The following is a 54,872-nucleotide window of genomic DNA, read 5'->3' as shown; positions in this document are numbered from 1 at the left end:
TACGCATCCGGACCACCCCCAGATCGTCGTCGGGGCCGGGTTCTCGGGACACGGGTTCAAGTTCGCGAGCGCCGTCGGCGAGGTGCTGGCGGACCTGGCCGTCGACGGCGAGACGGAGCACGACGTCGACCTGTTCCGCCTCGACCGGTTCAGCTGACCAGCGCGTCGACGCCGAGGAAGCCGGCGTAGCCGGCGACGACCGCTATCGTCAGCGACGCGACCCACGCGAGCACGGTGAAGAGCATCTTCCGGCCGCTGACGCCGCTCCCGCCGGCCGCGTAGCCGCTCCCGATGATCGCCGAGACGATAATCTCGTTGAACGATACGGGGATGCCGAAGAAGACGGCCGCCTGCGCGATGGCGAAGGAAGGGATCAGCGCCGCGATGGAGCGGCGCGGCCCCAGCGAGGAGTAGTCCTGCGACAGCGCCTTGATCATCCGCGGCGCGCCGGTCCACGACCCTATCAGCAGGCCGAGCCCGCCGCCGACCAGCGCGGCGGTCAGCGGAACGGCGAACGGCTCCAGCAGGGGGAGCATCGGCCCGATCGCGAGACCGACCTGACTCCCGCCGGCGGAGAACGCGACCAGCCCCCCGAGCACCAGGAGGAAGCGCCGCTGCGCCGCCGCGGCGTCCCGTCGCATGTCGGAGGCAAGCGCCAGCGCGACCGCGAGCGCCAGCGCCAGCGACGCCAGCACCCGCCCGAGCGTCGCGGAGAGCGGCAGCGACGCGGCGGCCGTCGCGGCGATCGACTGGCTCTCGCCCGGCGGCCCCAGCAGGACGAACTCGATGTTGGCGACGAGCAGGCCGACGATCCCCGCGAGCGTCGGTATCAGCGCTATCTCGGGGATCCGTTCGTTCCGGAGCAGCCGCGCGGTTGCGTAGGCGATGCCGCCGCCGATAAACGGCGTCAGTACCCAGAGCGCGGCGATCTCGCGGTACTTCGGCCACGCGGGGTCGCCGCCCATCGCCAGCCCGACGCCGATCACGGCGCCCGTGACCGTGAACGCGGTGGCGATGGGGTACCCCTTGAACACTCCGGCGGCCACGAGCACCGCGGCGATCGTCAGCCCGACCGTCGCCGCGACGGGCGAGAGCGTCACGCCCCCGATCAGCTCGCGGCCGACGGCCTCCGACACGTTCGCGCCCTGCAACGCGGCGCCGGCGAACCCGAGGATGCCGACGATGAACCCGGCCCGCATCACGGAGATGGCGTTCGCGCCGACCGCGGGGGCGAACGGCGTCGACCCGCTGGATCCGGCGCCGATCGCCCACGCCATGAACAGGCTCGCCAGTCCGGCGACGACAACCGTCCCGAGCGTCGCGGCGTCTACCATTGGGGTTTCGCTACTGCGGGCCGATACAAGTGCCTACCGTCTCGGACGGCAGAGAGCGGGGAAAATGGGGAATCGCAGCGCCCTCGGGCGGCGCTCAGTTCGAAGACGGTTTCTTCCAAGCATTCGTCGCGAAACCGCAGACGAACTGCGGTCAGTTCGACGAAGGCTTTTCCCAAACCATCTTCCCGCCGCGCCGACAGGCGGCGCTTAGTTGGAAGATGGCTTGGACCGCTCCTCCTGCTCCGGCGCCTCCACGCCCTCGACAGCCTCGACGTTCTCGGTGTCGCGCTCGGTGTCGACGTGCCAGCGGTCGACGGTGTCCTCGTACTCGGCGAGCCGTTCGGAGACGCCCTCCTTCAGGGCGTCGTCGTTGACGTTGATCTCGAAGGTGAACGTCTCCTCGTCGCCGTTGGTGTTGTGCTGGAGGTTGGCGCTGACGAGTTCGTTGTCGAAGTAGTACGGCGCGATCTGGGTCATCACGCGCTGGTAGACGGTGTCCTCGACGGCGCGCAGGGCCTTGCGGCCGGCCGAGTCGGCGGCGCGGGCGACGTACTCGAGCGACTCGCCCCACTTGCCGACCGCCCCCTCGGTGTCGTCGTCCTCCAGTTTCTCGTAGGACTCGGTGAGTTTCTCGCCCGCGGTCTGGATGTCCTCGTCGGGATCCTTGCCGGCCTTCTCGCCTTTGCCTTCCTTGACGCTCGCCTGTTCGGCGGTCTTTTCGCTCACGTCGGCCTCGATCTGTTCGTGAGGTTTCGGCCGCCACTCGTTCCACTCCTCGAAGGCGTCGACGTAGTCGTCTTCCTCGTCCCCGTCGTCCGAGGACTCGTTGACGTCGAGGTCGCGGAGGGCGCGGGTGATGCGCTCGCCGTGCTCGACGACGTCGCCCCACGTCCCTCGGACCTTGAATCCCGAGATGCTCTCTTCCATTGCGCTGGAGCGGGGTAATGGGGGATCGGTTAAACCCTTTACGGCGGTTACCGGCCGTAAGTCAGCCGGGTCGCGACCGCGTCGAGGCGGTCCTTGACGCGGCCGAGCAGGATAGCCGGCTTGGCGACCGCGCGCATCTCGTCGGGGTCGACCTCGATGCGCTCGCCGTCGAAGGGGTCCGATCCCCCCTCGCCGTCGGTGGCGTCGACGACCGTGGTCATGCTGCAGCGGCCGCAGGCCTCGCTCTTGTCGCTGTCCATGGCTCTCGTCACGAAGCTGGGTGAAGAATCCTGATAAACCTTTCCCGCGATCGCGCGGCCGGCGTCCGGGCGCTCGCCGCCGCCGACAGAGGTATTTAGGTTGGGTCGTGACAGTATCGGACATGGGATACCATCACGTGGATCTCGACGAGGTCGAGCCGACGCCGGACCGGCCCTGCGTCCGGCGACCGATCAGCGAGACCGTCGATCTGGAGAACGTCGCGGTCAACCTCTACGAACCCGACCCAGGCGAGGAGATCCCGCTCGCGTACCACTACCACGACGAGCAGGAAGAGGTGTTCTACGTCGTCTCGGGCGAGTTGACCGTCGAGACGCCGGAGCGGACGTACCGCGTCGGCGAGAACGAGGCGTTCGTCGTCGAGCCGGAGAGCCCGCAACTCGCCGCCGTCGACGAGGACGCGGACGAGGGGGCGCGCGTGCTCGTCCTCGGCGCGCCGGCGGTCGACGACGTCCACCCCTACGAGCCATGAGCGGGGACTCTGCCGAGACGGGGGCGGCCCCCGACGCGGAAGCGGACCCGGACCTCGACGTACCCGAGTGGGACGACGAGTACGTCGACCGCCTGAGCGACCGTCTGCTGTTCAACTACGACCTCGAGAAGGACGTCAGCGAGCGCGGCGAGCGGTTCTCGCTGTACGGCCGCCTCCAGATGGAGAGCGAGAAGCACTTCTTCTCGCCGCTTCTCTCCTACGCGCACCACGAGGCCCACGAGCACCTGTTCCTGCGTCGCCGGGAATCGCTGTCGACCGGCGACCTGGACGCCCTCGTCCAGCTGGGCCACGACCTGGCCGACGACTGGATCGAGGCCAACGAGGAGCACTACGGGACCGAGTTCACCTTCGTCACCGTCGTGCCGCGGGTCACTGACGACGTGCGCGAGTACGTCGACGGCTTCCGCGACCGCACCCTGCTGAAGTACGGCTACTACGGCCACTACGAGATCAACCTCGCCGTCGTCGCGCCCGACGAGCGCGACGTGGTGACGAGCGAAGTCGCCGACATCGAGGAGGCGCTGACGACCTGGGAACCCATCGAACGGGAGGAACCGGGTCTGCTGGGCCTGATATCGCGGCGATTGCAGATCTGAGTCTCTCGGCGGTATCGGTACGGGCGCGGCAAGAAAAACGACGGCGTCGGGATCAGTCGTCGGACGGTTCGCTGCTCGCCGGCGCGGGACCGGACCGCGCCTTCCGGACGTTCTCGTAGCCCATCTTCACCAGCGACAGCGCCAGTCCGACGAGGACGAGCGCGATGACGATCTGCAGGCCGCTCGACACCATGTCGAGGGTCGTCGCGTCGGCCATCCACTCGCTGTCGAGGAACTTCTGCTGGAAGTTCTGGATGAACGCCAGGTACAGCAGCGCGAGCACCGTGATGGTCGTCATGATCGCCATCGGGACGCCGGTGCTGACGAGCTGTTTCGTGTCGGACCAGTTGGCGAGCCAGACCGTCGCCGTCAGCAGCGCCAGCGCGGCGAGCAACTGGTTCGCGCCGCCGAACAGCGGCCACAGGTCCGCCCAGCGGCCGCTGACGACGAGGAAGTACGCGAGCACGACCTGCAGACCGGAGTTGAAGTACCGGTTGGCCGCGTACTCCTGGGTCGTCGTCTCGGGGGTGCCGACGATCTCCTCCATCATGTACCGGCCGAGCCGACAGGCCGTGTCTGTGCTGGTCAGGAGGAAGCTCACCAGCACGAGCGCCATGAACGGGGCGCCGATCTCGGCGGGGATGCCGAAGCTGGTAAGGAAGATGCCGCCGCCGGTCGCGAAGTTCGGCAGCGCCTGGCCGATACCGCCGCCCTCGACGGTGATGCCGACGAGCGCGACCGTCGAGAGCGCGACCGTCGCGAGCAGCCCCTCGCCGAGCATGCCGCCGTACCCGATCAGGCGGGCGTCGGTCTCCTTGTCGAGTTGCTTCGCGGTGGTCCCGGAGGAGACCAGCGAGTGGAACCCGCTGATCGTCCCGCACGCGATGGTGACGAACAGGAGCGGGAACAGCGGGAGGCCGGTCGTCCCCATGAAGCCGTAGTAGGCGTCGATGTTGACGACCAGCGGCTCGCTCGCGGAGCCGAGGATCGTGCCGACGATGATCGCGAGCAGGGTCCCCCCGACGCCCGTGTACAGCAGGAACGACGAGAGGTAGTCACGGGGCTGGAGCAGCGTCCACACCGGCAGGACGCTGGCGACGAACGCGTACACCAGGATCACCGGGATCCAGGCGGCGATGTTCGCGCCGAACAGGCCCGCGCCCGGAATGGCCGAGCCGCCGCCCGAGAACAGGACGATGGTCCCCGCCGGATAGTCGCCCGGGAACAGCGCGAACGGGTACTCGATCCCGACGCCCACGCCGGCGAACACGCCCGCCACGAAGATGACGGTGCCGACGAGGAACGGGAGGTCGAGCTGGTAGAGCCACACCCCGAACACCAGCGCCAGCGCGATGTAGATGAAGCTCGCGGTCGCGGCCTGCGGGTAGGCGTTGAACACGATCGCGACCACCAGCGCGAACACCGCGACGACGAGGATGATCGTCAGGAACGCGAACCACAGCAGCATGTCCTTGCCGCGGTCGCCGACGTACTCGCCGATGATGTAGCCGATCGACTTGCCCTCGTGTCGCAGGCTGCCCGACAGCGACACGAAGTCGTGGACGCTCCCCATCAGCGGGTTGCCGATGGCGATCCACAGCAGTGCGGGCACCCAGCCCCACACGACGCCCGCCGTGATCGGCCCCACGATGGGCGCGCCGCCCGCGATACTCGAATAGTGATGCCCCAGTAGCACCGGCTTCTTCGCCGGTACGTACTCCTGACCGTCTTCGTACTTGTGTGCCGGCGTCTCGTTACTCTCGTCGAGCTCGACGAAGTTCGCGAGGTAGCGCGAGTACCCGAGGTACCCCGCGCTAAACATCACCAGCACCGCAAGCACCAGCCAAATAACCTGTACCATGGTAACCTGCCTCGTGATGAAAACATGTGGAACTATGATTTAAACTTTTGTTCTTGTAGTAGACACTCCGGCGGCTAGATATGGCGGTTGTGCACTCTCTTCGCCCGATCGAACCGGACAGTTGTCTCCGTTCCGAACGGTATTTTCCCTAAGTACTTTTCGGTGGAATTCAAGAGGTGGCCGCCGCGACCTCCAGATCGAGTTCCGCGGCGACGTCCTCGAGGAGGTCGCCTTTGATCTCCTCTATCCGCAACTCGATCTCCGCGACGACCGGCTCGTCGAACGTCTCGCGGATGGTGGCGACCCGCTCGCGGTCGGTCTCGTGGCGCCGGCGGAGGAACCGCGCGCCGCGGCCCTGCTCGTCGTCGTCCGGTTCCGGCGATATCTTGTTGATCACGAGGCCGCGAACGCCGAGGCCGTACTCGGTGAGGTTCTGGATCGCGCGGTCGGTCTCCCGGATCGAGAGCTCGTCGGGGTTCAACACGAGGTAGAAGGCGGCGTCGTCGCGCAGCGTCTCGCCGGCGAACTCGAACATCTCCTTGCGCTCCTGTAGCCGTTCGATGATCGGGTCCTCCTCGGCCTTGCGGCGGGCGTCCTTGTCGCCGATCGCCGCCTTCTCGTAGAGGTCGATGCTCTTCGCGCGCTTGCTGACGAGCCGTTCGATCCACGACTCCAGGAACTCAGGCAGCGCGAGCAGGCGCAGCGTCCCGCCGGTCGGCGACGTGTCGAAGACGACGCGGTCGTACTCGTCGGCGTCGCGCATCACGTCGATGAAGCGGTCGAACAGCGCCGCCTCGTACGCGCCTGGCGTCCGGTGAGCGAGTTCGATCTGGCGGTCGATCTCGTTGACGATGGAGGGGCTCACCTGGTCGCTCATCGTCCGCTTTATCTCCTGCATGTGCGCCTCGACCTCCTCCTCGGGGTCGAGTTCCATCGCCCACAGCCCGTCGTGACCCTCGACGGGCTTCGGGTCGTCGTCGAACTGCTGGTCGAACACGTCGGAGGTGCTGTGGGCCGGGTCCGTCGAGACGACGAGCGTGTCGAGCCCCGCGTCCGCGCACCGCGTGGCGTAGGCGCTCGACACCGTGGTCTTGCCGACGCCGCCCTTGCCGCCGAAGAAGACGAACTTCTCCATCTTAGAAGTGGTACTGCTGTCCCTTGCGCTCGACGAGCGACTCGCGGTCCCACATCCGCCGCTCCCACTGCTCGAACTCCTCGCCGAGGTACGGCAGGAGTTCGGCGGTGTAGTAGGAGATCGGACTCGGGATGCCGAACGCGTCCGCGAAGCAGGCGAAGAGGAACACGTCGTCGGTGTCCTCGGCCTCCTTCTCGATCAGTTCGTACGCGGGGTGCTCTATCATACCGTGATAGAGACCGTGCAGCACCTCCATCAGGTACTCCCGGTACGCCTCGATCCGTTCTGAGAGTGTCATGTCCTCACATGACGGGGGTCGTATTTAAAAGGATGACGGGACTGCGCACTGACCACCCAACCGCCGTCGCCGACGACGCCCGGCCTATCCGAACATCAGCGGCAGCGACAGCAGCACGACCAGCGCGGTGAGGATCAGGATCGCGTACCAGAGCTGCCCGAAGCTCACGCCGCCGGAGACGGTTCCGCTCACGCCCGGGCGGTGAGTCCAGACGAGCCGGTGGTACGCGGCCGCGGCGACGGCCAGGAAGACGAGGGTACAGACCGGCACGCCGTAGTCCACCCGCAGCCCGAGCGCCTGCAGGTACAGCGGGCCGAACGAGTAGATGACGAGAAAGGACAGCGCGACGACGACCAGAAACGGCACCGGATCGACGGACTGACCCTCCTGGTTCCGGAGCGCCATACCGGAAGAACGGGGTTGAGCGCAATATAGCTTTAAGGCGATCGCGTCGTCACGACTCCGCATGGCTCCCTCGTCGGAAGGTGACCCGCGCGTGTTGCTGGTGATGAACGCCGTCCTGTCCGGATCGCTGAGTTACCTCGTGGTCCGCGGGTACGCGTTCGCTGGCGGCGCTCCCTTCGCCTGGCGGAACGTCCTCCTCCTGACGCTCGTGCTGATGGCGCTGACGTTTCTCGTGATCCGCTAACAGGCACAACCCGTCGACCCGACCGACCGCTCGAACTCCATCGCCTCGCCGCACTCGGGGCAGTCGGGCGCATCGTCGCCGGCAACGTCCACGTCGCGGAGCCGCTCGTCGCAGTCGTGACACCAGTACGCGCCCATCGACTCGTCGCCGGTGCCGCCGCCGCGGTTCGGCGACTCCGTCGACGCGGCGAGCACGTCGCGGACCGTGTCAATGATGCTCATGGTCGTAGGTCGTCGCCGAGCGGCTTAAACCCCGACGCGAGTGTGCGGTGTAGTCGCACGCGCGTGGCCGGCGGCGTCAACCGGACCGGTCAGCCGAGGTCGGCCGCCAGCGCGTCGAGCGCGCGCTCCAGTTCGCCCTTGCGCTTCCACGCCGCGATGCGGTCGGTGACCGACGCGAGCGGCATTCCCGCCTCGACCGTGGAGCGGGCGGTGACCCGCGTCCCCTCGTTCTCCGGCGTCAGCGAGAGGGTCGTCTCCAGGCGGTCGAGCGGCCCGGCGTCGCCGCGCTGCTCGTAGTAGAGGCCCTCGTCGCGGCGCTCGAACCGGAGCGTCAGTTCGACGCCGGCCCGGCCGACGGTCACGATCCACTCGCCGTCCCGCTCGTCCACGTCGCGCACCTGAAAGCTGCCCTCGTACTCCACGACCGCGGCGGGCGTCAGCGCGCGCTCGACCTCCGGGGGGTGTGCCTGCACGAACCGCGATACCTCGACACTGGTCATCACGGGGGGCTACGGATCGTTACCTTATAATCCTCCGCGCACGCTGTTGCGACCAATGACCATCGAAGACCGCGGCGACGCGTACGTCGTCGACCACGCGCTCGCGAAAGACACGCTCTCACAGCTCCGAGACGTCGAAACCGAACAGGTCGCGTTCCGCAAGGGCCTCGTGAAGCTCGGCCGCCTCTGTGGCTACGAGATCATCGACGGCCGCATGGAGACGGAGTACGTCTCCATCCAGACGCCGCTGGAGGAGACGATGGGCGAGCGGGTGAAGGGACTCGACGACGTCGTCATCATCAACGTCCTCCGCGCGGCGACCCCGTTCGTCGAGGGACTGCTCAAGGCGTTCCCACGCGCCCGCCAGGGCGTCATCAGCGCCTCCCGCGACGAGAGCGCCGGCATGGAGGACGGCGAGTTCCCCATCACCATCGACTACGTGAAACTGCCCGAGATCCACGAGGAGGACACCGTCATCATCGCCGACCCGATGCTCGCGACGGGGAGCACGATGTGTGCCGTCCTCGACCACGTCATCGAGAACTCGCCCGACCCCGAGCACCTCATCGTCCTCTCGGCGGTCAGCGCCCCCGACGGCCTGCTGCGCGTCGACGACCAGTACCCGGAGGCCGACCTCCTGACCGTCAGCATCGACGACCGCCTCGACGACGACGGCTTCATCGTTCCCGGCCTCGGCGACGCCGGCGACCGCGCCTTCCGCACGACGTAGCGCGTTCGCGGGCGGTTTCGTGGCGGCCGCGCCGTCGCCCGGCGCCGGCCGGTCCGGCGCGGACTCCTCGGACGCAAAACACTATTGTCGCGGGCTTCCACGGGGTTCCCATGACAGACGGCTGCGACGCCTGCGGGGACTCCGTCACCGACGCGCTCGCCCGGACCGTGCGACTGACCGTCGACCGTTCGCAGATAGACGCCCAGCGGCTCTGCCCCGAGTGCTTCGCCGACTGGATCGACCGCTACCAGCGGGAGATGCAGCCCGGTCCGGAGACGATCGACGACGGCGACGACGAGATCATCGTCGACTGATTCGACGTCCGTCGAACCCCATCGTTTCGACTCGAACCCGTACGCCGCCGCCCGATTCTACGGGCAGTATCTCCTGACGAAGCGCCCCTTTCCGGCCGGTACGACGCGTCCGAACGGCCATTCCCGGCAGGTACCATTGCGTGATATTTCAACTATTCCTCAGTTTACTGTTCGTATATCTAACTCATCGAGTGAATATGAGTGACTATTTAAATCAGTTTGACGAATAGAGCGATATGACGTCGAACTCTTCCCGAAGACGGTTCCTACAGTCAGCCGGTATCGTGGGCATCGCGGGCCTGGCCGGTTGTATCGAAGGCACGGACGACAGCGGTGACGGAGACGGCGACGGTGGCGGCGATGGCGACGGTGACGGCGGCAACGGCGGCGGTGGCGGCACGGACCTCGCCTGGCACGCCGGCGGGACCGGCGGCACGTACTACCCGCTGTCGAACGAGTTTAAGACGATCGTCGACGGCAACACGGACTACTCGCTGACGGTGCAGTCGACGGGCGCGAGCGTCGAGAACGTCGGCAGCCTCGCGAGCGGCGACGCCGACTTCGCGCTCATCCAGAACGACATCGCGTACTTCGCGAAGAACGGCACCGGCCTCGACACGTTCGAGGGCGAAGCGATCGACAGCCTCCGCGGCGTCGCGACGCTGTACCCCGAGACGATCACCATCGTCACGCAGGCCGACAGCGGCATCGAGACGCTGGAGGACCTAGAGGGCGCCCGCATCAACACCGGCGACCTCGGCAGCGGGACGCAGGTCAACGCCCTGCAGATCCTCAGCGCCGTCGGCATCGAGGAGGGCGACTTCGAAGAGGAGAACAGCGACTTCGAGAGCGCCAGCGACCAGATCCGCAACGGCGACGTCGACGCGGCGTTCGTCGTCGGCGGCTGGCCGGTCGGCGCCATCGAGGAGCTCGCCCAGACCTCCGACATCAACATCGTCGAGGTCAGCGGCGACACCCGCGAAGCCGTCAAGGAGCAGGCCCAGTGGTTCGCGGACGACACCATCCCCGCCGGCACCTACGAGGGCATCGACGAGGACGTCGAGACCGTCTCCGTCCAGGCGATGATCGCCACCCACGAGGGCGTCGACGCGCAGGTCGTCGAGAACGTGACGGCGGCCATCTTCGACAACGTCGACCAGCTGACGATCAAGACGGACTTCATCAGCAAGGACTCCGCCCAGGACGGGATGTCGATCGAGCTCCACGAGGGCGCGGACGCCTACTTCGGATAACGACGCGTCGCAATGGGAGTGGCCCAGCGCCGGACGCTCGTCGCCGCGCTCGTGCTCCTCTGCGTGACCGCGGGGACCGTCGCCGCCGCGGCGACGGTTCCGGTCGACAGGGCGCTCGTCGTCCGGGACGCGGACACGGGTGAGCGACTGCTCACCGAACCGGTCGACGACGGGACGCCGGTCGTGATAGAGTACACGCACAGCGTCGAGAAGACGCCGGTCGTGGACGCCTACGAGGTCCGCGGGACGGAGCTCGACAACGTCCGCATGGAGTTCTCCTCGTACGGCGCGGGGCTCCCCGCGAATCAGGAGGTAACGCGCGAAAACGGCTCGTTCGTCTTCGATCCGGATCGGTCGTACGAGCGACTCGTCGTCAACCCCGGCCCGGTCGCGGGCCACGAACTCGTCGTCGACGGCGAGCGCCACGACCTCGTCGCGCTGTCTTCCGACAGCGCCGTGGTGTTCACCGTCGAGCGCCGAACGACCGTCGGGATCGTCGCGGACTATTTGAATCTCTGAACTATGACCAGCGATACGACAGGCGGCGTCGGTACCGACGAACCGGTTCCCGAAGAAGAGCAGCAGGAACTCATCGAGGAGATCGAGCGGAAGCGATCGCTTTCGGGCGTCGCGACGCTCGTCGTCTCGGCGATCGCCATCGCGTTCTCGGTGTTCCAGCTCTATCTCGCGGCCCGGAGCTCGCGGGTCGCGCTCCCGGTGCCGTTCACCGGCGAGGAGATCCACCTCATCTCGCTCCAGTCGCTCCAGACACACTCGATCCACGTGGCGTTCGCGCTGGTGCTCACCTTCCTGCTGTTCCCGACGAGCACCGGCGAGGGCTTCCTCGCGCGGCGGCTGGGGCGGATCCCGCCGTTCGTCCGCGAGCGCGCGGGCGCTGACCACCCGGTGACGGGGGCCGTCGAGCGGATCACCGACGCGGTACGCTGGTTGGCGCTCGACGCCGACCGCGACCGCATCACGCCGGTCGACGTGCTCATGATCGTCGCGACCGCGCTCGCGCCGGTGTACATGATCACCCGGTTCGAGGAGATCCGAACGATGCGCGTGTTCGGCCTCCAGCGCGGGGAGACGATCGCCGAGATCGCCCCGCTCCTGGAGGCCCCCGTGGCGCTCCTGTCGGCGCTCGGTCTCCCGCTCGAATCGCGGTCGGCCGCGTTCCTGCTCGGCGCGCTCGGCATCCTGCTCGTGCTCGAGGCGACGCGGCGGGCGCTCGGGTTCTACCTGATGACCATCGTCGGAACCTTCGTCGTCTACGCCCGGTGGGGCTACCTGATCCCCGGCGACGGGCGGATCGGCTTCGCCGTGAACCTCGGCCTGTTCAGGGTCGTGATCCCGGACGTCAAGCTCCCCTTCATCGGCGTCTTCTCCATCAAGGAGCTCGGCTGGGAGCAGATCGTCCGGAACCTCTGGTACACGACCGAGGGCATCTTCGGCGTCCCGGTCCGGGTGAGCGTCGCCTTCATCTTCGTGTTCATCCTCTTCGGCGCGTTCCTGGAGATGAGCGGCGCGGGCCAGTGGTTCATCGAGCTCGCGTACGGCCTCACGGGCCGCCGGAAGGGCGGGCCGGCGAAGGCGAGCATCATCGCCAGCGGCTTCATGGGGACGATCAGCGGCTCGTCGATCGCGAACACGGTCACGACGGGCGCGTTCACCATCCCGCTGATGAAGCGCACGGGGTACGACCCCGAGTTCTCCGGCGCGGTCGAGGCCTCCGCTTCCTCCGGCGGCCAGATCCTCCCGCCGGTGATGGGCGCGGCCGCGTTCCTCATCGTCGAGTTCACCGGCATCCCGTACGCCGAGGTGATCATCGCCGCGACCATCCCCGCCATCGTGTTCTTCTTCGGCGTCTGGGTGATGGTCCACCTGAAGGCGTCACAGGAGGGCATCTCCGGGGTCGGCGACGAGGAGATCGTCGAGGTCCGCGACCACCTGAAGCGCGGGTGGTTCTACCTCCTGCCGATCGGGGTCCTGCTGTACTACATCCTGATCGACCGGCTGACGATCGACCGCGCCGCGTGGTTCTCGCTCGTGGCGATCACGGCGCTCATCGCCTTCGCGGCCGCGTACTCGAAGCGCGAACGGGGACCGCTCCTGGGCGGCATCGCGGCGCTGTTCGCGCTCACGTTCGCGTCGTACGCCGTCGCCGGCACCGACCCCCTCGGCGCGCTGGCGACGGTCGCGACGGGGGCGGCCTCGGGCGGCCTGCCGGCGACCGAGGCGCTCGGCGCCGCGCTCCAGCAGCTATCGTGGATCACGCTGTTCGTCAGCCTCGCGATGCTCTTGGCCCGTCCGCACGGCGACTCGCCGCTGCTCGAACTCGACCCGGCGGTCGATAACGCGTCCGAGCGCGCCGCCGGCGCGCTCTCCCGCGAGCGCCTCGCCGACAACCGGGCGTTCCGCGTGGGGGCGTTCGTCGTCAAGGCGATGGACGCCGGCGCGCGGACGGCGACCGCGGTCGTCGTCGCCGTCGCCGCCGCGGGCGTCATCCCCGGCGTCATCGGCGTCAGCGGCCTCGGCCCGAACCTGACGCAGGTGATCCTCGAAGCCAGCGGCGGGTCGACCGTCCTCCTGCTGCTGCTGACCGCCGTCTCCTCGATCATCCTCGGGATGGGGATGCCGACGACCGTGACGTACATCATCCTCGTCTCGATGCTCGGCGGGGCCATCTCGCAGGCCGGCCTGCCGATCCTCGCCGCGCACCTGTTCATCCTCTACTTCGGCGTCATCGCCGACATCACGCCGCCGGTGGCCGTGGCCGCGTACGCCGCCTCCGGCGTCGCGAAGTCCGACCAGTTCGAGACGGGCGTCAAGGCGTTCACCCTGTCGCTGAACAAGGCGATCGTCCCGTTCGCCTTCATGTTCGCGCCCGGGATCCTGCTCCTGCGGGTCACTGGGAGCGGCGGCGAGGCGTCGGTCGTCGGATGGGCGGACGTGGCCGACCTCGGCTTCTTCGTCCCCGAGGTCGTGATCCCGGTGATCGCGATGTTCCTCGGCGTCGTCGCGCTCGGCCCGACGGTGATCGGCTACTACTACACCACCGTCTCGCGGTCCACCCGGGCGCTGCTCGCCGCGGCGTCGCTCCTGCTGATGGCGCCGCTGGCGCTGTTCGACGCCGCACAGGGGATCCTCGGGCTGATGAACCTGCGGATCGCCGCCGACCCCCTCCTCGTCGACCTGTCGCTCCGGGCCGTCGGCTTCGCGGTGTTCGCCGCGCTGACCGTACGGAACCGCCGTGCGATGGACGAGGAGCGAGCGGAGGAGGCGGCGGCGCCGGCCGCCTGACCGGCCACCGGTCCACCGCGACCCCTTACTCGTTCTCGACGCTCTCGTTCTCGGCCGACAGTCCCGCGTTCCGCTCCCGCTCCAGCGCCGGCGGAACGTCGGCCCCGCCGTAGCCGTCGAACCAGCGCGCGATGCGTTCGATGCGGTCGACGACGTGGGCCGGTTCGCCGCTCCGGGAGAGCTCGTGGCCCTCGCGCGGGTACCGCACCATCCGGGTGTCGACGCCGCGCTTGCGGAGCGTCCGGTAGAGCAGTTCCGCGCCGCCGGCCGGCACCCGGTAGTCCCGGTCGGCGTGGAGCACGAGCGTCGGCGCGTCGATACCGTCGGCGCGGACCGCCGGCGAGTGCTCGTACAGCGTCTCGGGGTCCGCCCACGGCACCGCGTCGAACTCCCACTCGACGAGCCGGTAGGCGTCCGACGACCCGTAGAAGGAGACGAGGTCGTACACCCCGCGCTGGGCGACGCCGGCGTCGAACCGGTCGGTCTCTGCGAGCGCCCACGCCGTCAGGTAGCCGCCGAAGCTGCCGCCGGTGACGAACTGCCGGTCGGCGTCGACTGCGTCGCGGTCGATCGTCTCGTCGACGCCCGCGAGCACGTCGCCGAGCGTCACGTCGCCCCAGTCGCCCGCGATCGCCTCGGCGAACGCCTCGCCGTACCCCGTCGACCCGCGCGGGTTGCACCAGAACACGGCGTAGCCGCGGGCGGCGAGCGTCTGGAACTCGTGCCACACCGTCCCGCCGGTCGACCACATCGCGTGCGGGCCGCCGTGGACCTCGACGACCAGCGGGTACTCCCCGCCGTCCGCGCCGGGCGGAGTCAGCAGCCAGCCCTGTAGCTCCGTCCCGTCGCGCTCGAACCGGACCTCCTCGGGCTGTGCGACCGCCCGGCCGTCGAGGTAGTCGGCGTTGATCCGGGTGAGGCGGCGGCGCTCCGCCCCCGCGGGCGTCGTCGCGAACACGTCGCCGGGGTGGTCCCACTCGCTCTGAACGTACGCCACCACGTCCTCGCCGACCGACGCCGCCGCGACGTGGCCGCCCTCGCCGGCGACCACCTCGGCGTCCTCGCTCCCGTCGGCCCGGACGCGCCGGAGGACGACCGACCCCTCGTCCGGCGTCAGGAAGTAGACGCGCTCCCCGTCGGCGTCCCAGTGGAGCCCCGACTCCCGCTCGACCGTCCGGTCGAGGTCGGCGGTGAGGGTCGCGGAGTCGCTCCCCGCGCCGTCGATGACTCGCACCTCCGTTTGTCGCATCGACGCGCGCTCCGCCGGCGTGTACGTGTGCGCGAGACGGCCGTCGCCGGTCGCCGCGAGGCGAGGTTGCCAGCCCGACGTCTCGCCGACCGTCTCCGCCTCGTCGGCCGAAACGTCGTGCGCGACCAGGTCCCACTCGACGCTGTCGTCCGGGTCCTCGCCCCGCTTCCGAGCGTAGTACAGCGTCCCCGCGTCGCCCCACGTCGGCGAGACGGCGTCCCGGTCGGCCGTCGTCACCGCCGCGACCGACTCGTCGGCGAGGTCGAGCAGGTACACCTGCGAGCGCCGGCCGTCGGCGTACTCCTCCGCGGCGCGGTACACCGTCCGGTCGATCACCCGCGGGTCCGGCGGGTCGGGGTCGTACTCCGGGTCGGCGTCGCGATCCCGCCCGGCCTCGCGGTCCGCGTCGCTCACCCGCTGAGTGAAGGCGATTCGGTCACCGTCCGGCCCCCACGCGACGCTCGACACGTCGCCGACCACGCTGGTGACCCGCCGGGCCTCCCCGCCGTCGGCGGGCATCACCCACAGCTGCTGGCGATCGCCCTCCCCGCGCGTGCTGGCGAACGCCAGCCTGTCGCCCGAGGGGCTCCACCGGGGGTCCGCGTCGACGCCGTCGCTCACGGTGAACCGTCGCGCGTCGCCGCCGCCGAGGGGGACGACGTACACCGTCGCCTCGTACTCCTCGTCGTCGTCCGGGACCGTTCGGACGAAGGCGACCCGCTCGCCGCCCGGCGAGACGCGCGGGTCGGACACCTTCGCCAGATCGCGGTAGTCGTTCGCGTCGATGGTCTCCATGGGGTCGTTCCGACGCCGGACGGGTTATGCCTTGACGTGCCGGAAGGCGCGGCGACCCTACGGGTCCGCCCGCCCGCTCGTCGCGCTCCGGATGCGGTCGCGCAGGTCGTCGGCCTCCGCGACGGGGACCCGCGCCTCGAACCGGACGCGCTCCGCGTAGTCGGCGTCGAACTCGACGCCGGCGCTCTCTAACAGCCCGCGGACCGTCCCGGAGTCGTCGTAGTCGACCGTGACGGCGACCGTCTCGTGCGGCTCGCGCTCGACGACGCCCGCCTCGTCCAGCACGTCCTTGACGGCGCGGGAGTAGGCCCGCGCGAGGCCGCCGACGCCGAGGTTCGTCCCGCCGTAGTACCGGGTGACGACGACCGCGACGTTCTCCACGTCGTTCTGCTGGAGCACGTTCAGCGCCGGCTTGCCCGCCGACCCCGTCGGCTCGCCGTCGTCGCTCGACCACTCGCGGAACGGGTCGGCGCGGACGCGGTACGCGGGGACGTTGTGCGTCGCGTCGGCGTACTCCTCGCGCACCTCCTCGACGAAGACCTCCGCCTCGGCCACGTCCGCGACGGGGGTGACGTGGCCGATGAACTCCGAGCCCTGCACCTCGAAGGCGGCGCTGGCCCGCTCGGCGACGGTGCGGTACGTTTCGGCGGTCATGTGGGGTTCGCGTCGTCGGCGTCCGCGTCGTCGCCGTCCTCGTCCGCGTCGTCCCGCGTCAGTTCGTCGTACAAAAGCACCGAGAGGATGCCGAGCAGCGCCGTCTCGGTCACCTTCGTCGCGAACAGGTAAATGTCGCCGGTGAGGTGGTCGATCAGGGTGACGAGCGGGCTCGCGGCGTGGTGACCGCCGGCCTCCCAGGCGTAGTTGCTCCCGTGGCCGCCCAGAAGCAGCCAGCCAACGACGTAGCCGAGCATGAGCAGGATGCCGGCGCCGTAGACGACGTCGCGCCGGAGGCCGCGGTACCACAGCGTGATCCCGAGGAAGATGGCGACGCCCGAGAGCACGAAGAGGGGCTGGCGGACGTCGGTGAAGGGACGGGCGGCCATCAGGTAGAACGTGAGGCGTTCGATCCCGATCATCAGGTGGAGGCCGCCGGTGAGCGAGGCCATGAGCACGCCCGCGGACTCCAGGGCGTTTCGCGTCCGCCGTTCCATATCGAATCTATCGGGGGGCGCGTGAATAGCGCGTCGATCCGTCGCCGGTCGACCGTTACACGGCCGGCGGGTCACTGCAACTCGATCTTCCGGACGAACTCCATGTCGCTGATCTCGTTTATCAGGTCGCCCGGCAGTTCCCCGTCGGTGACGAGGTAGAGGCGGGGCTCGTCGGTGAACTCGGGGTCCTCGCTTATCGTCTGCCGGATGGAGATGCCGCGGTCGGCGATGCGGCCGGTGACCTCGGCGACGATCCCCTCGCGCTCGGCGTCCGTCGGCGCGACCGTCAGGACCGTGAGGTCGAGCACCGGCGCGAGGTCCATCAGGCTCGGGATGGCGGAGATGTTCTGGAAGATGCGGCGGAGCTCGTCGTCGGCGAGGATGGCGTCGGTCGTGGAGTCGACGACGCGACGGTCGACGTCGATCTCGCGGGCGATCCCGGTGTTCGGGATCTCGATCCCGCCGGAGACGACCCGACCCTCGTCGTTGACGGAGAAGCCGCGCTCGAGCAGCAGGCGGATCACGGCCTGCTGGCTCGGCGAGCCCTCGAACTTCTCCATGATCTCGTCGAACATGTCCCCCGCTACAGGGGAACTCGTCTTATAAGTGTTGCAGCGCCGCCGGGAGGCGACGTGACCGCTCGCACGACGGCGGTCCGACCCCGTCGGCGAGCCGACGTTTCGGATATGTAGCCGATGGTTTCATAGCCGCCCGGATCAATTCCCGGGCATAGTGCATCACGAATCCGACGTGTTGTACGTTCGTCAAAAGGGCGACGCGTCGGCCGTCGAGTTCCCCGACGGCGCGATCGTCCACGCCGCGTCGTCGGTCGCGGCCGCCCGCGAGCGCCTGGAGGGCCTCGACGTGGACTGCGCGGTCTGCGAGTCGGAGTTAGGGGCGGAGGACGGCCTCGACGCCGTCGCCGCCGTCAGCGAGCAGGCCCCGGAGGTCCCCGTCCTGCTGGTGGCCGACGAGGCGGACGGCGCGGAGGCGGCCGCGGCGACGCGCCGCGGCGTGGCGGAGTACGTCCCGCGAGACGCGCTCGGTGGCGACGAGACCGTGGCCGACCGCGTCGCCGCCGTCGCGGACCGGGCGTCGTCGGTGGTCGGGCGCGGCGCCGACCCCTCCGATCGCGAGCGGGTCCTCTCGGACCTGCTCTCTGTCAGCAACTCGTTCATCGAGGCGGAGTCACGCGAGGCCGTCGCCGACCGCGTCGCGACGGCGACCGCCGACGTCCTCGGGTTCGAGACCAACGCGGTGTTCCTGCGCGACGCGGCGGCCGAACGGCTCGAACCCGCCGCCGTCACGGAGGCGACCCGCGACCTCGTCGGCGACCTCTCCGGGTACGACGCGGGCGAGGGCCACGTCGGCGAGGCGTTCGCGACCGGCGAGGCGCGGACGATCGACGACGCGGGCGACGGGCCGATCCGGTCGCTGCTGTTGCTCCCGCTCGGGAGACACGGCGTCCTGAGCATCGGCGCGCGCTCGACCGCGGCGTTCGACGAGGCGGACCGACGGACGGCGAAGCTGCTCACGACCGGCGCCACGGCGGCGCTCGACCGGACGAGCCGGGTCGAGCGGATCGAGCGCCTCCACCGCCGGACGCGGGCGATGATGCGAGCCGAGAGCCGCGAGGAGACCTGCGCCATCCTGCGCGACGCCGCCCGGGACGTCCTCGGCCACCGGCTGGTCGGCGTCCACCTGTTCGACCCGGACTCCGAGCGGCTCGCACCCGTCGTCTGGACCGACGAGGTCGAAGCCGCGGCCGGTGCGCCGCCCGCGTTCGACCGCGGCCAGGGACTGGTGTGGGCGGCGTACCGCTCCGGGGAGCCGAAGGTATACCACGACCTCCGCGGGCGGGAGACGCACAATCCGGAGAGCCCGTTCGTGAGCGAGCTCCACCTGCCGCTCGGCGAGCACGGCGTCCTCCTCTTCAGCGAGCCCGAGCCGAACGCCTTCGACACGACCGACCTGCAACTGGCCCGCCTGCTCGCCGCGAATGCCGCGGCCGCGCTCGAACGGATCGACCGCCAGCGCGAACTGGAGCGGTTCGAGACCGTCTTCGAGAACGCGGGGGACATGCTGTTCATCGTCGACGGGGACGGCCGCCTCACGAACGTGACCCAGCCCCTCGCCGACCGACTGGGGAGGGACCGGGCGGACCTGGTCGGGCAGCACGCGAGCGAGATCTGCGGCGAGAAGGGCGTCGCGGCGGCCGAGGACCTCGTCCGGACGATGGTCGCGGCGGACGATCCCGAGGGCGCGACCTACGAGAGCACGATGCCGACCGCGACCGGGGACGAGTTCCCGGTGGAGATAGAGCTCTCCCTGCTCCCGGCGGACGACGGGTTCGAGGGGGCCGTCGGCACGGTCCGGGACCGCTCGGAGCTCGAACGGGCGCGGACCCGCCTCGAGGAGGAGCGCAACCGGTTCGAGTTCCTGTTCGACAACATCCCGGACGCGGTCGTCGAGGTCCGGTTCCGGGACGGCGAGCCGATCGTCCAGTCGGTCAACCCGGCGTTCGCCGACGTATTCGGGTACGACCCCGCAGCGATCATCGGCGAGTCGCTCAACGATCACATCCTGCTCCCCGAGCAGCGAGGGGACGCGCGGGCGCTCGACGACGAGGCGCGGGAGAAGGGCGTAGTCCGGCGCGAGATCCGACGCCTCACCGCCGACGGCCCCCGCCAGTTCCTGTTTCGCGGCCTGCCGTACCGCGACGAGGACGAGAACCTGTACGGGTTCGGCATCTACACGGACATCACCGACCGGCAGATGCGCCACCGGCAGCTCCAAGTGCTGAACCGCGTCCTGCGACACAACCTCCGCAACGACCTGAACCTCGTCGTCGGGTACGCGGAGCAGATCGCCGACGCGGCGACGAAAGAGACCGTCGCCGACTACGTCGACGCGCTGACCACGACCGTCGAGGAGCTCGTCGCGCTCTCGAACAAGGCGCGGGAGGCCGAGGACGTGCTGGAGGCGGAGACGGACTCGTCGTGGGTCGACGCGAGCGCCGTCGCCGCGGACGCCGTCGCGCGGTACCGGCGGCGGTACGGCGACGCGGTCATCGATTTCGACGGCCCGATCGAGACCCGCGTCGCCGGCGACGAGCGCCTCACCGTCGCCGTGGAGAACCTGCTCGAGAACGCGATCGAGCACCACCCCGCGTCCGGCGACGACGGGGCCCCGCGCGTCCGCGTGTCGATCGACGACGCGGTGGACGGCCGGGTCGCGCTCCGGATCGCCGACGACGGCGCCGGCATCCCGGAGCACGAGCGGGAGGTCGTCACAGGCGAGGCGGAGATCACGCCGCTACAGCACGCGAGCGGTCTCGGGCTGTGGCTCGTCGCATGGATCGTCGACGCCTACGGCGGGGACGTCGAGTTCGGGGAGAGCGACCTCGGCGGGGCCGTGGTGTCGCTGTACCTGCCGCGGATCTAGCGGTAGACCGAGACGCCGTCGCCGTGGAGCCGCTGGTCGACCCACCGCTGGACGTCGGCGAAGAAGAGGCGCAGGCCGTCGCGGCGCGTCAGCGTCGCGCCGTCGCTGGGGGAGCGCGCTACCGCGATGAGCGACCACATCGAGCCCGCGGCGAACGCGCCGAGCGCGGAGAACGTCATGCCGAGCGTAGTGAACGTGAATCCGTAGGCCAGCCCGATCGCCATCGACGGGAGGCTCGTCGCCAGCGGGACGCGGGCGTTCGCGTCCTTCAGGGTGGGCGCGAGGAAGAAGATAGACAGGGAGCTACCGAGCATGAACACGAAGTCCTGCCACATCACTCGCGACGCACCTCGGTTACGGGGGAGGGTCGGAAGTGGTACGCGATACCTTCTGAAGTCGGGAGGGAACTCATCTTACCCTTACTAGCCGCCACGGGGGCATACGCAGAACGGCTAGACGCGTAGATACCGGGTTCGGGGGGAGGGTTATACTGATACGTGTGAGAGGCGCCATCGTGCGCCCCGGAGCACCAGTTACGACGCGGTGCAGGCCGCGCGGGCGGTATCGGCGGTGGCCGGGAACGCGGGTAGCGCGTCGGTAATCGTTTCGCGCGAGCGGCGGGTCCGTCGTCAGTCGCAGTAATCGGGGCTTAGAGCTCGCCTTTCGTGCTCGGCGTGCCCGCGCGGCGCTCGTCGAGGCGGGTGGCGTCGTCCAGCGCGCGGGCGGTCGCCTTGAACAGCGCCTCGATCTCGTGGTGGGCGTTCTCGCCGGTCACCTCGGCGTGGAGCGTGAGGCCGGCGTTGGTCGCGAGCGAGCGCAGGAAGTGCTTCGCCATGTGACTCGTCATCCCGCCGACGCTCGCCTGCGAGAACTCGCCGTCGAAGCGGAATACGGGCCGGCCGCTCACGTCGACGACGATGCCGGCGACGGCCTCGTCCAGCGGCACCTTCCGGTCGGCGAAGCGCTCGATGCGCGCGCGGTCGCCGAGCGCCTCGTCGAACGCCTCGCCGAGCACGATGGCGACGTCCTCGACGGTGTGGTGGTCGTCGATCTCCAGGTCGCCGTCGCACCGCACCGTCAGGTCGAACAGGCCGTGCTTGGCGAACGATTCGAGCATGTGGTCGAAGAAGCCGATCCCGGTGTCCACGGTCGACTCGCCGTCGCCGTCCACGCCGAGGGTCACCTCGATCTCCGTCTCCGCCGTCTCGCGGGTCGCGGCGGCCGTGCGGTCCGTCATACCGCCGCATTGTCGCCTCTGCTACAAGGCGGTTCCGCTCACCTGTCGACGGCCTCGTTCGCCTCCCGGAGCGTGAACCGGCCCTCGTACAGCGCGCTGCCGACGACGACCGCTGCCGCGCCCGCGTCGCGCAGCGCGCGCACGTCGTCGATGGTCGCGACGCCGCCGCTGGCGACCACTGGGATGTCGACGGCCTCCGCGATCCGCCGGACGGGGTCGGTCTGGACGCCCTCCAGTCGCCCCTCCACGTCCACGTCCGTGAACAGGATCGCGCCGGCGCCGAGGTCCTCGTAGCGCTCGGCCGCCGCGGCGGGGTCGAGGCCGGTCCCCTCGGTCCAGCCGGAGACGACCACTTCGCCGTCCTTGGCGTCGAGGCTCACCGTCACCGAGCCGGGGTGAGACTCGCTGATCTCGGCGACGATATCGGGGTTCTCGACGGCGGCCGTGCCGAGGATGACGCGGTCGACGCCGCGCTCCAGCAGGTCGGTGGCGTCGTCGACGGTGCGGATGCCGCCGCCGAGTTGCACGTCGACGTCGACGGCGTCCAGCACGCGCCCGATAGCCTCGGCGTTCACGCGCTCGCCCTCGAACGCGCCGTCGAGGTCGACCAGATGGAGCGTCTCGGCGCCCTGGTCGACCCAGCGCTCCGCGGACTCGACGGGGTCGCCGTAGCGCTTCTCCGTGCCGCGCTCGCCCTGCACGAGCTGGACCACCTCGCCGTCCTGTACGTCGACCGCCGGGACGACCGAGAACTCGGGGAAGGGGTTCATACTCGAACTCGGGGGAGCGGGCGGCGTAAAGCCACCGTTGACGGCGAGGGTCGCGCCGCGGTCGAGCGCGCCCGGGGCGGAGACGACGCCATTTTAATCGGGGGCGGCGTTCGTTCCAGTATGGTAGAACTTCTCCTAGTCGTCGGTCTTGCCGTCGCGGTCTTCGTCGGATTCAACATCGGAGGTTCCTCGACCGGCGTCGCGTTCGGTCCCGCGGTCGGGAGCGGCGTCGTCTCGAAGCTCGCGGCCGGGGGGCTGATGGCCGTGTTCGCCCTGCTCGGCGGGTGGACCGTCGGCCGCAACGTCGTCGAGACGATGGGTGGGCAGATCGTCCCGTCGGGCCTGTTCACGCTGGAAGTGAGCATCACGGTGCTTTTCTTCATCGGGTTCGCGCTGTTCCTCTCGAACGTCGTCGGCGTGCCAGCGTCGACGTCGATGACGGCCGTCGGCGCCATCGCCGGTCTCGGCGTCGCGACGGGGACGCTCGACGCCGCGGTGATGCTGGAGATCGTCTCCTGGTGGATCGTCGCGCCGGTGATCGCCTTCTGGGTCAGCGGCGTCATCGGCCGGTACTTCTACCCGGCGCTGGTGGGGCGCTTCGAGGTGACCCAGACGGAGGGGAACCTCCTCACGTTCGACCGGTCCGGCGCCTTTCCGCGGCCCTCGCTGGGGCCGAACACGACGCTCCGGGAGTTCGTCGGGACGGCGCTCGTGATCGTCATCGGCTGTTACATGGCGTTCTCGGCCGGCGCGAGCAACGTCGCCAACGCGGTCGCCCCCCTCGTCGGTAACGGCTCGCTCTCGATGAACGCCGGCATCCTGCTCGGCGGCGGCGCCATCGGCGTCGGCGCGGTCACCATCGCCCGCCGCACGCTCGACACGATGGGCAACGACCTGACCGAGCTCCCGCTTCTGGCGGCGCTGGTGGTCGAGGTCGTGAGCGCGACGCTCATCACGGTGCTGTCCCTGCTCGGCATCCCGGCGAGCTTCGTCGTCGTGGCGACGATGAGCATCCTCGGCCTCGGGTGGGGGCGGGCGACCCGGACGGCGACCGTCCGCGACACGGTGCGGGGCGAGGGCCCGGAGCGCATCTCGGTCGGCGCGCTCGCCGCCGACTCGGCCGACGACGGCGCGGCGACGGTCGGCAACCCCACGCCGGAGCGCGACGACGGCGGCACGGAGGAGGTCCCGAAGATCGGCGACGAGGAGGCCGACGACATCCCGCAGGCCTCCGACCTGTTCGAGCCCGCGACCACCGCCCGGGTGATCGCGCTCCAGAACGTGGTGCCCGCCATCGCGACCATCGCCGCCTTCCTCGTCTTCCAGTTCGTCCCCGGACTGGCGGGATAGGGGCATCGAGATGACGGGCGGCCGGATCGACCCGTCGGACCAGTTCACGCCCGACGACGAGGTGACCTCCATCAGGGAGGAGCCAGGGGAATTCGCCGCGAGCGACCCGTTCGAGCCCGCGACGACCCGCCGCGCGATCACGCTGTGGGTTCTAACGCCGTCTGTCTCCGCGGTTCTGTCCGTTCTGCTCTCCGAGTTCGCGCCGGTCTGACCGGGGAAAAACAGCAACTTCTAACAGTTAGGGCGTCGAACCAACGGAGTGATGCCCACGGTAGAATACCTCAACTACGAAGTACTGGACGACCACGGCTGGGACATGGACGACGACGATCTCTTCGAGCAGGCCGCCGACGCCGGCCTCGACGACGAGGACTACGGTACCCTCGACGTGAACGAGGGCGAGTACATCCTCGAAGCGGCCGAGGCCCAGGGCTACGACTGGCCCTTCTCGTGCCGCGCAGGCGCCTGCGCGAACTGCGCAGCCATCGTCTTCGAGGGCGAGATCGACATGGACATGCAGCAGATCCTCAGCGACGAGGAGGTCGAGGAGAAGGGCGTTCGCCTGACCTGCATCGGCTCCCCGGACGCCGACGAGGTCAAGATCGTCTACAACGCGAAGCACCTCGACTACCTGCAGAACCGCGTCATCTGAGCTGCGACGTGGACAGGCGGTGTCCACGGGCTCCGTTCCAGCAACAGACATTTTTCGACCGGAGCGACGTGAACGGCAGGAACTCCTCTCTCCTCGGAGGAGCGCTCGCGTCGCGCTCCGAAGCTACCGCTCCCGGCACTCGAAACGCCACGGTGAACGGAGCGGCGCTCACCGTCACGAAGCGGGAGCGGAAAACGAAGGGCTCTACCTCACGCCTCCGGGACCCCTTCGGTCAGCTCTTCGACTTCAGATTCGCGAAATGCCCGCTGGAACTCCGTCGACACGGTGCCGGCGCTCGTGACGCCGAGCGCTAACTGCTTCGCAGTCCGCTCGTCGGGCGCATCGACGACGACGACCGAGTCGTACCGGCCGTTGGTGAGGTAGTACTCGACGTCGCAGTCCATGGAGTTCGCGATCTCTTTCGCCTGTTCGAGCCGTTCCGGCAGCTGTTTGATACTCTGGGCGCCCTCTTTCCTGTGCTCGTGGAACGCGATGTACGTTGGCATGGCGATGATCCCCCCGCCGCCGCGCATCGACTATTCGTCGAAGATCCACACCCCCTGGGCGTTTGCGACGGACGCGTGGAACTGTGGACGGCTCCGCGAATAAGTGTTAGCTATACGAAATTATAGTGAGCCAGTTGAGGGACCGGTGGCCTCGTTTTCGTGCGTTCTCCGTCGTTCCGAACCGAACAGAGGACGATCTGGAGGCGGCAGGCTGCACCGGTCAGGCCTCGACGTCTACGACGTCCATCGACTCGTCGATCACCAGCCGCAGCTCGTCACCCCCGTACCGCACCGTGACGCGAACGCGTAGCGGGTCCGTAGAGACGAGTTCTTGGTCGTGTGTCGTCATCAGCTCGAGAGTCCGGACGATCGTCTCGAAATCGGTCGTGTTGTATCCGATATCGACCCCGCGATCCGCGTAGAACGCCACGACGCGGGGGTGCAGGACGAGGTTGTCTCCCGGAGGGCCGTGGCCGGAATTCTTGCAGACGGTACACACCCACCGCCCCTTGATCTCGTCTCTCCGGCCGCAGTTCGTGCAGATCCCGTCCGAGTCGTGGTCTTCACAGACGTGGATCGAGCTATCGACCGGTCCCGAGCAGTCGGGACAGAGACCGCCCATCTGCATCGTGAACTTCTGCATCGCCCGGAACGTCGATGCGGCGAAGATCTCCTCGGCGGAGGAGCGCGCCAGGCCCGCGGGATCGAACGCGAACCCCATGACGGTACCCGACGGCTTCTCTTCGCCGGCGGAAAACTTCCCGCCACACCCGGTACAGACCGTGTACAAGTGCTCGTTCTCGTAGGCGATCGCAAGCGGTTCGCCGCACATCGTGCAGTCGGCGTCGATCTCGGTCGGCGGAAGAGTAACGTCCGCGAGGCCCCGTCCTGCGATTATCGCTCGGACGATCCTGTGACCCGCCTGTTTCAACCGGTACCCGTCGGCCGTCGTCTCTACGAAGTGACCCTCCAGCTTCTGGAGGTGATAACTGAAGTTCCCGGAGGTGTCGTACTCCACCCGGTCTAACAGCTCTGAGAACGCCACGGTGTTTCCGTCGGCGAACGGTTCGTACTCCTCCCAGAGAGCCAGCAAGATGGCGAGTCGCGTCTCGTTACTCAGCAGTTTGAAAGCGTCGACTACGTGAGAGTCTGCGATGTCAGCGGCCGCGTCAAGCGGTGAACCAGTCGGACGCGGATCCTCCATGTTAACTAATACCACATCGCAGAATAAAACGCTGCGGTGGGTGTCCGACTCGCCCAGCACTCGGTACCGTCGCGACGGCAATCGTTTCCAGCGACGAAAGCGGCAGCGATAGTTCTCCGAATGACGAACGCGTCGGGGACGGTCAGGCACCCGCACGGGCGGCACTACCGACGGCGGTCCCGCGGGAGAGCAGTCACTCGACGCGGGCGACGAGGTCGCGGAGGTCGGCACGGTACTCGTCCGGGGCGAGTTCGAGGTCGATGTCGACCGTGGCGGTGACACCGGCCATCACGTCGACCTGCTCCGTCGTGGCGTAGTTCTCCCCGGGGTAGCTTCCGCCGGCGACCAGCACGCGGTCGTCACGCTCCCACAGCGCGAGCAGCGACCCGTACCGCAGTTCGCCCCCCTCGACGGTGTGGGTCGAGTTCTCGGTGACCGGCACCTCGTAGTCGTCGTAGGGGTACGTCGACTCGTAGCGGCGCAGGCGCGCCTCCTCGCCGGTCGCGACGTCGAGCGTCGACTCCTCGACCAGCGAGAACCCCTCGAGCCCCATCTCCGAGAGCTCGCGCTCGTACGACGACTCGGCCTGCCGCTGGACGACGTCGAGCACCCGCTCGGAGCCGACGTCGAACGGCGCGCCGAGGAGGTTCGGGTCGAGCGCGAGCTTGCCGGCGAAGAACACGCGGAGCGGCTCGTCGACGGCGCCGAAGGTTCGCTCTCGAACGCGTCGCCGGAGGCGAGCGTCCTCGTAGTAGTAGTTGGTACCGCTTGCGGTGACCGTGACCTCTCGGCCGAGCGGCGCGTCGGCGGTCGTTTCCTCCTCGACGGGGGCGGTTTTGAAGCGCTCCCAGCCCGCCTCGGCCAGCGTCCCGTCGGGCGGCCGCGGTTCGGGCGCGGTCTCGTCGGCCGAGCCGTCGCGGCCGATCGCGTCGGTCGAACAACCGGCGAGCGCGGCGGTGCCGAGGGCGGCGGCCGAGGCGAGCATCCGACGGCGGCTGAGATCGGGGTTCATATCGAATCTAGCAAGCGGATTCGGACATAAAAATCGCAGGACGGCAATACGATCTACCTGAGAGATGCCACGTCACATACGATTTATAATCAGAGCGCGAGCCTCGGTATTTCGATCGGTCGTGCCGGCCGTCGCGTCACGGGATGCGTCCCTGCGAACCCGTCGCCGCGGGGAAAACACCATACCCTCCGCAGTCGTTGGTATGGTCATGAGTGACACAGACAGAACCACCGTCGAGGACGTGATGTCCACGCCGCTCGAGACGATCGCGGAGGACGCGACCGTGATGGAAGCCGCACAGCTGATGGAGGACAAAGAGATCAGCGCGCTGGTCGTCCGCACCACGCCGCGGTCGATCGTCAGCAGCACGGACGTGCTCCGCGCGGTCGCCGAGGGGCGGGACACCTCGAAGCTGACGGTCTCGGACGTGATGACGACCGACGTCGAGACCGCCGCGCCGGACCTCTACATGGAGGAGGTCGCCGCGATGATGACCAACTACGGCATCAAACACCTGCCGGTCGTTGAGGACGACTACGTCGGGATGGTCTCCTCCACCGACGTCACCGCCCACCTCTCGCGGTAGCGTCGGACGCGCGACCGGGTCAGGCCCCGGTCACCGCCGTCTCTATCTCGGGCGGGTTCGCCAGCGTCTGGTACACGACGCAGTACCGTTCCACCACGTCCCGGAACGAGGCGAGGGTCTCCTCGTCGACGTCCGCGTCGTCGACGGCGAGTTCCAGCCGGATGTCCTCGAAGCCGACCGGCGCGTCCTCGTCGACGCCGAGCGTTCCCCGGATGTCGAGGTCGCCCGCCACCTCGACGCCGACGTCGCCGTCGATGCCGAACGAGTCGGCGACGGCCTGCGCGGTCAACTGGGCGCACGCGGCGAGCGCCCCGAGCAGGAGGTCGCCCGAACACGCGCCGCGGCCGGGACCGCCGGCCCCCTCGTGGAGTTCCGCCTCGTAGACCGCGCGGCCGATGTCCACGTTGCACGCGCGGAGGTCGTCCTGCTCCTCGCCGGTGGCGGTGAGGGTGATCCGCGCCTCGTCGGGGTCCGCCTCGTACTGCTCCTTGAGCGGTTCCTGTGCGTCCTGCAGGCTGTCGGCCATGCGTGAGGGTGGCGCGTGATCGGTGAAAATGATTGTGGTGAGATAACACACTACAAGACCGTTTCCGACGGCGTCGAGCACTTCCCCGTTGCGGACGGCCCGACGCCGCCGGGCGAGTCCCGCCCGGCACCGTCCCAGACGGAATTTATATCACGGCGACGCCACCGAATACCGAACGTGCTCGAAGCCGTCACCGTGCTCGTCGAGGAGACGTCGACCGTCGACCTCCTGCGGTTGCTCGCCGTCCCCGTCTTCGCGTGGGCGGCGTACCGCGACGTGGCGACCCGGCGCGTGCCAAACGCCGCCTGGGCGCCGCTGACGGCACTTGCGCTCGCGCTACTCGCCCAGGACGCGTGGACGGCCTGGACCGCGAGCGAGTTCGCGTGGCGGCGCTTCCTCGTCCCGACGGCGGTGAGTATCGGCCTCGTCGTCCCGCTCGCGTACCTGTTCTGGCGGACCGGCGGGTTCGGCGGCGCGGACGCGAAGGCGCTGATGGTCATCGCCCTGCTCTTTCCCGCCTACCCCGTCTACTTCCTGCCGAACGCGGCGCTCCCGCTCCAGCCGACGAACGTCGGCGTGTTCTCCTTCACGGTGCTGACGAACACCGTGCTTTTCGGCCTCGCCGCGCCGCTGCTGCTTGCGGCTCGCAACGCCGTCGCCGGGCGGTTCTCGTCGCTCATGTTCGTCGGCCGGCCAGTACACGTCGAGGCCGTCCCCGAGACGCACGGACGGCTGCTCGAAGGGGCCGACGGGTCGACCCGCGGCGGCCTCGACCTGGACGCGCTCCGCATGTACCTGCGCTGGCGCGGGGTCGACCTCGAAACGCTGCGGGCGAACGCCGACGCGCTCCGGGACCCCGCCACGCTGCCCGACGAGCCGAACCCCCCGACGGACGGGGCCGTGACCGCGGAGTCGCCGGGGGCGCCCGCCGTCGTCGAGGACGTCGACGGGCGTCGCTCGTCGGACGGGGGGTCGCCGCCCGGCCGCGAGAGCGCCGACGACGACCCGGCCGCTCCGACGTTCGACGACCCCTGGGGGGCCGACGCCTTCCTGACCGACGTGGACGGCGCGTACGGCGCGAGCGCGAGCGACCTCCGGGAGGGGCTCGACCGCCTGACGACGGAGCGCGACGTGTGGGTGTCGCCGGGCATCCCGTTTCTCGTCCCGATGTTCGTCGGCCTCGTCGTCGCGCTCACCTACGGCGACGTGCTGTTCGGGCTGCTGGGACTGCTCGGCGCGGTGTGACGCCGCTCGTCGAGCCCGACGCCGATCGGCCCGATGTCACGGATCGACGGTCGATCCCGAGCCGAGGAGATGCAGGGGGTAGGCCGACTTCCCGGCACCATCTTCCGTGAGTCCCGGCGTCGGCGGGACGTTTCGCTTGTGGACCGTGTCGACGTAGCGGGCGGCTATCTCGCGGGCGGTGTCCTCGTCGACGCCGATCTCGTCGGCCGCCGCCGGGACGCGCTCGCCGCGGTCGATGATCCGCGTCAGGAGCGCGTCGATCGTCTCGTACGGCGCGCCGAGGTCGTCCCGGTCGGTCTGGCCGGCCCAGAGCCCCGCTGTCGACTCCTTGTTGATGATGCGCCGTGGGACCCCGACCCGCTGTGCGAGCGCCCGGACCTCCGTCTTGTACAGGTCGCCGATCGGGTACAGGTCGGCGGCCCCGTCGCCGTGCTTCGTGAAGTACCCCAGCAGGAGCTCCGAGCGGTTCGCCGTCCCCAGCACGAGCAGGGAGCGGGCGTTCGCGGCGTAGTACGCACAGGCCATCCGCAACCGCGCGACGACGTTTCCGATCGCTCGCTTCGTGCCGTTCGTGCTTATCTCCGGGGCGACGCTGTCCTCGAACGCGTCGAGCAGCGGGCGCAGGTTCACCTCCCGGTACTCGATCCCGAGGCCCTCGGCCAGCGTCCGCGCGTCCGTCGCGTGGGGCTCGTCGAGTTTCCGACAGGGCAGTCCCAGTCCGAGGACGCGGTCGCTGCCGAGCGCGTCGACGGCGAGCGCCGCCGTCAGCGTCGAGTCGATCCCGCCGCTCATCGCCACGACGGCCCCCGTCCGGTTCGCGCTCGCGACCGCCTCGTCGACGAACGAGACGACCTCCTCGCGGACGAGTTCGAGTTCGGACCCCGACGTCACGAACCCGTCCCCGTCGCCCTCGCGCAGCCGAGCCAGCGGGGTTCTGTTTCCAGTTAGCATTCGTTAGATCACCTTTCGTCGTTAGTTGTGGTCGTGCATATTGTATTTACGCTTTTTCCTAAAATAGCTAGTACAGAATTCGGCATTAAGGTGACGAATAGCCACAAACTGGATGTCGGCGAAGCGGCCCGTTCGTGGGACGTACCGCCGAACGGCCGCGCCGGCCGCCACCCGGTTCCGCGCGGCCGCCGCGCGACCGAAACGACTGCCCCGCACTGGTCGTTAGATCCCTTAATGACACAATATCCGATCCCATACCGTCCGATCGTCGCGTCTGCCGTCGGGGAAATAACCAACCGTCAACGATAGAGACTATAAAGTTCAGGTTCGTACGGATATATCGTGATTATAGCTCCAATCGTTAGCGAGGACCCGGGGGAAGTGGACGAAGTATCCGAAATCGACGCTGGCGGCGATCGGTCGGTCGGGCCCCCGACGGAGGGAGAAGCGTGATCCGGATGACGAAGTGGCGGACGCTCGTTCTCGCCACGGCGGGGTTCAACCTCTCCTTTCTCATCTGGTTCTCCTTCGCCCCCTTCACCGGGCCGATGGCGGCGGAGTTCGACCTCTCGCTCGCGGAGATCGGGATCTTGGCGAGCGCCGCGATCTGGCTGGCCCCGTTCGGGCGGATCCTGACCGGCTGGCTCTCGGACAGGTACGGCGCGCCGACGGTGTTCGCCATCGTGCTCGCCTACGTCGGCGTGTTCTCGATGGCGAGCGCGTTCGCCCAGAGCTACGCCGTCTTCTTCGTCGAGCGGCTGATCGTCGCGACGGCGGGGATAACCTTCGTCATCGGCATCCAGCACGTCTCGGAGTGGTTCCCCGAGGAGCAGCTCGGCACCGCGGAGGGCATCTACGCCGGCGTCGGCAACGCCGGGGCAGCGGGCGGGGCGCTCGTCCTCCCGCGGGCGTTCGGGCCGGAGTGGAGCGGCCCCCTGTTCCAGTCGAACTGGCGGGCCGCCTTCTTCTACACCGGGATCGCGTCGATCCTGATGGCGGTCGTATACTACTCCGTCGGCGAGGCGGCGAAGACTGACGAACGCCGGGAGGCGACCGCGGAAAGCGCCACCCTGAAGCAGTGGGTCCACACCGCGACACGGTACGGCACGGTCGTCCTCGCGCTCGCGTACGTGATGAGCTTCGGCCTCGAACTCTCGATGAACGGCTGGCTGGCGACGTACTACCGGGAGGCGTTCGCCACCGACGACCTCGTCCTCGCGAGCACGTTCGCCGCGACGTTCTCGCTGGCGGCCGGCCTGCTTCGCCCGATCGGAGGCTACGTCAGCGACGCGCTCGCGCGGCGCGAGCGGGACCTCCTGCCCGTCTTCGAGGGGCGGTACCGGGAGCAGTGGACGTTCGTCACCCTCGTCTTCATCGTCGTCGCGATGCTCGGGATGACGCTCGCCGGGCTCACCGGCCGCGTGCTGGTCGCGGTCGGAGCGGGCTTCGTCGTCGGGATGGCCTGCGCGTTCGCCGAGGGGGCCATCTTCGCGCAGGTGCCCGCGATGTTCCCGAACAGCTCGGGGTCGGTGGCGGGCGTCGTCGGCGGCGTGGGGACGATCGGCGGCATCGCCTTCCCGCTGGTCTACTCCGCGACGCTGCTCCCGAACCTCCACGTCGGCTACGCCGTCGTCGCGGCGGTCGTGGTGCCCATCGTCTTGCTCAACGCCTGGGTCTACCGCCCCCGGATCGCAGCCCGGGCGTCCGTCGACGGGTTCTTCGACTTCGACCCGCCCGGATCGGACGCGCCGAGCGACGACTGACCGTCGCTAGGAAGAACTCACCACCGCGCCGATCCGCCGTCGCGACCGCGTTCGGCGACCTACGCCGCCTCGACGCCGGAGAACTCGAAGCGTGCGCCGCCGCATTCGCCGTCGGTGATGCCGTGGTCCCAGCCGTGGACGTCGGCGACGGTGCGGACGATAGAGAGGCCGAGACCGGTGCCGCTCTCCGCCGTCGTGTGGCCCGCCTCGAAGACGCGCTCGCGCTCCGACGGCGGGATGCCGGGGCCAGTGTCCTCGACGTAGAACTCGTCGCCGTCCGCCAGCCAGCCGACCCGGACGGTGACGCCCTCGCCGCCGTGGTCGAACGAGTTGCGAAAGAGGTTCTCGAACAGCGTCAGGAGCCGTTCCTCGTTGGCGCGGACGAGCCCCTCCGCCTCGACGATCAGCGTCGCGTCGCCGGTCGCGACCATGTCCCACGCCCGCCGCGCGACGGCTTCGAGGTCGAGCACCGCGGTCTCCATCTCCCCCTCGACGCGGGCGAACGTCAGTCCCTCCTCGATGATGGCGCTCATCCGGTCGAACGCCGCGTCGACGTCGTCGAGGCGGGAGAGGTCGTCCAGTTCGCGGGCGAGTTCGAGGTGGCCCTCGGCGACGTTCATCGGGTTGCGGAGGTCGTGGGTGACGATGCTCGCGAACTCCTCCAAGCGGGCGTTCTGGCGCTCGAGTTCCGTCTCGATCCGCGTTCGCTCCAGCGCGGCCCGGACGTTGGCGGCGAGGACGCGCACGAGTTCGACCTCCCGCCGATCGAACGCGTTCGGCGCGGTCGAGGCGACGATCAGCACGCCGAACTCCCCGAGCGGGAAGATGCACTCGCTCCGGACCGGGGTGTCGGGATCGTAGACGCCGTCGGCGCCGTCGACGTCGTCGAACACGCGCGGCTCGCCGGTGCGGAACACCTCCCCCGCGACGCTCCCCTCCGTCGGCAGCGACGGCGGCGATCCGAACAGGGACTCCGCGTCCGGGCTGATCGTGACGTGGTCGAGGCGGCCGTCCTCGTGAAACAGGACGCCGTTGATCGGGAACTCGAGCAGTTCCTCCAGCGCCTCGCTCGCGCGGGCGGCGACGACGTCGGCATCGCTCGCCGTCATCAGGTCGCGGGTCACCGCGTGTAGCGCTTCGAGCTGGTGCTCGTGGCGCTTTCGGTCGGAGACGTCGCGGACCACCCCGGCGGTGCCCTGCGACCCGTCGCTGAAGGGCAGGGCGGTGAACCGGATCTCGACGGGGACGGTGTCACCGGAGGCGGTGAACAGGTCGAACTCCTGGGTCTTCGTCTGGTCGGGCGCCGCTTCGAGGTCGTCGCGCAGCTCCCAGGCCCGGTCCACCTCCGGCGAGGGCGTGACGTCGGCGATGTGCATCCCGAGCAGTTCCTCGCGGTCGTACCCCATCAGCGCCGCCAGTTCCTCGTTGGCGTACGTGAAGTGGCCGTTCGGGCCCGTGATGTAGAGGCCGTCGACGACCGTCTCGGCGAGCGTCTCGTAGCGTTCGAGGTCGTCGATCCGCGCCTTCCGATCGGTGACGTCCCGAATCACCGCGAGCACCCGGGGGTTCCCCTCTACGGACGCTCGCGTCAGCGAGACCTCGACCCAGCGCCGCTCGCCGTCCTCGCGCTCGATGGGCCAGTCGAACCGCTGGGAGCCGTCCTCGACCGTCCGTTCGAGCTTCTCCTCGACCGTCGCGGCGTCGAACTCCGGGTGGGCGGCAGTGAGGTCCATCACGTTCAGTCGCCGGAGCTCCGGGACGGAGTACCCGTACAGGTCGGCCGCCGCCCGGTTCGCGTCGACGATCTCCAGGGTCTCGGCGTCCTGAACGACGACCGCCTCGTCCATGCCGTGGAAGACGTCGCGGTAGTTCCCGTCAAACCCGCCGTGACGGGACCGACGGCGCCTGCGCAACAGCACGGCGATCCCGAACATCGATCCGACGAGCGCCAGCGCGAGGGCGTCCGGTGAGAGAGCGAGCGCACCAGCCGAGAGGACGGTCTCGACCCACTGCGAGCTGTCGAGGCCGACGGTGGGGATCCCGCCCCTGACCGGCGGCGCGGCGAGGAGGACCGACCCCGTCGGTGCGGTTCCGAGTGACTGCATCTACTGGTCACTAGGTCCAGATGATGCGGCTACATATAGTCTTCTTCTAGACGTGAATACCGTCGGAAGGCGACTCCACGCCCGACAGGGATTAAATTATCATACATGTACCCGAGAGCATTGCGGCCGTCGCGACGGCGACGGGCGCGATCGGGACGGAAAGGCGACGAGTAACCCGTTGAGGCATCGCTGGCGTGCGTGACGACGAGCGGGAGGTCCGGTTCGCGGCGACCCCGAAGTTACCGCATCGCGTCGTACAAGGGGTACGCGAGCGTCCAGAGCGCGGCGAAGGCGACTCCGACGAGGACGACGCCGACCAGCACGTCCGTCGACGGGTCGCCGGGAGCGACGAGCGCCCACAGCGTCGCGACCGGGAGGCAGAGCGCGACCGCGAGGCTCCCCACTTCGACGGCGGCGAGCGCCGGGTTCGCGCGCAGTTCCGCCACGATCCCGTCGTCGCCGGTCGCTCCGTCGTCCGTCGCGTCCGCGTCGCCGTCCATACTCCCGCCTCCGCGCTCGGTCCCTAAAACAGCCCCGGCGTCGGCGCGAACAAAAGAACTATTCGCGGGAGCGGCGTCTTCGCGGACATGACCGACGCCACCGCCGTGGAGATGGATTTCGGGGAGAGCAGGCGGATCCCCGCCGTCGCGCAGGACGCCGACACCGGCGAGGTGTTGATGCTCGCGTACGTGACGCCCGAGGCGCTGGAGCGGACCCGGGAGACGGGGCGCGCGCACTACTACTCCCGCAGCAGGGACGAGCTCTGGGAGAAGGGGGCGACCAGCGGCCACGTCCAGCGCGTCGAGGAGGTCCGCGTCGACTGCGACGGCGACAGCCTGCTCTACCTCGTCGAGCAGGAGGGCGGGGCCTGTCACACCGGCTACGAGTCGTGTTTCCACCGAACCGTCGACGGCGAGGTCGTCGGCGAGAAGGTCTTCGACCCCGACGACGTGTACGAGTGACCACGCGCAATGAGTGACCCCATCGCCGCCCTGGAGTCCGCGGACGACGCCGTCCGCGAGGTCGAGCGGGAGATCGAGGACGTCGGCGAGGAGACCGTCTCGACGGTCGCGGACGCGTACGACGACCTGACCGACCTGTTCGACCGGTACGAGGAGAGCGCCACCGGGACCGGCGACTTCAAGGCGTACGTCGAGTTCCAGGACGCGGTGGCGGACCTCGTCGAGGGGTTGCCGGAGGAGTTCCCCCGCCGCGACGCGTTCGAGGGCGCGCTCGACGCGCTCGACCAGCGCCGCCTGAGCGAGGACGACTTCGCCGCCGCCCGCGAGGCGCTCGCGCCCGCGGCCTCCGTCGCCCGACTCCCCGCGGAGCGGGAGGAAGCCCTGGAAGCGTATAGAGACGCCCGCAAGGACGCCGCCCGCCGGAAGGAGCGCGTCGAGGACCGCATCGACGACCTCGAACGGCTGATCGAACTCGGCGAGGCGGACCTGAACGCCCCCGTGGAGCGCCTGCGAGACCCGATCGAGGCGTACGACGAGGGGGTTCGCGAGGCCTTCGCCGCGTTCAAACGCGAGGAGAGCGCCCGGACGGTGCTCGGGTTCGCCGTCGACGCCGACCAGTTCCCGCTCGTCGACCTGACGACGCCGCCGACGGACCTGCTCGACTTCGTCCGGTCGTCGCCGGCCGGCGAGGAGCCGATCCCGACCCTGCTTTCCTACGCCGACTACTCGAAGTCGAAGCTCGACCACTACGTCGACGACGCCGCGGAACTGAAGCGGCGGGTCGCCACCAGACAGACCTACCTGGAACGGCTCGACGCCGACCCCCTCACCGTCGGGTGGCCACCGCCGTCGGCGGACGACCTCTGGTGGCGCTCGCGGGAGCTGATCTCGCTCGTCTCGCGGTTCGCGCCGGAGGACGTCGTGGCGCGGCTCCGCGACGTGCGCGCGCTGACCCGCGACGACGACTACGAGCGCCTGCGAAACGCCGCCGTCGCGCGGGAGCGCCTCGGCCCCGAGGAGCGCGACCGCCTCGCCTCCGGGGACGTCGAGGGCGAACTCGCGGACCTGCGAGAGGAGCGAGAGCGCCTCGCCGACGCGCTGGAGTCGTACCCCGACCGCTGATCACGGCCTGACGAGCACCTTGATCGCCTCGCGCTCGTCCATCGCGCGGTAGAACCAGCGGTCGGAGCCGCAGATCGCGGTGTGGGAGACCCGCACGACTGCGTCGGTCGGGTCCTCGATCGCCGGGCGCGGTCCCTCTTCGACGCTGATATCGCCGGGGCCCTGAAACGTGGCTGCGCGCATGAGTAGACGCACTCCGAGAGCCCAAGAGGGTTCGACACCCGGCCGCGAGATCCGGAGGACTCGGACGCGTCGAACACGGTAGGACCGGCCGCCGTACAAGTGGCCGGCCGTTGGATCCCCGATAGATGCCGGACCTCGCGCAGGCGAAGCGGTGGGTCGCGCTCGACGGGGACCGGGTGCTGATCGCCGCCGCGCTCCTGGCGATCGTGTTCGCGGCGGTCGTCGCCCTGGCCGGGATGAGCCTCGTCGTCGTCACCGATCCCCGTCCCGTGACGACGCTCGTCGGTTCGATGCTCGGCGGGATGCTCCCGTTCATCACCGTCGTACTCGCGATCAACCAGCTCATCCTCACGCAGGAGTTCGGCACCACTGGCACCTTCCGGGAACGGCTCGACGAGACCGACGAGTTCCGGCGGACGGTCGAGGACGACGTGGGCGTAGAGTCCAGTCCTGCGACACCGACCGCCTTCCTCCGGACGCTCGTCGCGGCCACGCGGGACCGCGCGGAGCGGTTGCGCGAGGCGGCCGACACCGTCGACGACGCCGAGCGCCGCGAGCGGGTGCGCGGGTTCGCGGACCGCGTCGCCGACGAGGCCGGCAGTGCGGAGCAGACGCTGGAGGGAGCGACGTTCGGGACGTTCGAGGTCGTCTCGGTCATCCTCGACTACGACGACTCGGCGCAATTGGATGCGGCCCGGACGCTCCGGAACACTCGCGACGAGGAGGCGCTACCCGACGCCGTCGCCGACGCGGTCGACGGCATCGAGTCGCTGCTGGAGGACGTCCACGTCGCGCGGCTTTACTTCAAAACGGTATACATCCAGCAGGAGCTCGCCAACCTCTCCATCGTCCTACTATACGTCGGGTTCGCCGCCCTGGTCGGCGGGGGGTTCGTCATCCTGTCGTACGACCGCCTCGTCGACCTCGTCGCGAACCGGGCGCTGCTGACCGGCGTGGTCGCCGGTGCGGTGACGCTCGCCGTCGCCCCGTTCGCCGTCCTGCTGGCGTACGTCCTCCGCATCGCGACCGTCGCTCGTCGGACCGCGGCGGACTTCGGCCCGTTCATGCTCCAACAGGGGATACCGGAGGACCAGTTGGACTGACGATATTTAAAGCGTTGAGAAGGAAAACCGAAGGTTCCTATCAATCCCACGTCTCCTTCTCGCTGAGGGACCACCTGACGGCGGCCTGCAGAGGCACCCTTTTGCGGGCGCTCGATCCGGAAGCGGTGCTGTTCGGTAGGCGGCGACACCAAGAGACAGCAGAAACCGCTACGCGTCGTCCCTCGCCGATTCGAGTTCAGCGCAACCGCCGAGTTCGACAGTTCGGAGACGAGGCTACGCCTCGCTCCTCGCCGCTTCCAACTCGGCGCGCATCCCCTCCGCCAGCTCCACCGCCCTGTCCCGCTCGCGGGCCTCCGCGTAGATCCGGACGAGCGGCTCGGTGCCGCTCGGGCGGGCGAGTACCCACGCGTCGCCGTAGTCGAGGCGGTAGCCGTCGGTGACGTCGAGTTCGGCGTCGGAGGACTGTGCGCGGCTCTCGGCGGCGGTGAGCATGGCGCGGCGCTCGTCCTCGGTGCCGTACTCGATGTTGCGGCGGACGTTGTGGTAGTCGTCGTACGGGGCGACGATGTCGCTGGCCGGGCGCTCGGCGACGAGTTCGAGGAAGCGCGCGGCGATGTAGGCACCGTCGCGCGCGAGTCGGTAGTTAGGGAAGAAGACGCCGCCGTTGCCCTCGCCGGCGACGGGCACCGTCGCGCCCTCCTTCCGGAGGTCGCGGATGCGCGAGATGATGTTCGTGGAGCCGATCGGGGTGAGTTCGAGGTCCGCGCCGACGTCGTCGGCCACGTCGACGAGGCGCTGGGAGACGTTGACCGCGGAGACGGTCGTGTCGCCGGGCGAGAGTTCGGCGGCGGCGAGGGCGGCGAACGTGGCGTCCCCCTCGATGTACTCGCCGCGCTCGTCGTAGAAGATGGCGCGGTCGGCGTCGCCGTCGTGGGCGATGCCGAGGTCGGCGTCGGTCGAGGCGACCAGCCGGCCGAGGTCCCCCAAATTCTCCGAGACCGGCTCGGGGTTGCGGCCGGGGAAGTGGCCGTCGGGCTGGGCGTTGACCGTGATGACGCGACAGCCCAGTTCGCGGAAGAAGTCGGGACTGGTGAGCGATCCGGCGCCGTGGCCCGGATCGAGCGCGACGGTGAGGTCCGCGTCGGCGATCGCCTCGGCGTCGACCGCGTCGATGAGCTGGTCGACGTACGCGCGGCGAGCGCCCTCGACGTGGCGGGCCTCGCCGGTCTCGGCCCAGGAGACGGTCTCGAAGCGCTCAGCGAGCAGCCGCTCCTCGACGGCCTCCAGTTCGTCGACCGAGAGCTCGACGCCGTCGTCGCCGATCAGCTTCATGCCGTTGAACTTCGGCGGGTTGTGCGAGGCGGTGATCATCAGCGCCGGAACGCCCTCGCGCTCCGCGTACGCCTGCAGGCCCGGCGTCGGCACGACGCCGAGGCGGTCGACGTCGGTGCCGACGCTCGCCAGCCCGCTCGCCGCCGCGTCCGCAAGCATCTCGCCCGTCCGCCGCGTGTCCCGTGCGATGGCGACGCGGTCGGCGCGCCACATCGTTCCCGCTGCCTTCGCGACCCGCAGGAGGAACTCGGGCCCCAACGACTCGTTGACCACGCCCCGCGTTCCGCTCGACCCGAAAACCTTCATTGCGTAAACCTGTGGATGCGTTCCTCAAAGTGGTTCCGAAGCGCGACGGAGACTGCGGCCGGCGACCGTCCGTCGGAGCCGCGTCACCCGCCGCCGAGCAGGCCGAGCGTCCACCGGACGATCTCGGACCCGGCGAACAGCGCGCCCTCCCCCCGCGAGAGCCGCCGCCGCGTCCAGAGGGCGGCGACGATCGCGACGGACACGGCGGTCAGCCACGCGAGGCTCTCCAGCGCGGCACCGCCGAACGAGAGCGGGCGGATGAGGGAGGCGACCCCCACGACGCCGAGCAAGTTGAACACGTTGCTCCCGACGACGTTCCCGACCGAGACGCCGAGACTGCCGCGCCGCATCGCCACGAGCGACACCGCGAACTCCGGGGTCGAGGTGCCGGCGGCGACGACCGTCCCGCCGATGACCCACTCCGAGACGCCGGCGCCTCTCGCCAGCGCCGAGGCGGTCCGGACCATGACGTCCCCGCTGACGAGCGTGATCGCCAGCCCCGCGACCAGCAGGACCGCGTCGCGACCCCGAAACGCGACGCGGTCCGTCGGTCCCATCGGCACGCTCGTCCCCTCTCGCGTCGACGGTTCGCCTGCGGACGGGAACTCGGAGTCGGACTCGGCGCCCGACCGGAGGAGGTGCGCCGTGTACGCCGCGAACAGCGCGAGGAGGAGCGCTCCCTCGGCCCGCGTCACCGTCAGGTCGAGCATGACGGCGGCGCCGACGAGCGTGCTCGCGATCAGCGCGAGACCGTCCCTGTGGACGAGTGAGCGCTCTATCGGAACGAAGCGGATCAGCGAGACGACCCCGAGGACGAACGCGAGGTTGTAGATGTTAGACCCGACGACGTTGCCGATCGCAATGTCGCCGAGCCCCTTGAGCGCCGCGTCGGTCGTGACGACGAGTTCGGGGGTCGACGTCCCGGCGGCGACGACGGTGAGTCCGATCGTCAGTTCGGACAGGCCGACTCGACGGCCCAGCCGCACGACGGCGTCGACTAACAGGCGCGCCCCGACCCAGAGGCCCGCGACCGATGCGACCAGGAGCCCGATCCGAATCGCCGTCTCCAGCGCCATTTTCCGTTTCCCGGTACCGCACGGCGCCTGAAAAGGACTCGCGAACGACGCCGACGGTCCGGGTCGGCGGACGCGCCGGAACGTTTTCCGTGATCGCACGCCACCGCACCCACATGGTCAGCATCGACGAGAAGCGGGTGTACGGGGACAAGGTCGGCGAGACGACGGCGTACGTCGCGGCCGGCCAGGGCGTCGCCAGCGTCTCCGTCTCCGACGACCTGGTCGGACAGTACGGCATCGACCACGCCTGCACCGCGCTCGACGTGGCCGCGCGGGACGGCCATCTCGCCGTCGCGACGCCGACGGACGTGCTCGTGAAAGACGAGCACGAGTACGACTCCGTCGGCTTCGGCCCCGCCGTCGCGGTCGCCTTCGACGGTGACGCCCTCCTCGCGGTCGGCCCGGACTGGTCGGTCGCCCGCGCCACCGAGACCGACGAGTGGACGACCGTCGGGTCGGTCGGCGTCCCGGTCCGCGCCGCCGCCGGCGACCTCGTCGCCGCGGAGGACGGCGTCTACCGCGTCCGGAACGGTGACCTCTCGCACACCGGGCTCGACGACGCTCGGGACGTCTCCGCCGCCGGCACCCCCCTCGCCGCCACCGGCGACGGCCTGTACAAGCTCGGCGCGGGCTGGATGGAGCAGTCCGGCGGCGAGTTCACGCTCGCCGCCGCCGACCGCGACGTTCCGCCGGGCGAACTGGGCCGCGCCCACGCCGCCACGCCGGAGACGCTGTACGAGCACGACGACGGCGACTGGTCCCCCGTCGAGTTCCCGCCCAACGCGTCGGTGGCCGGCATCGCGTACGCCGACGCCGCGGTGTACGCCGTCGGCGGCGACGGCACCTTCCTCGCGGACGCCGGCGACGGCTGGCGGACCCAGCCCCTCGGCGTGACGGAGATCGGCGGGATCGCGGTGCCGTAGTGAGACAGACGTTACCGCCCGAGTCCGCAGAACGAAAACGGGTTTAACCAGGGTCGCAGATACCCGACCATGATCGTACCCGGGTCCGCGTCGCAGTCGCTCGCGGCCGCGCTGGCCGACGAGCTCGACGAACCGCTCGCGCCGGTGGAGTTCGAACGGTTTCCGGACGGCGAACTGATCGCGCGCGTCGGCGACGTCTCGCCCGAGCGCGCCGTCGTCGTGGCGTCGACGCCGACGAGCGACGCCCACGTCGAACTGCTCCAGTTGCAGGACGCCGCCCGCGAGGCCGGGGCCGAGGAGGTCGTCACCGTCCTGCCCTACATGGGCTACGCGCGGCAGGACGAGGCGTTCAAGGCCGGCGAACCGGTGTCGGCGCGCGCGATGGCGCGGGCCATCAGCACCGGCGCGGACCGGACGCTGGTCGTCAACCCCCACGAGGACGCCGTGACGGATTGGTTCGAGCCGGCGGCGACCGCCGTCGACGCGGGGGCGTGTCTGGCGGAGCCGCTGCCCGGGGATCTCGCGGAACCGGTGTTCCTCTCGCCGGACGAGGGCGCGCTCGACATCGCCGAGACCGTCCGGGACGCCTACGGCGCGGGCGAGACGGACTACTTCGAGAAGACGCGCCACTCCGGGTCGGAGGTGGAGATATCGCCGAGCGACGCCGCGGTCGACGGGCGGGACGTCGTCGTCACCGACGACATCATCGCCACCGGGTCGACGATGAGCGAGGCCGTGGGCATCCTGCAGGACCGCGGCGCGGCGCGGGTGTTCGTCACCTGCGTCCACCCCCTGCTGGCTCGCAACGCGCCGACGAAACTGGCGCGGGCGGGCGTCGAGGCCGTCTACGGCACCGACACGCTCGAACGCGCCGCGAGCGAGGTCAGCGCCGCGCCGGCGGTCGCCGAGTTCCTGTAACTCGACGGAACTTCTCATTTCACCGGGAGTTTTAAGCCGGAGTCTCGCAGTTGTACGCGTGTGAACGAAGCGCGTGCGTGGGGGGCGAACTGAGATATGCACGGAATAATCCACAAATCGCTGAAAAGCTACGTCGAGGCGGAACTGCCCGAGGAGGACTGGGACGAGGTCATGGACGCCGCGGGCATCGAACCGAAGCTCTACCTGCCGGTGTCGCATTACCCGGACGAGGAGGTGACGGCGCTCCTCGAGACGCTCGCGGAGCGGAACGACCGCTCCGAGCCGGCGCTCCAGGAGGACTTCGGCGAGTTCCTCGCGCCCGAGCTCCTCGACACGTTCAAGGCCCACGTCAGGGACGACTGGCGAACCGCCGACGTGCTCGAGAACCTGGAGACGATATACGCGGAGCTCGACGGCGACGACGACGAGGCGTTCCCGCCCGACGTGGACGCGGAGCGGGTCGACGGCGACGTCGTGACGCTCGTCTACCCGTCGGGCAACGAGCTGTGTCCGCTCGGGAAGGGCATCGTCCGCGGCATCGCGGCGTCGCGCGACGAGGCGGCGAGCATCGACGAGGCGGCCTGCCTGCTTGACGGCGACGACCGGTGCGAGCTGACCGTCACGGTCGAGTAGACGCTTTCTGCGAACGGGGTCCGAGGCTCGCTATTCACCGCGCCGACCGAACAGCGCCGCCGCGACGAGCGCGACGAGCGCGACGCCGACGCCGAACCCGGGCAGGCCGGTGCTGCTCCGCTCGGAGACGCGAACCGACCGCTCCGCATCGCCCGCGCCGATTCTGACCCCGCCGGCGGGGAGGGTCGCGTTCGCGGTGACCGTCGTCTCCGCGCCGGCGTCGACCGCGACGGTCCGCGTCGCGACCGCGTCCCCGTCGACCCGGAACTGGATCTCCCCGCGCGCGGGCCAATCGGCGTCGTTCCTGACGGTGGCGACCAGTCGGACCTCGTCGCCCGCCCGCGGCGACGAGGGGTCGACGTCGATAGCCGTGACGGTCGGCGCCGCCGGCTCCCGAACCGAGACGACGCCGGCGACGTCGGCGACGGACAGCTCGTACGACCCCGCCGCGTCGAACGTCGTTCCGAGCCGCACCGTCGCCGTCTCGCCGGGGTCCAGCGCGACCGTCCGCGCGGCGGCGCGCTCCCCGTCGACTGTCAGTTCGACGGCGAACTCGTCGGCACGGCCGCCGTCGTTCTCGACGGCCACGGCAGCCGTGAGCCGCTCGCCCGGGACGAGCGTCGGCGGCGTCGCGACCGTGCGGTTCCTGTAGGGGCCGTCGACCCGATAGGAGTCGACGGACGCGCGCAGCATCGCCGGCGCGGCGTCGAAGGCGTCCGCGTGCTCCTCTGCGCTCCACGCGTCGGGCACGGCGTCGGTCGTCGCGTGCTCGCGGGCGAACGCGCGGACCTCGGGGCCGCCGGAGGCGTTCACCGCGTCGTAGAACGCGTCGGCGGTGACTCGGTCGCGCTCGTTGAGACTGCGGAACGTGATCGCGAAGCTCCGCCGCCGGTCGCTCGCCGCGCGGGTGCGGTAGTCGATGGCGCCGACGGCGAGCGCGCCCTTCACGTAGTTCGCCCCGTTGTCCCGCCAGGTCGCCGGGTCGTCCATGACGGTCCCCGCGTAGGGGCTTCGCGCGCCGTGGCTGAGGTGGTCGCGGAACGCCCGGAAGCCGACGCGGCCCTGCTCGAACGAGAGCAGCGCCGAGTAGTACTCCGCGGAGGCCTCGATCAGCCACTCCGTCTCGGCGGTCGTCCCGTAGTCCTGGCGGGTGTGGACGTACTCGTGTATCCAGACGTTGTCCGGGGAGTCGAGCCCCGAGTCCGCCCGCACCCAGGCGTCGTCCGGCCCGGTCTGGACGCCGCGGGCCGCCCACGCCACGTTCGTCGGCGCGGCGACGAAGAACGACTCCTCGTTGTCGCCGCCGACGCGGAGGCGGTCGCGGGCGTCGGCGATCGAGTCAAGCACGGCCTCCGGCGACGCCCGCATCGACGCCGACGCCGGCACGACGAGGCGAACGGTCTCGTCACCCGCCTGACGGACCCGCTCCTCGTGCGGGCCGAGGTACGCGATCTCGCCGCCGGTCGCGCCCTCGCCGTCGACGACGGTCCGGCGGTCGAGGGGGACCTCCTTGCCGCGGTATCGCCAACTGGTCCCGACCTGCGGGACGCGCACGACGGCCCAGTCGCCGGTGTCGGCGAAGACGTATCCCGCCTCGGCGGCGGCCCCGTCGAGGTGCGGGTCGCCGGGCTCGGCGGCGCGTGCTTCGACCCCGCCGCGCTCGTCGTCGTGGCTGTGGTCGTGACCGTCGTCAGCGTCGCCGGTCGCGGTGGGGACGGCAGGGACGCTCTCGTTCCCCGTGACGTTCGCCGAACGGCGGGCGTCGCCCGTGACGTTCGCTGGCTTGTCGAAGGTCACCGAGGGCCGACTCGTCGAGCCGTCCCAGGCGTACTCCCGGCCGTCCGCCCGATCGAACCCGCGCGTCGAGACCACGCTCGCGTCTTCGGGAAGCACGACCCGAACCTCGGTCACGCTGTCGGGCACGTCGAACCGGACTGTCGCCCGGACGGACCCGGGGTCGTCCGGCGTGAGCTGGAGGGAGACCGTTCTGACGAGGGGGTCGGCCGCGGTCGACGGCCCGCCGACAGCGGTCGTCGCCGGCGATCGAGGACCGGTACCCGCAGCGCCGGAAGGGTCCGCAGCGCCCGCGAGGCCGCCGGTCGCGGGAAGCGCACAGACGACCAGAAGAGTGACGAGGAGGCGACGTATCACACTCTATTCTGTTCGCTCGATAGGTATGGTTCTTGTGACGTCGATCGTTAGGGCGCTCTCTCGCCCCGGTTTCGGGTGATTAGCCCAGCTACGTTCAATTCCTCACCGGTTCCGTATTTATCGTAGAATTATGACTCGTATGCCGACATTTATAAGTTAAGTGATTGCAGAAGGTGCGTCATGGAAGAGGAGCAGGTAGCGCTACGGCGACGCCGCCTACTGGGCGGTCTCGCCGGTATCGGCACCGCCGCCGTCGCGGGTTGCACGGCGGTAGAGGAGGCACTACTCGGGAGTTCGGACGGCGACGACGGCCGCGACGACGGCCGCAGCGACGACCCCGCGGAGACCACCGCCGGCACCCACGTCGGGATGGTGTACGCGACGGCGGGCCTCGACGACAAGTCGTTCAACGACATGGCCCACCGGGGCGTCCAGCGCAGCCGCCTGGAGCGGGACGTCTCGTTCGACTACCGGGAGCCGGAGACAGCCGACGAGATGGAGGCGCTCCAGCGGGAGTTCGCCGAGTCCTCGGACCCGGAGTACGACCTGGTCTGTTGCATCGGCTTCGACCAGACCGCCGCGCTGGAGACGACCGCGCCGAACCACCCGGACCAGAAGTTCGTGCTCTTCGACGCCGTGGTGGAGGAGGACAACGTCGCGAGCTACGTGTTCCAGGAGCACCAGGGGTCGTTCCTCGTCGGATCGCTCGCGGGCCAGCTGACGACGACTGAGTTCAGCGCCGGGCAGGGCTCCACCCGGCCCGACGACCTGACGGTCGGCTTCGTCGGCGGCGTCGAGGTGCCGCTGGTCCAGAAGTTCGAAGCCGGGTTCGCGGCGGGCGTCGAACACGCGAACCCGGACGTCGAGGTGCTCACGGAGTACGTCGGCAGCTTCGGCGACGTGGAAGGCGGCCGCGCAGCCGCCGAAGGGATGTACGACGAGGGGGCCGACATCGTCTACCACGCGGCCGGCGGGACCGGTCTCGGCGTCTTCCAGGCCGCCCAGGACCGCGAGCGGTTCGCGCTCGGCGTCGACTCCGACCAGTCCCGGAGCAACCCCCGCTACTCCGACGTCATCCTCGCGAGCATGACGAAGCGGATCGACACGGCGGTTTACGACGCCATCGGGACCGTCGTCGACGGCGAGTTCGGGGGCGGGTCGGTCGTCCCGCTCGGCCTCGACGACGACGGCGTCGCCGTCGTGTACGGCTCCGAACTCGGGCCGGCGATCCCCGACGAACTGAAGGAGGACATCGAGGCGGACAGAACCGCGATCGTCGACGGCGACGTCGAGGTGCCGTTCGAACCATAACCCATGCCTGACGCGAATCAAGACACCGACACCGACGTAGAATCGATCGACACCGACGCCGGGCGCGACGAGGAGCTGTCGCGGAGCCTCCCCGGGAAGGTCGCGAACCTCCTCGTGCCGTCGTTCATCCAGCGGCGGTACGCGGCCAAGTTCGTCGTCTCGATCCTGGCCGTCGTGATCGTCATCTCGATGGTCGGCGGGTTCGGCTTCGTCCAGGCTCAGGACGCCGTCCAGACCAGCACTCAGGACAACCTCGAAGAGACCAGCGAGCTCCGGGCCAACTCCCTCGGCGAGTGGGTCGAGAAGATGCAGCTCCAGACCCGCACCGTCTCGGCCGGCGAGTCGCTCCGGGAGAACGACCAGCCGGCTCAGTACCTGGTGACGCAGCGCGACAGGATGAGCGACGACGTGCTCAGCATCCACCTCGTCGACAGCAACGAGGGCGTCGTCGAGGCCAGCACCGAGTTCCCGATGGAAGGCTTCGAGACGGACACCCTCGAAGCGGTGCCGTGGGCGACCGCGAACCCGCCGTCGGGCGCCGGCGAGAACGACGAAGTGTGGATGTCCTCGCGCTCGTACCGCTCGCCGGTGCTCGACAACGAGCCCGTTATCGCCTTCGCGAGCTCCGTGCCGGACCAGGAGGGCAAGTACGTGGTCGTCGTGGCGCGCATCCAGACCCACCTCGACGACATCCAGAAGGACGACGAGCACCACTCGACCCGGATCGTCAACGAGGACGGCGAGACCGTGATGGTGATCGACGACGCGATCAACTCGTCGCTCCACGGCGACAACCTCGCAGAGACCCGCTCCACCGGCAACACGACGTTCCAGCAGTCGGCCGACGAGGTGCACGCGTACGCCGAGGTGGGCGCGACCAACTGGGTCACGATCCGCACCGTCGACAAGGACCACGCCTTCGCCGTCCAGCAGAACGTCGGGCGGAGCGTCCTGCTCATCATCGGCTCCGCGCTGCTGACGCTCGGCTTCGTCGGCGTCGTGCTCGGCCGGCAGACGGTCGGGCCGCTGGCCGACCTGCGCGAGCAGGCGGGGCGGATGGAGGAGGGCGACCTCGACGTCGACCTCCGCAGCCACCGGAAAGACGAGATCGGCCGCCTCTACGCGTCCTTCGACAGCATGCGCGGGGCGCTCCGGAACCAGATCCGCGAGTCCGAACAGGCGCGCGAGGAGGCCGAGGCGGCCCGCCGGCGCACCGACCGCATCAACCAGCACCTGGAGACGAAGGCCGACGAGTACGCCGACGTGATGCAGCGGTGCGCGACCGGCGACCTCACCGGGCGGATGGACCACGAGAGCGAGAACGAGGCGATGTCGGAGATTGCCCGGGAGTTCAACGCCATGATGGAGACGATCGAGGAGACACTCGACCGCGTCAAGCAGTTCGCGACCGTCGTCGCGGCCTCCAGCGAGGAGGTCACCGTCAGCTCCGAGGAGGTCCGCTCCGCCTCCGAGCAGGTCAGCGAGTCCATCCAGGAGATCTCCGACGGCTCCGAGCGACAGAACGAGTCCCTTCAGTCCGTCTCTTCCGAGATGTCCGGCCTCTCGACGACCATCGAGGAGATCGCCTCCTCGTCGAACGAGGTCGCCGAGATCGCCGAGCGGACGGCCCGCACCGGCAAGGAAGGCCGCGAGGCCGCCACCGAGGCCATCGAGGGCCTCGACCGCATCGAGGCCGAGTCCGAGGAGGCCGTCGACGAGATCGAGGCGCTCGAGGACGAGGTGGAGCAGATCGGGGAAGTGATCGAGTTCATCACCGAGGTCGCGGAGCAGACGAACATGCTCGCGCTGAACGCGAACATCGAGGCCTCGCGGACCTCCACCGGCGACGACGGCAAGGGCTTCTCCGTCGTCGCGGGCGAGGTCAAGGAACTCGCCGCGGAGACGAAAGAGGCCGCCGAGGAGATCGAGGAGCGCATCGAGCGCATCCAGTCCCAGACCGAACGCACCGCCAAGGAGGTGCAAAACACCAGCGCACACATCGACGACCACCGCGAGTCCGTCGAGCACGCGATCGAGGCGCTCGAAGAGATCGCCGGCTACGCCCAGGAGACCAACACGGGCGTGCAGGACATCAGCGCGGCGACCGAGCAGCAGGCCGCCTCGACCCAGCAGGTCGTCGCGATGGTCGACGAAGCCGCGACCATCAGCGAGGAGACGACCGCGGAGGCCGAGAACGTCGCCGCGGCCGCCGAGGAGCAGACCTCCGCGCTGACCGAGGTGAGCCAGTCCGCGAGCGACCTCGCCGGCAAGGCGTCCCGCCTCAGTCAGGTACTGGACCAGTTCGACACCGGCGAACAGACGCCCGACGGGACCGACGGCGCGGCACAGTCGTCGACCGACGAGACCGACGACGGGCTGTTCGACGAGTCCGGCGGAGACGCCACCGACGACGCGGCCGAGGACGGCTCCGACGCCTCGCCCGTCCGGCGCGAGTCCGAGTAAGCCGCGACGCCGCTATCTCCTCTTACGGTTTTTCCGTTCTCCGTTTTCGTTCCCGCGCTCGATAACCGCCGGTACCGGACGGTGAGATCAGCGTGCGGTGAGAAAACGACGGCCCGACAAAAAGATCGGCTGGCCGATCAGTCCGACGCTTCCGCCGCCGCCAGCGGCTCGATCGCTATCTCCATCTCCACGCCCTCCACGTCCCACTCCTTGCGGTGGCCGTCCTCGACCGCCCCGAGTTCGTCGGCGCGGACCTCCTCGGCGATGAGGTCGGTGTGGCGCTCGACGAGGTCGGCCACGCGGTCGTCGTCGACCTCGAAGTCGAGGCGGATGCGCTCCTCGATGTCGAGTTCGAGGTCCTTGCGCATCTCCTGAACGCGGCGGATCACCTCGCGGGCGTACCCCTCGCTCTCGATGTCCTCGGTGAGCGTCGTGTCGACGTAGACGACGCCGCGCTCGTCGCCCTCGTCCTCGACCGCGGTGCCGGTGACGCCCTCAGGCGTCTCCGTGACGAACTCGACCATCTCGTCGGTGAGCTCCTCGCCGTCCAGCACGTCGCCGACGGCGGCTTCGAGCGCGTCGAGCGACGGCTCGTCGACGCGGGCCTCGTTCAGCGCGGTCATCACCTCGCCGGCGCGGTCGCCGAAGGCGGGGCCGAGCTCGCTCATGTCGGCGCGGGCGCTGTACTCCAGTTCGCCCCACTCCTCGTCGGCGCCGACGAGTTCGATCGTGCGGGCGTTGAGGCGGTCGGCGAGCAGGTCGCGGTGGCGCTCGACCGCCTCCGTGAGGCGGTCGTCGTCAGCGGCGACGACGACGCGCTGGACCGGCCAGCGCAGCTTCCGCTCGGCCTGCTGGCGGGCGTTCGAGCCGGCCTCCTCGACGCCGCGGAGGTACGCGACGTCGGTCTCTAGCTGCTCGTCCTGCCAGTACTCGTCGGCCGCGGGCCAGTCGCACATGTGGACGGTGTCGTGGCCCTCGTCGCCGGTGAGCGCGCCGTAGATCTCCTCGGCGGCGAAGGGCGCGTACGGCGCGAGCAGCGCGACGACCGTCGTCAGCACCTCGTAGAAGGTGGCGTACGCGGCCCGCTTCGAGCCGCTGTCGGCCTCCTCCCACATGCGCTCGCGGACGACCTGGATGTAGAACCGCGAGACGTCCTCGACGACGAAGTCGAGCAGGACGTCGATCGCCCTGTCCTGACGGTAGTCCTCCCAGTGCTCGGTCATCTCCTCGACGACCGACTGCAGGCGGGCGAGCACCCACTCGTCGACGAGTTCGAGGTCGTCGTCCACGTCCTCCAGCGTGGTCTCCGCGGGGTCGAAGCCGTCGAGGCGCATGTACGGCAGCGGGAACCGGAACACGTTCCAGAGGATGTTGAGGTCCCGCTGCATGTTCTCGGTCTCGTCCCACGAGAAGCGCATGTCGTCGCCCTGCGGGTTGACCGACAGCAGGAACATGCGCATCGGGTCCGCGCCGTGCTCCTCGATGACCTCGCCGGGCTCGACCGTGATCCCCTTCGACTTGGACATGCCGCGGCCGTCGGGCATGTTGGCGTAGCCGTGCATCAGTACCTCCTCGTACGGGATCTCGCCCATCGCGGCCGTCGCCATGCCGAGCTGCGACCAGAACCAGCCGCGGGTCTGGTCGTGGGCCTCCATGATGAGGTCGGCGGGCCACAGCTCTTCGAACGCCTCCTCCTCTGCGGGGTAGTCGAGGGTGCCCCACGTCGCCACGGAGGAGTCCAGCCACACGTCGAACACGTCGCCGACGCGGGTGTACGTCGTCCCGTCCTCGGTGATGGTGAGGTCGTCGACGGTGCCCTTGTGGAGGTCGACGTCCTCGGGGTCGACGTCCTGGTCGGCGCGCTCGGCGAGCTCCTCGCGGTCGCCGACGACGACCACGTCATCCATCGAACTGTCCCAGTCTTCGGGTGTCCAGATGGGGATCGGGATGCCCCAGTAGCGCTGGCGCGAGACGTTCCAGTCCGGCGCGTCCTCGACGAAGTCCCGGAAGCGGTTGTCCCGCGCCCACTGCGGGTGCCACTCGCTGTCCTCGATGTTCTCCAGCAGCTCGTCCTTGATGTCGGTGATCGTGATGAACCACTGGTCCGTGACGATCTGGATGATGCCCGTGTCGCAGCGCCAGCAGTGGCCGTAGCTGTGGTGGGTCGTCCCGGCGTCGAGCATCAGGCCCTTCTCCTGGAGGTCGGCGATGATGTCCTCGTCGGCCTCCTTGACGAACTGGCCGGCGTACTCGCCGGCGCTCTCGTCGTACACGCCGTCGCCGCCGACGGGACAGAAGATGTCGAGCCCGAGCTCGCGGCCGCGCTCGAAGTCCTCCTCACCGTGGCCGGGCGCGGAGTGGACGAGACCGGTGCGGTCGACCTCGACGTAGTCGGCGGTGTACACCTGCAGCGCGTCCTCGCCGGACGGGTGGTCCGGCACCTCGTCGGCCAGCGGGTGGTCGTACTCCCAGCCGACCATCTCCTCGCCGGAGACCTCCTCGACGACCTCGTAGTCGTCGTAGCGCCCCTCGCGGAGCACGTCCTCCACGCAGCCCTCGGCGAGGTAGAGGACCTCCTCTTCGCCGTCCTTCGTCGCGCGGACGCCCTGGTACGTCACGTCGCCGTCGACCGCGACGAAGGTGTTCGCCGGGATCGTCCACGGCGTCGTCGTCCAGACGACGAGGTGCCCCTCCCGCTCGCGCAGCGGGAACTTCACGTAGATCGACGGGTCCTCGACGTCCTCGTACTCGACCTCGTTGTTCGCGATGGCGGTCTCGCAGCGCGGGCACTGCGAGATGGAGCGCTGGCCCTGCTCGACCAGGCCGCGCTCGTGAGCCCGCTTGAACCCCCACCAGGCGGCCTCCATGTACTCGGGGTTGACCGTCTTGTACGGGTCGTCCCAGTCCATCCAGACGCCGAAGGACTTGAAGTCCTCCTGGAGGCCTTCGAGTTGCTCCTCGGCGAACGCCTTGCACTCTTCGATGAAGTTCTCCTCGCCGAACTCCTCGATGTCTTTCTTGTTCTCGAAGTCGAGTCGCTCCTCGACTTTCGTCTCGATAGGGAGGCCGTGCATGTCGTAGCCCGGCCGGTCGGTCACGTCGTACCCCTGCATCCGCAGGTAGCGGATGTAGGCGTCCTTCAGCGTCTTGTTCCACGTGGTACCCATGTGGGCCGCGCCCGACGTGTACGGCGGGCCGTCGACGAAGAAGAACGGCTCCTCGCCCTCGCGGTGCTGCTTCGCTTTCTCGTAGGCGTCGACCTCGTCCCAGTAGTCGAACACGCGGTCCTCGACCGCGTCGGGATCGTACTGGTCGTCCACCGCCGCGAACCTGCTCATACCCGAGACGTGTTCCTCGACTATTAAAGGCCAATCGGTCCCACAGAAAGCCCTTGCAGCGGACTGGCGGTCGGAAATCGCTTTGCGATTTCCGAGTACGTCAGAACGCTTCGCGTTCTGAGGACGTCCACTGCTGCGCCCTTTCAATGACCACCGGAGCGGCTTCGCCGCTCCGAGCCGTCGCTCACTCCGTTCGCGAAGACACCAGGCCGCTAGTTTGCGCGGTCGCCGCGGCTGCGGCGACACGCTTCGAGCGCCTGCCCTCTCCCGATTGCTCGGCGCGCTCACATTCGTTCGCGCCGCCGAGCGCGGCCGCTGGTCGGCTGTCCGCTACGCCCGTAAATGTTACATCCTCCATACGAAGCAGAGGGGTCGGTAGTCCGGATTCCGCAAAAAACGGTAGTCGATCGAACGGCCAGTCAGTGGTCGTCCGAGTCGTCGGAATCGTCGTCCGCGTCGTCGGAGTCGTCCTCGGGACACATCGTCGGCTCCCCGTCCTCCGTGAGGAGGAGGTCGAACGGCTCGTCCGCCGCCGCGTCGTCGGGGTTCAGGTAGCCGATCGCGTACCCGGTGTAGGCACGGCCGCCCTCGACTTCCGCCTCGAACGTCGCGACCGGGTCGGCGTGGGGGTCACCCGCGGGCCGGACCGCGAGCGAGTACTCGCCCGGCGGGACGGCGACGTACCGGGTCGCCTCCTTGAACTCGACGTCGTCGAAGACGGTGAGCGTCAGGTCCTCCTTGTCGTCGTGTTTCTTCTCGTCGTCCTCCCCGTCCTCGGCGGCGACCGGACTCGCGTCGACGGCCACCGCCGGCGCGTCCGGCGACGCGTGGACGAGGCGCGCGAGCGCGAGGTTCCCGTCCTGCAGGACGAGCGGTTCGAACGTGTCCTGAGACAGTTCGCCGACGGCGGCGACCGTGTAGAACGACGCGTCCACCGGCACGTCGCCCTCGAACGCGACCGTCGACTCGTCGCCCGCCGCCGTGATCTTCACCCGGTAGGTGCCCGGATCAAGCGTCGCGTAGTTCGTCACGAGCCCGTAGGCCAGGTCGCCGAACACGAGGTTCCCGTCGACGTACACGTCGACGTTCGGCGCGTCCGGCGACGCGTGGGCGACACGGACCTTCGCCTGGTCCGCCGCCGGACGGTCGCCGCCGTCGTCGTCGTCATCCCCTGTGTGTTCGCCGGCGAGTGCGGGACTCGCGGCGACCGTCGATAGTACCCCTGCTGCACCGAGCGCTTTCAAGGCGTCACGCCGTGTTGCGGGCATTGTGCCCGGAGCCAAGGAAGAAGTAAAAGTAACTGTTGTTACGGTAACACTACGTTCGTACGGGTGTCGGTTGTCTGTCGTCTAGGAGCGTCTCCCGTGTAGTTACCGACAGGTAGCGGGTTACTGAGGACCGGAGGGGAGAACGAGCGTTACGCGCCGACCGACCGCTTCAGCACCTTCTCGTAGCCGAGGAGGTACGCGCCGGCGTACAGCATGATGACGCCGAACCCGGCGAACCAGAGTCCGAGGACCGGTTCGCCGCCGGTGAGATGCTGGAGGCCGCTGTACTCGGCCAGCAGGCCGAGCACCGTCAGTGCGCTCGCGCCCAGCACGTACGCGAGCAGTTCGATGAGTATCTGCATGGTCGCTCTCAGGCCATCCGCCGTTATGGCCCTTTCGCTTGCGTCGCATGACGCAATTCTTTTCCCGCTTTTCGGCGACGGACGACTATGGGACGTTACGACACCGTCGACTACCCCCGTTACGCGAAACTCGGCTTCCTCGCCGGCGTCGCCATGTTTCTGGTCGGCGCGGCGGGGTCGTTCGCCGGAAACGCCTTCCTCGACACGCTGCCCGCCTGGGAGGCCACGCTGCTGTACGACCTAGAGATACTCGGAATCCTGACCGCCCTCTTCAGCCCGCTCGTGTTCGGCGTCGTCATGCCGCTGACGGAGTGATGGCTGAGTTCCCCGACTCGCGCAACGTTCTCGAACCGAACTGCCGCCGCTGTCCGGCGCTCGTCGACTGCCGCGAGCGGATCTCGTGGGGGACCGGCCCCCTCGACGCGACCGTGATGGTCGTCGGCGAAGCGCCGGGCCTCGGGAACCCCGGTGCCGACCGCTGGCGCGGCGGCAACTGGACCGGGAAAGCCTACACCACCCGCCACTCCGGCCGGCGCGTGCGCGACCTCGTCGCGGACGCGGGCTACGCCGGCGACGCCTACTTCACCAACGCCGTCAAGTGCTTCCCCGAGGGCGAGGACGGCTCGAACCGCGAGCCGACCGCCGAGGAGCGGGCGAACTGCCGCGAGCACCTCGAGACGGAGGTCGAGCAGGTCGACCCCGCGGTCGTCCTCGCGACGGGCAAGCACGCGACCCGCACGATGCTCGCGTTCGACGGCCGCGACCTCGACGGCTTCGTCGAGGGCGTCCTCGACCCGGTTCGCTGCGAGACGCTGGGCGTTCCCGTGCTCCCGCTGCTGCACCCCTCCTACCAGGACGTGTGGACCGCCCGTCTGGGCTACGACAGCAAAGAGGACTACGTCGCCGCGGTGGCCGAGGCCGTCGACGCGATCGTCGGGTAACCTTCTTAGTCCGAGCGGTCGACGCCCCGAACATGACGGACGACTGCATCTTCTGTCAGATCGTCGCGGGCGACATCCCG

At 69.3% G+C, this 54,872-nt stretch carries 56 protein-coding genes and 1 pseudogene (2 of these 57 running past the window's edge); 27 read left to right on the top strand and 30 right to left on the bottom strand.

Annotation, left to right across the window (positions count from 1 at the left end):
• Positions 1–157: the final stretch of an N-methyl-L-tryptophan oxidase gene (solA, locus tag D8670_RS03130; RefSeq protein ID WP_121816644.1), read on the top strand. It extends 980 nt beyond the left edge of the window; only the last 157 of its 1,137 coding nucleotides appear in the window; its start codon lies beyond the left edge, outside the window; the stop codon is at positions 155–157.
• On the opposite strand, the gene D8670_RS03125 is transcribed toward solA, so the two are convergent.
• The 3 genes from D8670_RS03125 to D8670_RS03115 form a co-directional block, all read right to left on the bottom strand.
• Positions 150–1,334: an inorganic phosphate transporter gene (locus D8670_RS03125; protein WP_121816643.1), complete on the bottom strand. Its 1,185-nt coding sequence runs from the start codon at positions 1,332–1,334 to the stop codon at positions 150–152. The genes solA and D8670_RS03125 overlap by 8 nt on opposite strands.
• Before the next feature lie 207 nt (positions 1,335–1,541).
• Complete coding sequence (locus tag D8670_RS03120) at positions 1,542–2,261, bottom strand: DUF5828 family protein (RefSeq protein WP_121816642.1); 720 nt, start codon at positions 2,259–2,261, stop codon at positions 1,542–1,544.
• A 47-nt stretch (positions 2,262–2,308) separates the two neighbouring features.
• On the bottom strand, positions 2,309–2,521 hold the full coding sequence (locus D8670_RS03115; protein WP_121816641.1) for a DUF8007 family protein: 213 nt from the start codon (positions 2,519–2,521) through the stop codon (positions 2,309–2,311).
• A gap of 122 nt (positions 2,522–2,643) precedes the next feature.
• Between D8670_RS03115 and D8670_RS03110 the strand changes: the two genes are divergently transcribed.
• Positions 2,644–3,012, top strand: a complete 369-nt coding sequence (locus D8670_RS03110) for a cupin domain-containing protein (RefSeq protein ID WP_121816640.1) — start codon at positions 2,644–2,646, stop codon at positions 3,010–3,012.
• Positions 3,009–3,629 carry a DUF8052 family protein gene (locus tag D8670_RS03105; protein ID WP_121816639.1) on the top strand — a complete coding sequence of 207 codons (621 nt, stop codon included), beginning with the start codon at positions 3,009–3,011 and terminating at the stop codon, positions 3,627–3,629. Before D8670_RS03110 ends, D8670_RS03105 begins: the two co-directional genes overlap by 4 nt.
• A gap of 52 nt (positions 3,630–3,681) precedes the next feature.
• On the opposite strand, the gene D8670_RS03100 is transcribed toward D8670_RS03105, so the two are convergent.
• The 4 genes from D8670_RS03100 to D8670_RS03085 form a co-directional block, all read right to left on the bottom strand.
• Positions 3,682–5,490, bottom strand: coding sequence for a carbon starvation CstA family protein (locus D8670_RS03100; protein ID WP_121816638.1), 1,809 nt, complete (start codon positions 5,488–5,490; stop codon positions 3,682–3,684).
• A gap of 169 nt (positions 5,491–5,659) precedes the next feature.
• The gene (locus D8670_RS03095) at positions 5,660–6,625 is read right to left on the bottom strand and encodes an ArsA family ATPase (protein ID WP_121816637.1); all 966 of its coding nucleotides are present in this window, start codon (positions 6,623–6,625) and stop codon (positions 5,660–5,662) included.
• A 1-nt stretch (position 6,626) separates the two neighbouring features.
• Positions 6,627–6,923: a DUF7990 family protein gene (locus D8670_RS03090; RefSeq protein ID WP_121816636.1), complete on the bottom strand. Its 297-nt coding sequence runs from the start codon at positions 6,921–6,923 to the stop codon at positions 6,627–6,629.
• A gap of 84 nt (positions 6,924–7,007) precedes the next feature.
• Entirely contained in the window at positions 7,008–7,328 is a 321-nt protein-coding gene (locus tag D8670_RS03085) for a hypothetical protein (protein ID WP_121816635.1), read from the bottom strand.
• Between the two features lie 61 nt (positions 7,329–7,389).
• Here D8670_RS03085 and D8670_RS03080 point away from each other — a divergent pair, with 61 nt between their 5' ends.
• Complete coding sequence (locus D8670_RS03080; protein ID WP_121816634.1) at positions 7,390–7,572, top strand: DUF8107 family protein; 183 nt, start codon at positions 7,390–7,392, stop codon at positions 7,570–7,572.
• Here D8670_RS03080 and D8670_RS03075 read toward each other — a convergent pair.
• Entirely contained in the window at positions 7,569–7,793 is a 225-nt protein-coding gene (locus tag D8670_RS03075) for a hypothetical protein (protein ID WP_121816633.1), read from the bottom strand. The genes D8670_RS03080 and D8670_RS03075 overlap by 4 nt on opposite strands.
• Before the next feature lie 89 nt (positions 7,794–7,882).
• Entirely contained in the window at positions 7,883–8,293 is a 411-nt protein-coding gene (locus D8670_RS03070; RefSeq protein WP_121816632.1) for an SRPBCC family protein, read from the bottom strand.
• 55 nt (positions 8,294–8,348) lie between these two features.
• On the opposite strand from D8670_RS03070, the gene upp reads away from it, so the two are divergent.
• The 5 genes from upp (at position 8,349) to D8670_RS03045 (ending at position 13,893) form a co-directional block, all read left to right on the top strand.
• Positions 8,349–9,023: a uracil phosphoribosyltransferase gene (gene upp / locus D8670_RS03065; protein WP_121816631.1), complete on the top strand. Its 675-nt coding sequence runs from the start codon at positions 8,349–8,351 to the stop codon at positions 9,021–9,023.
• A gap of 110 nt (positions 9,024–9,133) precedes the next feature.
• Positions 9,134–9,337 carry a DUF7569 family protein gene (locus D8670_RS03060; RefSeq protein ID WP_121816630.1) on the top strand — a complete coding sequence of 68 codons (204 nt, stop codon included), beginning with the start codon at positions 9,134–9,136 and terminating at the stop codon, positions 9,335–9,337.
• A gap of 236 nt (positions 9,338–9,573) precedes the next feature.
• Positions 9,574–10,590, top strand: coding sequence for a TAXI family TRAP transporter solute-binding subunit (locus tag D8670_RS03055; RefSeq protein WP_121816629.1), 1,017 nt, complete (start codon positions 9,574–9,576; stop codon positions 10,588–10,590).
• A gap of 12 nt (positions 10,591–10,602) precedes the next feature.
• Positions 10,603–11,109 (top strand): DUF1850 domain-containing protein, encoded by a 507-nt coding sequence (locus D8670_RS03050; RefSeq protein WP_121816628.1) that lies wholly within the window; start codon positions 10,603–10,605, stop codon positions 11,107–11,109.
• A gap of 3 nt (positions 11,110–11,112) precedes the next feature.
• Entirely contained in the window at positions 11,113–13,893 is a 2,781-nt protein-coding gene (locus D8670_RS03045) for a TRAP transporter permease (protein ID WP_121816627.1), read from the top strand.
• A 25-nt stretch (positions 13,894–13,918) separates the two neighbouring features.
• Here the strand turns inward: D8670_RS03045 and D8670_RS03040 are convergent, their stop codons facing one another.
• From D8670_RS03040 to D8670_RS03025, 4 genes are all read right to left on the bottom strand, one after another.
• Positions 13,919–15,937 (bottom strand): S9 family peptidase, encoded by a 2,019-nt coding sequence (locus tag D8670_RS03040; RefSeq protein ID WP_121816626.1) that lies wholly within the window; start codon positions 15,935–15,937, stop codon positions 13,919–13,921.
• Positions 15,938–15,994: 57 nt separating this feature from the next.
• Entirely contained in the window at positions 15,995–16,591 is a 597-nt protein-coding gene (locus tag D8670_RS03035; RefSeq protein WP_121816625.1) for an IMPACT family protein, read from the bottom strand.
• On the bottom strand, positions 16,588–17,088 hold the full coding sequence (locus D8670_RS03030) for a hypothetical protein (RefSeq protein ID WP_121816624.1): 501 nt from the start codon (positions 17,086–17,088) through the stop codon (positions 16,588–16,590). The genes D8670_RS03035 and D8670_RS03030 overlap by 4 nt, the downstream gene beginning before the upstream one ends.
• A 71-nt stretch (positions 17,089–17,159) precedes the next feature.
• Entirely contained in the window at positions 17,160–17,663 is a 504-nt protein-coding gene (locus D8670_RS03025; protein ID WP_121816623.1) for a TrpY family transcription regulator, read from the bottom strand.
• A gap of 157 nt (positions 17,664–17,820) precedes the next feature.
• Between D8670_RS03025 and D8670_RS03020 the strand changes: the two genes are divergently transcribed.
• Positions 17,821–20,532 (top strand): PAS domain S-box protein, encoded by a 2,712-nt coding sequence (locus D8670_RS03020; protein WP_121816622.1) that lies wholly within the window; start codon positions 17,821–17,823, stop codon positions 20,530–20,532.
• Here the strand turns inward: D8670_RS03020 and D8670_RS03015 are convergent.
• The 3 genes from D8670_RS03015 to hisA form a co-directional block, all read right to left on the bottom strand.
• A complete protein-coding gene (locus tag D8670_RS03015) occupies positions 20,529–20,870 on the bottom strand; it encodes a hypothetical protein (protein ID WP_121816621.1) in 342 nt (113 codons plus the stop codon). The genes D8670_RS03020 and D8670_RS03015 overlap by 4 nt on opposite strands.
• A gap of 311 nt (positions 20,871–21,181) precedes the next feature.
• The gene (gene hisB / locus D8670_RS03010) at positions 21,182–21,769 is read right to left on the bottom strand and encodes an imidazoleglycerol-phosphate dehydratase HisB (RefSeq protein ID WP_121816620.1); all 588 of its coding nucleotides are present in this window, start codon (positions 21,767–21,769) and stop codon (positions 21,182–21,184) included.
• Positions 21,770–21,807: 38 nt separating this feature from the next.
• Positions 21,808–22,539: a 1-(5-phosphoribosyl)-5-[(5-phosphoribosylamino)methylideneamino]imidazole-4-carboxamide isomerase gene (gene hisA / locus D8670_RS03005; protein ID WP_121816619.1), complete on the bottom strand. Its 732-nt coding sequence runs from the start codon at positions 22,537–22,539 to the stop codon at positions 21,808–21,810.
• Positions 22,540–22,659: 120 nt separating this feature from the next.
• On the opposite strand from hisA, the gene D8670_RS03000 reads away from it, so the two are divergent.
• From D8670_RS03000 to fer, 3 genes are read left to right on the top strand one after another with little or no spacing between them, the layout of a single operon-like run.
• Entirely contained in the window at positions 22,660–23,889 is a 1,230-nt protein-coding gene (locus tag D8670_RS03000) for an inorganic phosphate transporter (RefSeq protein WP_121816618.1), read from the top strand.
• Positions 23,890–23,899: 10 nt separating this feature from the next.
• Positions 23,900–24,100: a hypothetical protein gene (locus D8670_RS02995; protein WP_121816617.1), complete on the top strand. Its 201-nt coding sequence runs from the start codon at positions 23,900–23,902 to the stop codon at positions 24,098–24,100.
• 51 nt (positions 24,101–24,151) lie between these two features.
• On the top strand, positions 24,152–24,541 hold the full coding sequence (gene fer, locus D8670_RS02990; protein WP_121816616.1) for a ferredoxin Fer: 390 nt from the start codon (positions 24,152–24,154) through the stop codon (positions 24,539–24,541).
• Between the two features lie 209 nt (positions 24,542–24,750).
• Here the strand turns inward: fer and D8670_RS02985 are convergent, their stop codons facing one another.
• From D8670_RS02985 to D8670_RS02975, 3 genes are all read right to left on the bottom strand, one after another.
• A complete protein-coding gene (locus D8670_RS02985; protein ID WP_121817546.1) occupies positions 24,751–25,047 on the bottom strand; it encodes a GYD domain-containing protein in 297 nt (98 codons plus the stop codon).
• Positions 25,048–25,267: 220 nt separating this feature from the next.
• Positions 25,268–26,251, bottom strand: a complete 984-nt coding sequence (locus D8670_RS02980; protein ID WP_121816615.1) for a winged helix-turn-helix domain-containing protein — start codon at positions 26,249–26,251, stop codon at positions 25,268–25,270.
• A 193-nt stretch (positions 26,252–26,444) separates the two neighbouring features.
• Entirely contained in the window at positions 26,445–27,263 is an 819-nt protein-coding gene (locus tag D8670_RS02975; protein ID WP_121816614.1) for a DUF6517 family protein, read from the bottom strand.
• A 208-nt stretch (positions 27,264–27,471) separates the two neighbouring features.
• Between D8670_RS02975 and D8670_RS02970 the strand changes: the two genes are divergently transcribed.
• Positions 27,472–27,849 (top strand): CBS domain-containing protein, encoded by a 378-nt coding sequence (locus D8670_RS02970; protein ID WP_193569259.1) that lies wholly within the window; start codon positions 27,472–27,474, stop codon positions 27,847–27,849.
• Positions 27,850–27,868: 19 nt separating this feature from the next.
• Here D8670_RS02970 and D8670_RS02965 read toward each other — a convergent pair whose 3' ends face one another.
• A complete protein-coding gene (locus D8670_RS02965) occupies positions 27,869–28,375 on the bottom strand; it encodes an OsmC family protein (RefSeq protein WP_121816613.1) in 507 nt (168 codons plus the stop codon).
• 177 nt (positions 28,376–28,552) lie between these two features.
• Between D8670_RS02965 and D8670_RS02960 the strand changes: the two genes are divergently transcribed.
• A complete protein-coding gene (locus tag D8670_RS02960) occupies positions 28,553–29,620 on the top strand; it encodes an A24 family peptidase (RefSeq protein ID WP_233752180.1) in 1,068 nt (355 codons plus the stop codon).
• A 36-nt stretch (positions 29,621–29,656) separates the two neighbouring features.
• Here the strand turns inward: D8670_RS02960 and D8670_RS02955 are convergent, their stop codons facing one another.
• Positions 29,657–30,571, bottom strand: coding sequence for an NAD+ synthase (locus D8670_RS02955; protein WP_121816612.1), 915 nt, complete (start codon positions 30,569–30,571; stop codon positions 29,657–29,659).
• Between the two features lie 458 nt (positions 30,572–31,029).
• Between D8670_RS02955 and D8670_RS02950 the strand changes: the two genes are divergently transcribed.
• Positions 31,030–32,334: an MFS transporter gene (locus D8670_RS02950; RefSeq protein WP_121817543.1), complete on the top strand. Its 1,305-nt coding sequence runs from the start codon at positions 31,030–31,032 to the stop codon at positions 32,332–32,334.
• Between the two features lie 59 nt (positions 32,335–32,393).
• Here D8670_RS02950 and D8670_RS02945 read toward each other — a convergent pair whose 3' ends face one another.
• A complete protein-coding gene (locus tag D8670_RS02945) occupies positions 32,394–34,439 on the bottom strand; it encodes a sensor histidine kinase (RefSeq protein WP_121816611.1) in 2,046 nt (681 codons plus the stop codon).
• 239 nt (positions 34,440–34,678) lie between these two features.
• On the bottom strand, positions 34,679–34,939 hold the full coding sequence (locus D8670_RS02940) for a hypothetical protein (protein ID WP_121816610.1): 261 nt from the start codon (positions 34,937–34,939) through the stop codon (positions 34,679–34,681).
• Positions 34,940–35,026: 87 nt separating this feature from the next.
• Here D8670_RS02940 and hisI point away from each other — a divergent pair, with 87 nt between their 5' ends.
• Together hisI and D8670_RS02930 are read left to right on the top strand one after the other, a co-directional pair.
• Entirely contained in the window at positions 35,027–35,401 is a 375-nt protein-coding gene (gene hisI / locus D8670_RS02935; protein WP_121816609.1) for a phosphoribosyl-AMP cyclohydrolase, read from the top strand.
• Positions 35,402–35,410: 9 nt separating this feature from the next.
• Positions 35,411–36,523 carry a DUF7118 family protein gene (locus D8670_RS02930; protein WP_121816608.1) on the top strand — a complete coding sequence of 371 codons (1,113 nt, stop codon included), beginning with the start codon at positions 35,411–35,413 and terminating at the stop codon, positions 36,521–36,523.
• A gap of 27 nt (positions 36,524–36,550) precedes the next feature.
• On the opposite strand, the pseudogene D8670_RS02925 reads toward D8670_RS02930, so the two are convergent.
• A pseudogene (locus tag D8670_RS02925) lies at positions 36,551–36,706 on the bottom strand (IMP dehydrogenase); the annotation flags it as partial.
• Between the two features lie 125 nt (positions 36,707–36,831).
• On the opposite strand from D8670_RS02925, the gene D8670_RS02920 reads away from it, so the two are divergent.
• Positions 36,832–37,809 (top strand): DUF7972 family membrane protein, encoded by a 978-nt coding sequence (locus D8670_RS02920; protein WP_121816607.1) that lies wholly within the window; start codon positions 36,832–36,834, stop codon positions 37,807–37,809.
• Positions 37,810–38,043: 234 nt separating this feature from the next.
• On the opposite strand, the gene glmM is transcribed toward D8670_RS02920, so the two are convergent.
• Positions 38,044–39,408 carry a phosphoglucosamine mutase gene (glmM, locus tag D8670_RS02915; RefSeq protein ID WP_121816606.1) on the bottom strand — a complete coding sequence of 455 codons (1,365 nt, stop codon included), beginning with the start codon at positions 39,406–39,408 and terminating at the stop codon, positions 38,044–38,046.
• Positions 39,409–39,491: 83 nt separating this feature from the next.
• On the bottom strand, positions 39,492–40,484 hold the full coding sequence (locus D8670_RS02910) for a calcium/sodium antiporter (protein WP_121816605.1): 993 nt from the start codon (positions 40,482–40,484) through the stop codon (positions 39,492–39,494).
• A gap of 113 nt (positions 40,485–40,597) precedes the next feature.
• Here D8670_RS02910 and D8670_RS02905 point away from each other — a divergent pair, with 113 nt between their 5' ends.
• The 3 genes from D8670_RS02905 to D8670_RS02895 all read left to right on the top strand — a co-directional run bounded on the left by D8670_RS02905 (position 40,598) and on the right by D8670_RS02895 (position 42,958).
• Positions 40,598–41,407: an HVO_0234 family beta-propeller protein gene (locus tag D8670_RS02905; protein ID WP_121816604.1), complete on the top strand. Its 810-nt coding sequence runs from the start codon at positions 40,598–40,600 to the stop codon at positions 41,405–41,407.
• A gap of 69 nt (positions 41,408–41,476) precedes the next feature.
• Positions 41,477–42,325: a ribose-phosphate diphosphokinase gene (locus tag D8670_RS02900; protein WP_121816603.1), complete on the top strand. Its 849-nt coding sequence runs from the start codon at positions 41,477–41,479 to the stop codon at positions 42,323–42,325.
• A gap of 96 nt (positions 42,326–42,421) precedes the next feature.
• The gene (locus tag D8670_RS02895) at positions 42,422–42,958 is read left to right on the top strand and encodes a heme NO-binding domain-containing protein (protein WP_121816602.1); all 537 of its coding nucleotides are present in this window, start codon (positions 42,422–42,424) and stop codon (positions 42,956–42,958) included.
• A 30-nt stretch (positions 42,959–42,988) separates the two neighbouring features.
• On the opposite strand, the gene D8670_RS02890 is transcribed toward D8670_RS02895, so the two are convergent.
• Positions 42,989–45,109 (bottom strand): CARDB domain-containing protein, encoded by a 2,121-nt coding sequence (locus D8670_RS02890; protein WP_121816601.1) that lies wholly within the window; start codon positions 45,107–45,109, stop codon positions 42,989–42,991.
• A 180-nt stretch (positions 45,110–45,289) separates the two neighbouring features.
• On the opposite strand from D8670_RS02890, the gene D8670_RS02885 reads away from it, so the two are divergent.
• Together D8670_RS02885 and D8670_RS02880 are read left to right on the top strand one after the other, a co-directional pair.
• The gene (locus tag D8670_RS02885; RefSeq protein ID WP_121816600.1) at positions 45,290–46,420 is read left to right on the top strand and encodes a BMP family lipoprotein; all 1,131 of its coding nucleotides are present in this window, start codon (positions 45,290–45,292) and stop codon (positions 46,418–46,420) included.
• 3 nt (positions 46,421–46,423) lie between these two features.
• On the top strand, positions 46,424–48,883 hold the full coding sequence (locus D8670_RS02880) for a methyl-accepting chemotaxis protein (protein WP_121816599.1): 2,460 nt from the start codon (positions 46,424–46,426) through the stop codon (positions 48,881–48,883).
• Positions 48,884–49,020: 137 nt separating this feature from the next.
• On the opposite strand, the gene ileS is transcribed toward D8670_RS02880, so the two are convergent.
• The 3 genes from ileS to D8670_RS02865 all read right to left on the bottom strand — a co-directional run bounded on the left by ileS (position 49,021) and on the right by D8670_RS02865 (position 53,851).
• Positions 49,021–52,221, bottom strand: a complete 3,201-nt coding sequence (gene ileS, locus D8670_RS02875) for an isoleucine--tRNA ligase (RefSeq protein WP_121816598.1) — start codon at positions 52,219–52,221, stop codon at positions 49,021–49,023.
• 419 nt (positions 52,222–52,640) lie between these two features.
• Positions 52,641–53,489 carry a DUF4397 domain-containing protein gene (locus D8670_RS02870; protein WP_121816597.1) on the bottom strand — a complete coding sequence of 283 codons (849 nt, stop codon included), beginning with the start codon at positions 53,487–53,489 and terminating at the stop codon, positions 52,641–52,643.
• Between the two features lie 149 nt (positions 53,490–53,638).
• A complete protein-coding gene (locus D8670_RS02865; RefSeq protein ID WP_121816596.1) occupies positions 53,639–53,851 on the bottom strand; it encodes a DUF8151 family protein in 213 nt (70 codons plus the stop codon).
• Positions 53,852–53,938: 87 nt separating this feature from the next.
• Here D8670_RS02865 and D8670_RS02860 point away from each other — a divergent pair, with 87 nt between their 5' ends.
• The 3 genes in view from D8670_RS02860 to D8670_RS02850 are tightly spaced (at most 32 nt apart) and all read left to right on the top strand, a layout consistent with a single transcriptional unit that may run on beyond the window.
• Complete coding sequence (locus D8670_RS02860) at positions 53,939–54,166, top strand: DUF7860 family protein (protein ID WP_121816595.1); 228 nt, start codon at positions 53,939–53,941, stop codon at positions 54,164–54,166.
• Positions 54,166–54,792 carry a uracil-DNA glycosylase gene (locus D8670_RS02855; RefSeq protein ID WP_121816594.1) on the top strand — a complete coding sequence of 209 codons (627 nt, stop codon included), beginning with the start codon at positions 54,166–54,168 and terminating at the stop codon, positions 54,790–54,792. Before D8670_RS02860 ends, D8670_RS02855 begins: the two co-directional genes overlap by 1 nt.
• A 32-nt stretch (positions 54,793–54,824) precedes the next feature.
• On the top strand, positions 54,825–54,872 hold the 5' portion of the coding sequence (locus D8670_RS02850) for an HIT family protein (RefSeq protein WP_121816593.1). The gene runs 381 nt beyond the window's last position; the window shows 48 of its 429 coding nt (coding positions 1–48); the start codon lies at positions 54,825–54,827; its stop codon lies off the right edge, out of view.

The organism is Halostella limicola (assembly GCF_003675875.1).
Classification (GTDB): Archaea; Halobacteriota; Halobacteria; order Halobacteriales; family Natronoarchaeaceae; genus Halostella; species Halostella limicola.
This window is presented reverse-complemented; position numbering and strand designations above follow the sequence as displayed.

What these genes read in the sequence shown, in the direction of transcription:
- D8670_RS03125 (WP_121816643.1), bottom strand. Translation starts at nt 1,334, where the DNA reads ATGGTAGACGCCGCGACGCTCGGGACGGTTGTCGTCGCCGGACTGGCG.
- D8670_RS03120 (WP_121816642.1), bottom strand. Translation starts at nt 2,261, where the DNA reads ATGGAAGAGAGCATCTCGGGATTCAAGGTCCGAGGGACGTGGGGCGAC.
- D8670_RS03115 (WP_121816641.1), bottom strand. Translation starts at nt 2,521, where the DNA reads ATGGACAGCGACAAGAGCGAGGCCTGCGGCCGCTGCAGCATGACCACG.
- D8670_RS03110 (WP_121816640.1), top strand. Translation starts at nt 2,644, where the DNA reads ATGGGATACCATCACGTGGATCTCGACGAGGTCGAGCCGACGCCGGAC.
- D8670_RS03105 (WP_121816639.1), top strand. Translation starts at nt 3,009, where the DNA reads ATGAGCGGGGACTCTGCCGAGACGGGGGCGGCCCCCGACGCGGAAGCG.
- D8670_RS03100 (WP_121816638.1), bottom strand. Translation starts at nt 5,490, where the DNA reads ATGGTACAGGTTATTTGGCTGGTGCTTGCGGTGCTGGTGATGTTTAGC.
- D8670_RS03095 (WP_121816637.1), bottom strand. Translation starts at nt 6,625, where the DNA reads ATGGAGAAGTTCGTCTTCTTCGGCGGCAAGGGCGGCGTCGGCAAGACC.
- D8670_RS03090 (WP_121816636.1), bottom strand. Translation starts at nt 6,923, where the DNA reads ATGACACTCTCAGAACGGATCGAGGCGTACCGGGAGTACCTGATGGAG.
- D8670_RS03085 (WP_121816635.1), bottom strand. Translation starts at nt 7,328, where the DNA reads ATGGCGCTCCGGAACCAGGAGGGTCAGTCCGTCGATCCGGTGCCGTTT.
- D8670_RS03080 (WP_121816634.1), top strand. Translation starts at nt 7,390, where the DNA reads ATGGCTCCCTCGTCGGAAGGTGACCCGCGCGTGTTGCTGGTGATGAAC.
- D8670_RS03075 (WP_121816633.1), bottom strand. Translation starts at nt 7,793, where the DNA reads ATGAGCATCATTGACACGGTCCGCGACGTGCTCGCCGCGTCGACGGAG.
- D8670_RS03070 (WP_121816632.1), bottom strand. Translation starts at nt 8,293, where the DNA reads ATGACCAGTGTCGAGGTATCGCGGTTCGTGCAGGCACACCCCCCGGAG.
- upp (WP_121816631.1), top strand. Translation starts at nt 8,349, where the DNA reads ATGACCATCGAAGACCGCGGCGACGCGTACGTCGTCGACCACGCGCTC.
- D8670_RS03060 (WP_121816630.1), top strand. Translation starts at nt 9,134, where the DNA reads ATGACAGACGGCTGCGACGCCTGCGGGGACTCCGTCACCGACGCGCTC.
- D8670_RS03055 (WP_121816629.1), top strand. Translation starts at nt 9,574, where the DNA reads ATGACGTCGAACTCTTCCCGAAGACGGTTCCTACAGTCAGCCGGTATC.
- D8670_RS03050 (WP_121816628.1), top strand. Translation starts at nt 10,603, where the DNA reads ATGGGAGTGGCCCAGCGCCGGACGCTCGTCGCCGCGCTCGTGCTCCTC.
- D8670_RS03045 (WP_121816627.1), top strand. Translation starts at nt 11,113, where the DNA reads ATGACCAGCGATACGACAGGCGGCGTCGGTACCGACGAACCGGTTCCC.
- D8670_RS03040 (WP_121816626.1), bottom strand. Translation starts at nt 15,937, where the DNA reads ATGGAGACCATCGACGCGAACGACTACCGCGATCTGGCGAAGGTGTCC.
- D8670_RS03035 (WP_121816625.1), bottom strand. Translation starts at nt 16,591, where the DNA reads ATGACCGCCGAAACGTACCGCACCGTCGCCGAGCGGGCCAGCGCCGCC.
- D8670_RS03030 (WP_121816624.1), bottom strand. Translation starts at nt 17,088, where the DNA reads ATGGAACGGCGGACGCGAAACGCCCTGGAGTCCGCGGGCGTGCTCATG.
- D8670_RS03025 (WP_121816623.1), bottom strand. Translation starts at nt 17,663, where the DNA reads ATGTTCGACGAGATCATGGAGAAGTTCGAGGGCTCGCCGAGCCAGCAG.
- hisB (WP_121816620.1), bottom strand. Translation starts at nt 21,769, where the DNA reads ATGACGGACCGCACGGCCGCCGCGACCCGCGAGACGGCGGAGACGGAG.
- hisA (WP_121816619.1), bottom strand. Translation starts at nt 22,539, where the DNA reads ATGAACCCCTTCCCCGAGTTCTCGGTCGTCCCGGCGGTCGACGTACAG.
- D8670_RS03000 (WP_121816618.1), top strand. Translation starts at nt 22,660, where the DNA reads ATGGTAGAACTTCTCCTAGTCGTCGGTCTTGCCGTCGCGGTCTTCGTC.
- D8670_RS02995 (WP_121816617.1), top strand. Translation starts at nt 23,900, where the DNA reads ATGACGGGCGGCCGGATCGACCCGTCGGACCAGTTCACGCCCGACGAC.
- fer (WP_121816616.1), top strand. Translation starts at nt 24,152, where the DNA reads ATGCCCACGGTAGAATACCTCAACTACGAAGTACTGGACGACCACGGC.
- D8670_RS02985 (WP_121817546.1), bottom strand. Translation starts at nt 25,047, where the DNA reads ATGCCAACGTACATCGCGTTCCACGAGCACAGGAAAGAGGGCGCCCAG.
- D8670_RS02980 (WP_121816615.1), bottom strand. Translation starts at nt 26,251, where the DNA reads ATGGAGGATCCGCGTCCGACTGGTTCACCGCTTGACGCGGCCGCTGAC.
- D8670_RS02975 (WP_121816614.1), bottom strand. Translation starts at nt 27,263, where the DNA reads ATGAACCCCGATCTCAGCCGCCGTCGGATGCTCGCCTCGGCCGCCGCC.
- D8670_RS02970 (WP_193569259.1), top strand. Translation starts at nt 27,472, where the DNA reads ATGAGTGACACAGACAGAACCACCGTCGAGGACGTGATGTCCACGCCG.
- D8670_RS02965 (WP_121816613.1), bottom strand. Translation starts at nt 28,375, where the DNA reads ATGGCCGACAGCCTGCAGGACGCACAGGAACCGCTCAAGGAGCAGTAC.
- D8670_RS02955 (WP_121816612.1), bottom strand. Translation starts at nt 30,571, where the DNA reads ATGCTAACTGGAAACAGAACCCCGCTGGCTCGGCTGCGCGAGGGCGAC.
- D8670_RS02950 (WP_121817543.1), top strand. Translation starts at nt 31,030, where the DNA reads ATGACGAAGTGGCGGACGCTCGTTCTCGCCACGGCGGGGTTCAACCTC.
- D8670_RS02945 (WP_121816611.1), bottom strand. Translation starts at nt 34,439, where the DNA reads ATGCAGTCACTCGGAACCGCACCGACGGGGTCGGTCCTCCTCGCCGCG.
- D8670_RS02940 (WP_121816610.1), bottom strand. Translation starts at nt 34,939, where the DNA reads ATGGACGGCGACGCGGACGCGACGGACGACGGAGCGACCGGCGACGAC.
- hisI (WP_121816609.1), top strand. Translation starts at nt 35,027, where the DNA reads ATGACCGACGCCACCGCCGTGGAGATGGATTTCGGGGAGAGCAGGCGG.
- D8670_RS02930 (WP_121816608.1), top strand. Translation starts at nt 35,411, where the DNA reads ATGAGTGACCCCATCGCCGCCCTGGAGTCCGCGGACGACGCCGTCCGC.
- D8670_RS02920 (WP_121816607.1), top strand. Translation starts at nt 36,832, where the DNA reads ATGCCGGACCTCGCGCAGGCGAAGCGGTGGGTCGCGCTCGACGGGGAC.
- glmM (WP_121816606.1), bottom strand. Translation starts at nt 39,408, where the DNA reads ATGAAGGTTTTCGGGTCGAGCGGAACGCGGGGCGTGGTCAACGAGTCG.
- D8670_RS02910 (WP_121816605.1), bottom strand. Translation starts at nt 40,484, where the DNA reads ATGGCGCTGGAGACGGCGATTCGGATCGGGCTCCTGGTCGCATCGGTC.
- D8670_RS02905 (WP_121816604.1), top strand. Translation starts at nt 40,598, where the DNA reads ATGGTCAGCATCGACGAGAAGCGGGTGTACGGGGACAAGGTCGGCGAG.
- D8670_RS02900 (WP_121816603.1), top strand. Translation starts at nt 41,477, where the DNA reads ATGATCGTACCCGGGTCCGCGTCGCAGTCGCTCGCGGCCGCGCTGGCC.
- D8670_RS02895 (WP_121816602.1), top strand. Translation starts at nt 42,422, where the DNA reads ATGCACGGAATAATCCACAAATCGCTGAAAAGCTACGTCGAGGCGGAA.
- D8670_RS02885 (WP_121816600.1), top strand. Translation starts at nt 45,290, where the DNA reads ATGGAAGAGGAGCAGGTAGCGCTACGGCGACGCCGCCTACTGGGCGGT.
- D8670_RS02880 (WP_121816599.1), top strand. Translation starts at nt 46,424, where the DNA reads ATGCCTGACGCGAATCAAGACACCGACACCGACGTAGAATCGATCGAC.
- ileS (WP_121816598.1), bottom strand. Translation starts at nt 52,221, where the DNA reads ATGAGCAGGTTCGCGGCGGTGGACGACCAGTACGATCCCGACGCGGTC.
- D8670_RS02870 (WP_121816597.1), bottom strand. Translation starts at nt 53,489, where the DNA reads ATGCCCGCAACACGGCGTGACGCCTTGAAAGCGCTCGGTGCAGCAGGG.
- D8670_RS02865 (WP_121816596.1), bottom strand. Translation starts at nt 53,851, where the DNA reads ATGCAGATACTCATCGAACTGCTCGCGTACGTGCTGGGCGCGAGCGCA.
- D8670_RS02860 (WP_121816595.1), top strand. Translation starts at nt 53,939, where the DNA reads ATGGGACGTTACGACACCGTCGACTACCCCCGTTACGCGAAACTCGGC.
- D8670_RS02855 (WP_121816594.1), top strand. Translation starts at nt 54,166, where the DNA reads ATGGCTGAGTTCCCCGACTCGCGCAACGTTCTCGAACCGAACTGCCGC.